This is a genomic window from Sphaerisporangium sp. NPDC005288 (genome assembly GCF_040607475.1).
GTDB classification, from domain to species: domain Bacteria; phylum Actinomycetota; class Actinomycetes; order Streptosporangiales; family Streptosporangiaceae; genus Sphaerisporangium; species Sphaerisporangium rhizosphaerae.
The window spans coordinates 57,291-112,648 of sequence record NZ_JBEXGT010000032.1 but is presented as its reverse complement, the minus strand read 5'-3'; the positions used below and the strand labels follow the sequence as shown (position 1 = coordinate 112,648).

55 protein-coding genes and 2 pseudogenes (1 of these 57 only partly in view) are annotated in these 55,358 nt (G+C 72.4%); 23 read left to right on the top strand and 34 right to left on the bottom strand.

Annotated features, from left to right (window positions below; genetic code table 11):
- Together ABZU32_RS27510 and ABZU32_RS27505 are read left to right on the top strand one after the other, a co-directional pair.
- Positions 1-577, top strand: the 3' portion of a protein-coding gene (locus tag ABZU32_RS27510; protein ID WP_354926436.1) for a LysR family transcriptional regulator. 302 nt of this gene lie to the left of the window's left edge; 577 of the gene's 879 nt are visible here — the last part of the coding sequence; its start codon lies beyond the left edge, outside the window; its stop codon occupies positions 575-577.
- A 62-nt stretch (positions 578-639) separates the two neighbouring features.
- A complete protein-coding gene (locus ABZU32_RS27505; protein WP_354926434.1) occupies positions 640-1,647 on the top strand; it encodes an RNA polymerase subunit sigma-70 in 1,008 nt (335 codons plus the stop codon).
- A 347-nt stretch (positions 1,648-1,994) separates the two neighbouring features.
- Here the strand turns inward: ABZU32_RS27505 and ABZU32_RS27500 are convergent, their stop codons facing one another.
- The 3 genes from ABZU32_RS27500 to ABZU32_RS27490 form a co-directional block, all read right to left on the bottom strand.
- Positions 1,995-2,558: a dihydrofolate reductase family protein gene (locus ABZU32_RS27500; protein WP_354849563.1), complete on the bottom strand. Its 564-nt coding sequence runs from the start codon at positions 2,556-2,558 to the stop codon at positions 1,995-1,997.
- A 205-nt stretch (positions 2,559-2,763) separates the two neighbouring features.
- A complete protein-coding gene (locus ABZU32_RS27495) occupies positions 2,764-3,876 on the bottom strand; it encodes an SGNH/GDSL hydrolase family protein (protein WP_354926432.1) in 1,113 nt (370 codons plus the stop codon).
- A gap of 45 nt (positions 3,877-3,921) precedes the next feature.
- A complete protein-coding gene (locus ABZU32_RS27490) occupies positions 3,922-5,388 on the bottom strand; it encodes an MFS transporter (RefSeq protein ID WP_354926430.1) in 1,467 nt (488 codons plus the stop codon).
- A gap of 161 nt (positions 5,389-5,549) precedes the next feature.
- Here ABZU32_RS27490 and ABZU32_RS27485 point away from each other — a divergent pair, with 161 nt between their 5' ends.
- Positions 5,550-6,164, top strand: coding sequence for a TetR/AcrR family transcriptional regulator (locus ABZU32_RS27485; protein WP_354926428.1), 615 nt, complete (start codon positions 5,550-5,552; stop codon positions 6,162-6,164).
- 77 nt (positions 6,165-6,241) lie between these two features.
- Here the strand turns inward: ABZU32_RS27485 and ABZU32_RS27480 are convergent, their stop codons facing one another.
- The 4 genes from ABZU32_RS27480 to ABZU32_RS27465 form a co-directional block, all read right to left on the bottom strand.
- Positions 6,242-6,487 (bottom strand): DUF4158 domain-containing protein, encoded by a 246-nt coding sequence (locus ABZU32_RS27480; protein ID WP_354926426.1) that lies wholly within the window; start codon positions 6,485-6,487, stop codon positions 6,242-6,244.
- A 36-nt stretch (positions 6,488-6,523) separates the two neighbouring features.
- Positions 6,524-7,216, bottom strand: a complete 693-nt coding sequence (locus ABZU32_RS27475) for a DsbA family oxidoreductase (protein ID WP_354926425.1) — start codon at positions 7,214-7,216, stop codon at positions 6,524-6,526.
- Positions 7,207-7,386: a hypothetical protein gene (locus tag ABZU32_RS27470; RefSeq protein ID WP_354926424.1), complete on the bottom strand. Its 180-nt coding sequence runs from the start codon at positions 7,384-7,386 to the stop codon at positions 7,207-7,209. Before ABZU32_RS27470 ends, ABZU32_RS27475 begins: the two co-directional genes overlap by 10 nt.
- Before the next feature lie 147 nt (positions 7,387-7,533).
- Positions 7,534-9,804: an LLM class flavin-dependent oxidoreductase gene (locus ABZU32_RS27465; protein ID WP_354926422.1), complete on the bottom strand. Its 2,271-nt coding sequence runs from the start codon at positions 9,802-9,804 to the stop codon at positions 7,534-7,536.
- An 88-nt stretch (positions 9,805-9,892) separates the two neighbouring features.
- On the opposite strand from ABZU32_RS27465, the gene ABZU32_RS27460 reads away from it, so the two are divergent.
- Positions 9,893-10,453 (top strand): helix-turn-helix domain-containing protein, encoded by a 561-nt coding sequence (locus tag ABZU32_RS27460; RefSeq protein ID WP_354926420.1) that lies wholly within the window; start codon positions 9,893-9,895, stop codon positions 10,451-10,453.
- A 201-nt stretch (positions 10,454-10,654) separates the two neighbouring features.
- Here the strand turns inward: ABZU32_RS27460 and ABZU32_RS27455 are convergent, their stop codons facing one another.
- Complete coding sequence (locus tag ABZU32_RS27455) at positions 10,655-11,074, bottom strand: heme-binding protein (RefSeq protein ID WP_354849542.1); 420 nt, start codon at positions 11,072-11,074, stop codon at positions 10,655-10,657.
- Between the two features lie 105 nt (positions 11,075-11,179).
- Here ABZU32_RS27455 and ABZU32_RS27450 point away from each other — a divergent pair, with 105 nt between their 5' ends.
- The 5 genes and pseudogenes from ABZU32_RS27450 (at position 11,180) to ABZU32_RS27430 (ending at position 16,982) form a co-directional block, all read left to right on the top strand.
- Positions 11,180-11,605, top strand: a complete 426-nt coding sequence (locus ABZU32_RS27450; RefSeq protein WP_354849633.1) for a MarR family winged helix-turn-helix transcriptional regulator — start codon at positions 11,180-11,182, stop codon at positions 11,603-11,605.
- Positions 11,606-12,246: 641 nt separating this feature from the next.
- Entirely contained in the window at positions 12,247-13,551 is a 1,305-nt protein-coding gene (locus ABZU32_RS27445; RefSeq protein WP_354926418.1) for an aspartyl protease family protein, read from the top strand.
- Between the two features lie 183 nt (positions 13,552-13,734).
- Positions 13,735-15,261, top strand: coding sequence for a serine hydrolase domain-containing protein (locus ABZU32_RS27440; protein ID WP_354926416.1), 1,527 nt, complete (start codon positions 13,735-13,737; stop codon positions 15,259-15,261).
- A gap of 227 nt (positions 15,262-15,488) precedes the next feature.
- A pseudogene (locus ABZU32_RS27435) lies at positions 15,489-16,202 on the top strand (histidine kinase); the annotation flags it as partial.
- 120 nt (positions 16,203-16,322) lie between these two features.
- Positions 16,323-16,982 carry a response regulator transcription factor gene (locus ABZU32_RS27430; RefSeq protein WP_354926448.1) on the top strand — a complete coding sequence of 220 codons (660 nt, stop codon included), beginning with the start codon at positions 16,323-16,325 and terminating at the stop codon, positions 16,980-16,982.
- 21 nt (positions 16,983-17,003) lie between these two features.
- On the opposite strand, the gene ABZU32_RS27425 is transcribed toward ABZU32_RS27430, so the two are convergent.
- Positions 17,004-17,171 (bottom strand): hypothetical protein, encoded by a 168-nt coding sequence (locus tag ABZU32_RS27425; protein ID WP_354926414.1) that lies wholly within the window; start codon positions 17,169-17,171, stop codon positions 17,004-17,006.
- A gap of 55 nt (positions 17,172-17,226) precedes the next feature.
- Here ABZU32_RS27425 and ABZU32_RS27420 point away from each other — a divergent pair, with 55 nt between their 5' ends.
- On the top strand, positions 17,227-17,445 hold the full coding sequence (locus ABZU32_RS27420) for a hypothetical protein (protein ID WP_354849527.1): 219 nt from the start codon (positions 17,227-17,229) through the stop codon (positions 17,443-17,445).
- 49 nt (positions 17,446-17,494) lie between these two features.
- Here the strand turns inward: ABZU32_RS27420 and ABZU32_RS27415 are convergent, their stop codons facing one another.
- Complete coding sequence (locus ABZU32_RS27415; protein WP_354926412.1) at positions 17,495-18,118, bottom strand: CGNR zinc finger domain-containing protein; 624 nt, start codon at positions 18,116-18,118, stop codon at positions 17,495-17,497.
- A 192-nt stretch (positions 18,119-18,310) separates the two neighbouring features.
- Here ABZU32_RS27415 and ABZU32_RS27410 point away from each other — a divergent pair, with 192 nt between their 5' ends.
- Positions 18,311-18,682: a YciI family protein gene (locus tag ABZU32_RS27410; RefSeq protein WP_354926410.1), complete on the top strand. Its 372-nt coding sequence runs from the start codon at positions 18,311-18,313 to the stop codon at positions 18,680-18,682.
- 111 nt (positions 18,683-18,793) lie between these two features.
- On the opposite strand, the gene ABZU32_RS27405 is transcribed toward ABZU32_RS27410, so the two are convergent.
- Together ABZU32_RS27405 and ABZU32_RS27400 are read right to left on the bottom strand one after the other, a co-directional pair.
- A complete protein-coding gene (locus ABZU32_RS27405; RefSeq protein WP_354926408.1) occupies positions 18,794-20,044 on the bottom strand; it encodes a DUF6596 domain-containing protein in 1,251 nt (416 codons plus the stop codon).
- 182 nt (positions 20,045-20,226) lie between these two features.
- Positions 20,227-21,582, bottom strand: a complete 1,356-nt coding sequence (locus ABZU32_RS27400) for a serine hydrolase domain-containing protein (RefSeq protein ID WP_354926406.1) — start codon at positions 21,580-21,582, stop codon at positions 20,227-20,229.
- 218 nt (positions 21,583-21,800) lie between these two features.
- Between ABZU32_RS27400 and ABZU32_RS27395 the strand changes: the two genes are divergently transcribed.
- Both ABZU32_RS27395 and ABZU32_RS27390 read left to right on the top strand, forming a co-directional pair.
- Positions 21,801-24,014 carry an ATP-dependent RecD-like DNA helicase gene (locus ABZU32_RS27395; RefSeq protein WP_354849514.1) on the top strand — a complete coding sequence of 738 codons (2,214 nt, stop codon included), beginning with the start codon at positions 21,801-21,803 and terminating at the stop codon, positions 24,012-24,014.
- Between the two features lie 254 nt (positions 24,015-24,268).
- Positions 24,269-25,480 (top strand): Ig-like domain-containing protein, encoded by a 1,212-nt coding sequence (locus ABZU32_RS27390; protein ID WP_354926404.1) that lies wholly within the window; start codon positions 24,269-24,271, stop codon positions 25,478-25,480.
- 57 nt (positions 25,481-25,537) lie between these two features.
- Here the strand turns inward: ABZU32_RS27390 and ABZU32_RS27385 are convergent, their stop codons facing one another.
- The 9 genes from ABZU32_RS27385 to ABZU32_RS27345 form a co-directional block, all read right to left on the bottom strand.
- A complete protein-coding gene (locus ABZU32_RS27385) occupies positions 25,538-27,253 on the bottom strand; it encodes a SulP family inorganic anion transporter (protein ID WP_354926402.1) in 1,716 nt (571 codons plus the stop codon).
- Positions 27,250-27,579, bottom strand: a complete 330-nt coding sequence (locus ABZU32_RS27380) for a metalloregulator ArsR/SmtB family transcription factor (protein ID WP_354849505.1) — start codon at positions 27,577-27,579, stop codon at positions 27,250-27,252. The genes ABZU32_RS27385 and ABZU32_RS27380 overlap by 4 nt, the downstream gene beginning before the upstream one ends.
- Positions 27,579-27,785 (bottom strand): DUF3073 family protein, encoded by a 207-nt coding sequence (locus ABZU32_RS27375; RefSeq protein WP_354926400.1) that lies wholly within the window; start codon positions 27,783-27,785, stop codon positions 27,579-27,581. The genes ABZU32_RS27380 and ABZU32_RS27375 overlap by 1 nt, the downstream gene beginning before the upstream one ends.
- A gap of 143 nt (positions 27,786-27,928) precedes the next feature.
- The gene (locus ABZU32_RS27370) at positions 27,929-28,915 is read right to left on the bottom strand and encodes a radical SAM protein (protein WP_354926398.1); all 987 of its coding nucleotides are present in this window, start codon (positions 28,913-28,915) and stop codon (positions 27,929-27,931) included.
- Between the two features lie 90 nt (positions 28,916-29,005).
- Positions 29,006-29,713: an RraA family protein gene (locus ABZU32_RS27365; RefSeq protein ID WP_354926396.1), complete on the bottom strand. Its 708-nt coding sequence runs from the start codon at positions 29,711-29,713 to the stop codon at positions 29,006-29,008.
- A 105-nt stretch (positions 29,714-29,818) separates the two neighbouring features.
- Positions 29,819-31,090, bottom strand: a complete 1,272-nt coding sequence (locus tag ABZU32_RS27360) for a cytochrome P450 (RefSeq protein WP_354926394.1) — start codon at positions 31,088-31,090, stop codon at positions 29,819-29,821.
- A 1-nt stretch (position 31,091) separates the two neighbouring features.
- Positions 31,092-31,292: a ferredoxin gene (locus ABZU32_RS27355; RefSeq protein WP_354926392.1), complete on the bottom strand. Its 201-nt coding sequence runs from the start codon at positions 31,290-31,292 to the stop codon at positions 31,092-31,094.
- On the bottom strand, positions 31,289-31,912 hold the full coding sequence (locus ABZU32_RS27350) for a helix-turn-helix domain-containing protein (RefSeq protein WP_354926390.1): 624 nt from the start codon (positions 31,910-31,912) through the stop codon (positions 31,289-31,291). Before ABZU32_RS27350 ends, ABZU32_RS27355 begins: the two co-directional genes overlap by 4 nt.
- A 167-nt stretch (positions 31,913-32,079) precedes the next feature.
- Positions 32,080-32,829 (bottom strand): cytidylate kinase family protein, encoded by a 750-nt coding sequence (locus ABZU32_RS27345; RefSeq protein WP_354926388.1) that lies wholly within the window; start codon positions 32,827-32,829, stop codon positions 32,080-32,082.
- A 232-nt stretch (positions 32,830-33,061) separates the two neighbouring features.
- Here ABZU32_RS27345 and ABZU32_RS27340 point away from each other — a divergent pair, with 232 nt between their 5' ends.
- Positions 33,062-33,232 (top strand): hypothetical protein, encoded by a 171-nt coding sequence (locus ABZU32_RS27340; RefSeq protein WP_354926386.1) that lies wholly within the window; start codon positions 33,062-33,064, stop codon positions 33,230-33,232.
- Between the two features lie 188 nt (positions 33,233-33,420).
- Positions 33,421-33,696 (top strand): annotated as a pseudogene (locus tag ABZU32_RS27335) (aminoglycoside adenylyltransferase domain-containing protein); the annotation flags it as partial.
- Positions 33,697-34,115: 419 nt separating this feature from the next.
- Here ABZU32_RS27335 and sigJ read toward each other — a convergent pair.
- A complete protein-coding gene (sigJ, locus tag ABZU32_RS27330) occupies positions 34,116-35,096 on the bottom strand; it encodes an RNA polymerase sigma factor SigJ (protein WP_354926384.1) in 981 nt (326 codons plus the stop codon).
- 170 nt (positions 35,097-35,266) lie between these two features.
- Here sigJ and ABZU32_RS27325 point away from each other — a divergent pair, with 170 nt between their 5' ends.
- Both ABZU32_RS27325 and ABZU32_RS27320 read left to right on the top strand, forming a co-directional pair.
- Positions 35,267-36,472, top strand: a complete 1,206-nt coding sequence (locus tag ABZU32_RS27325; protein ID WP_354926382.1) for an FAD-dependent oxidoreductase — start codon at positions 35,267-35,269, stop codon at positions 36,470-36,472.
- Positions 36,473-36,510: 38 nt separating this feature from the next.
- Positions 36,511-36,933, top strand: coding sequence for a nuclear transport factor 2 family protein (locus ABZU32_RS27320; protein WP_354926380.1), 423 nt, complete (start codon positions 36,511-36,513; stop codon positions 36,931-36,933).
- An 11-nt stretch (positions 36,934-36,944) separates the two neighbouring features.
- Here ABZU32_RS27320 and ABZU32_RS27315 read toward each other — a convergent pair whose 3' ends face one another.
- Genes ABZU32_RS27315 through ABZU32_RS27305 form a run of 3 tightly spaced genes read right to left on the bottom strand, consistent with a single transcriptional unit; the run spans position 36,945 to position 39,460 of the window.
- Entirely contained in the window at positions 36,945-37,745 is an 801-nt protein-coding gene (locus ABZU32_RS27315; protein WP_354849474.1) for an ABC transporter permease, read from the bottom strand.
- A 3-nt stretch (positions 37,746-37,748) separates the two neighbouring features.
- Entirely contained in the window at positions 37,749-38,531 is a 783-nt protein-coding gene (locus ABZU32_RS27310; RefSeq protein WP_354849472.1) for an ABC transporter permease, read from the bottom strand.
- Entirely contained in the window at positions 38,531-39,460 is a 930-nt protein-coding gene (locus ABZU32_RS27305; RefSeq protein WP_354849469.1) for an ATP-binding cassette domain-containing protein, read from the bottom strand. The genes ABZU32_RS27310 and ABZU32_RS27305 overlap by 1 nt, the downstream gene beginning before the upstream one ends.
- 176 nt (positions 39,461-39,636) lie before the next feature.
- Between ABZU32_RS27305 and ABZU32_RS27300 the strand changes: the two genes are divergently transcribed.
- A complete protein-coding gene (locus ABZU32_RS27300) occupies positions 39,637-41,952 on the top strand; it encodes a phosphoketolase family protein (RefSeq protein ID WP_354926378.1) in 2,316 nt (771 codons plus the stop codon).
- A gap of 102 nt (positions 41,953-42,054) precedes the next feature.
- On the opposite strand, the gene ABZU32_RS27295 is transcribed toward ABZU32_RS27300, so the two are convergent.
- The 3 genes from ABZU32_RS27295 to ABZU32_RS27285 form a co-directional block, all read right to left on the bottom strand.
- Complete coding sequence (locus ABZU32_RS27295) at positions 42,055-43,452, bottom strand: HAMP domain-containing sensor histidine kinase (RefSeq protein ID WP_354926376.1); 1,398 nt, start codon at positions 43,450-43,452, stop codon at positions 42,055-42,057.
- A gap of 82 nt (positions 43,453-43,534) precedes the next feature.
- On the bottom strand, positions 43,535-44,197 hold the full coding sequence (locus tag ABZU32_RS27290) for a response regulator transcription factor (RefSeq protein WP_354849630.1): 663 nt from the start codon (positions 44,195-44,197) through the stop codon (positions 43,535-43,537).
- Positions 44,185-45,366 (bottom strand): histidine kinase, encoded by a 1,182-nt coding sequence (locus ABZU32_RS27285; protein WP_354926374.1) that lies wholly within the window; start codon positions 45,364-45,366, stop codon positions 44,185-44,187. Before ABZU32_RS27285 ends, ABZU32_RS27290 begins: the two co-directional genes overlap by 13 nt.
- 214 nt (positions 45,367-45,580) lie before the next feature.
- On the opposite strand from ABZU32_RS27285, the gene ABZU32_RS27280 reads away from it, so the two are divergent.
- Positions 45,581-46,018 carry a DUF6069 family protein gene (locus ABZU32_RS27280; protein ID WP_354926372.1) on the top strand — a complete coding sequence of 146 codons (438 nt, stop codon included), beginning with the start codon at positions 45,581-45,583 and terminating at the stop codon, positions 46,016-46,018.
- A gap of 41 nt (positions 46,019-46,059) precedes the next feature.
- Here ABZU32_RS27280 and map read toward each other — a convergent pair whose 3' ends face one another.
- Positions 46,060-46,827: a type I methionyl aminopeptidase gene (gene map, locus ABZU32_RS27275; protein WP_354926370.1), complete on the bottom strand. Its 768-nt coding sequence runs from the start codon at positions 46,825-46,827 to the stop codon at positions 46,060-46,062.
- A gap of 69 nt (positions 46,828-46,896) precedes the next feature.
- Between map and ABZU32_RS27270 the strand changes: the two genes are divergently transcribed.
- From ABZU32_RS27270 to ABZU32_RS27260, 3 genes are all read left to right on the top strand, one after another.
- Positions 46,897-47,175: a helix-turn-helix transcriptional regulator gene (locus ABZU32_RS27270; RefSeq protein ID WP_354926367.1), complete on the top strand. Its 279-nt coding sequence runs from the start codon at positions 46,897-46,899 to the stop codon at positions 47,173-47,175.
- 480 nt (positions 47,176-47,655) lie between these two features.
- Positions 47,656-47,979 carry a YciI family protein gene (locus ABZU32_RS27265; RefSeq protein WP_354926365.1) on the top strand — a complete coding sequence of 108 codons (324 nt, stop codon included), beginning with the start codon at positions 47,656-47,658 and terminating at the stop codon, positions 47,977-47,979.
- Complete coding sequence (locus tag ABZU32_RS27260) at positions 47,976-49,211, top strand: sigma-70 family RNA polymerase sigma factor (protein ID WP_354926363.1); 1,236 nt, start codon at positions 47,976-47,978, stop codon at positions 49,209-49,211. Before ABZU32_RS27265 ends, ABZU32_RS27260 begins: the two co-directional genes overlap by 4 nt.
- 50 nt (positions 49,212-49,261) lie before the next feature.
- Here the strand turns inward: ABZU32_RS27260 and ABZU32_RS27255 are convergent, their stop codons facing one another.
- The 4 genes from ABZU32_RS27255 to ABZU32_RS27240 all read right to left on the bottom strand — a co-directional run bounded on the left by ABZU32_RS27255 (position 49,262) and on the right by ABZU32_RS27240 (position 53,071).
- Positions 49,262-50,422, bottom strand: a complete 1,161-nt coding sequence (locus ABZU32_RS27255) for a cation:proton antiporter (RefSeq protein ID WP_354926361.1) — start codon at positions 50,420-50,422, stop codon at positions 49,262-49,264.
- Positions 50,423-50,428: 6 nt separating this feature from the next.
- Complete coding sequence (locus ABZU32_RS27250; protein ID WP_354926359.1) at positions 50,429-50,911, bottom strand: cation:proton antiporter regulatory subunit; 483 nt, start codon at positions 50,909-50,911, stop codon at positions 50,429-50,431.
- Positions 50,912-51,074: 163 nt separating this feature from the next.
- Positions 51,075-52,454: a gluconate:H+ symporter gene (locus tag ABZU32_RS27245; RefSeq protein ID WP_354926357.1), complete on the bottom strand. Its 1,380-nt coding sequence runs from the start codon at positions 52,452-52,454 to the stop codon at positions 51,075-51,077.
- Complete coding sequence (locus tag ABZU32_RS27240) at positions 52,451-53,071, bottom strand: gluconokinase (protein WP_354926355.1); 621 nt, start codon at positions 53,069-53,071, stop codon at positions 52,451-52,453. The genes ABZU32_RS27245 and ABZU32_RS27240 overlap by 4 nt, the downstream gene beginning before the upstream one ends.
- A 134-nt stretch (positions 53,072-53,205) precedes the next feature.
- On the opposite strand from ABZU32_RS27240, the gene ABZU32_RS27235 reads away from it, so the two are divergent.
- Positions 53,206-53,919, top strand: coding sequence for an FCD domain-containing protein (locus tag ABZU32_RS27235; RefSeq protein ID WP_354926353.1), 714 nt, complete (start codon positions 53,206-53,208; stop codon positions 53,917-53,919).
- Between the two features lie 51 nt (positions 53,920-53,970).
- On the opposite strand, the gene ABZU32_RS27230 is transcribed toward ABZU32_RS27235, so the two are convergent.
- Positions 53,971-55,155, bottom strand: coding sequence for an AbrB family transcriptional regulator (locus tag ABZU32_RS27230; RefSeq protein WP_354926351.1), 1,185 nt, complete (start codon positions 55,153-55,155; stop codon positions 53,971-53,973).
- Between the last annotated feature and the right edge of the window lie 203 nt (positions 55,156-55,358).

Below are 55,358 nucleotides of genomic sequence, written 5' to 3'. Positions count from 1 at the left end.
CGGGTCCCGCGTGCTGGCCAGGCTGGCTCGCCGCCGTCCCGGCCTGCGCGTCGAGGTCCGGCCGAGCGTGAGCCGCGATGAGTTGCTGGCCGAGGTGGCCGCCGGGCGGCTGGAGGCGGCGCTGCTGATGGACACCGGCGCCGCTCTTGGAGACCTCGGTTTCCGCCCGCCGCGGGCGCCGCTGACCTTCGTGGACGTCGGCGCGGTCCCGCTCATCCTGGTGGCCGCCCCCGGCCACCGGCTGGCTGGACGTCCCGTCCTGGCCGCCGGGGAGCTGTCCGGTGAGCGGCTGCTGGTCAACGCGGAGGGCTGCTCGTTCCGGATGGCCGCCGACCGGCTCATCGGCCCGGACACCGAACGGGTGCGGGCGGGCGGGGTGGCGGTGATGCGCGCCTGGGCCGAGCAGGGGCTGGGCGTCGCGCTGCTGCCCGAGTTCGCCGTGCGGGAGGCGTTGTGCGCCGGGACGCTGGCCGGGCTCGCCCTCCCCGTGCCCGGCCTGAGCCTGCGGCTGGTCTGGCGGGACGACAGGGAGGACGTTCCCGGGCTGCGCGAACTGCTCTACGCGGCGGCGTCCTGAGCGAGCGAACTGCCACGTCGTCAGTTCTGTTGGCCCTCGCACCGGTGGAAGGATTGATGACCATGACCGACCCCAGACCGCTGGGCGCCGACGAGGTCACGTTCCTCGCGGCGGTCCGCTCAGGCGACACGGCGCGGTTCGCACTCATCACGGAGCGCCACCGGCGTGAGCTGCAGGTGCACTGCTACCGGATGCTCGCGAACTACGAGGATGCCCAGGACATGACGCAGGAGACGTTCCTGCGAGCGTGGAACAAGCGGGAGTCGTTCAAGGGCCACGCGACCCTGCGGACCTGGCTGTACCGGATCGCGACGAACGCCTGCCTCGACTTCCTGGACAAGCGCAACGACCGCACACCCGTGCCGTCCGAGCTGCCGGACCCCGGCTCCGAGGTGCTTTACCTGCAGCCCTACCCCGACCGGATGCTCCCCGAGGACCCGCAGGAATCGGTGGTGGCGCGGGAAACGATCGAGCTGGCGTTCATCGTCGCCGTCCAGCACCTGCCGCCGCGGCAGCGGGCGGCGTTCATCCTGCGCGACGTCCTCGGCTGGCCGGCGTCGAAAGCCGCCGACGTCCTCGAACTGACCGTCGCATCGGTGACCAGCGCACTGCAGCGGGCCCGTGTGACGATGCGCGAGCAGCTGCCCGACCGCCGCCTCGACTGGCGGAGCCCCGCCACCCACGAGCTGTCGAATGACGAGCGCGGCGTGGTGAAGTCGTATATCGACGCTCACGAGCGCAACGACCTCGACGGGCTGATGTCCCTGCTGCGCGACGACCTGCGCTTCGCGATGCTGCCCGAGCCGGGCACCTCGGTCATCACGGCCAAGGACGCGGTGGACGGCTGGGTCTCCGGTGGGCTCTTCCAGCGCGGCCACGACGACTGGCGCTGCATCACCACGACGGTCAACCGCATGCCTGCCGCCGTGCTGTACCTCCGCACCCCCGACGACCCGGACTACCGGCTATTCACCATCGCGGTCCTGCACATCGTCGACGGGAAGATCGCCGAGCTCACCGGATTCGACGCCGCCGACAAACCATGGCTGGGCCTGCCCCCGACACTGTGATCAGAGGAGTCCCCATCGTCGAGGAGTCCAGCGCAACGGGCCGCCGTCACCGAAGTCACCGCGGAATGAGCACCCCGACCAGCTGAACACCAACGCGACAACGCGAACACCACCGCCCCGCCGGCGTTGCCGGCGGGGCATCTTCATGCCCGAAGAACATCGTCACGATCGACGACGCCGTCGTCCCTCATCTCCAGCAGGTCGGTCAACAGCTCACTCGGAACGCGAGGAAGGGCCCGGGGAAGGTTCCCTCATAGCCGAAGGTCACGGTGAGCACGCCAGGAAGGTCTCGACCTGGCCTCACGAGCCCAGGACCCGGCCTCACGAGCCGAGCATCTGGCCCGTGCTCATCGCCTCGTCTCGTATCGGGTCAGCACCACGCCGCCGGGGAACGTCCGCGTCTCCACCAGGTTCAGGTTCACCCAGCTGTCCAGGGCCGTGAAGAACGGCGTGCCGCCGCCCAGCAAGACCGGTGCGGTGACCAGCACGTACTCGTCGATCAGCCCGGCCCGCATGGCCGCTGCGGCAAGTGTGGCGCTGCTGATGTCCATGGGGCCGCCGTCTTCGGCCTTGAGCCGGGTGATCTCGGTGACCGCGTCGCCGGTGACCAGGCGGGTGTTCCAGTCGACCTTGTCGATCGTCGATGAGAACACCACCTTCGGCATGTCCCGCCAGCGGCGGGCGAACTCGATCTCCGCCGGGGTGGCGCCGGGCTGCTGGTCGGCGGTCGGCCAGTGGGAACTCATCGTCTCCCACAGTTTGCGCCCGTACAGCGCCAGGCCGGTCGCCCCCACCCGGTCGGACCACCACTGGAACTGCTCGTCGCTCGGTACGCCCCAGCCGAGTTCGTCGCCGGGTGCGGCGATGTAGCCGTCCAGGCTCAGGTTCATGCCGAAGATCAGTTTCCGCATCGTGCCAGCCTCTCGTGAGTCGATCTCACACGTACAGACGGGCACGGCGCGGAAACCTAATCGGTGCGCGATCTGCGTCCGCAGGTAGCCGGCTCGGCCGGCGGCCGTGCTGCGGTCCCTGCGGAACCCGACCGAAGCCGAGGAGGACCGCGGCCGCCGTGCGGGATCTGGATTCACCGGCCACGCAGAGCGGGTCGGGTGTCGGTCACAGATGAGGGCCCAGGAGCAGCCGGGCGGCTCGGTCGCCCATCCGCAGGTGCGCCGCCGGGTCGGGGTGCACTCCGTCGGGCAGCGACCTGGCCTCCTCCGGTCCGAGGAGCTCGCGCCCGTCGAGGTAGTGCAGCGCCGGGTCGGCGCGGACGTCGACGACCTTGGCGAGCAGCGTGCGGACACCGGTCAGGGTCAGCGCTCCGGCGCCCGGGGACCCCAGAGCGTGTTGGCGTCCGGTTTCCGGGTCGGGTGCGGTGGGTCCGGCCATGGTCTCCAGTTCGGCGAAGGGGGTCGGTGAGATGAGCACGACCGGAGTGTCCGGGTGGCCTTCGCGGATCGTGTCCAGGAACCCGTGCACGGCGGGGACGAAGGTGCGCTCTCGCATCGACGCCGACCCGACGATGTTGATCCCGACCTTGAGGGTGATCAGGTCGGCCGGGGTATCCCGGATGGCGCGGGCGACCTCCGGGTCGAGTACGGCGTTGCCGCCGAATCCGAGGTTGGTCAGCGCGGCACCGGTCGTCAGGGCGGCGATGGCCGGCCAGGTCAGGGTGGGGGCGGGCGCCTCCAGGCCGTGGCTGATCGACGAGCCGTAGTGCACCCATGCCACGCCGGTCGGCGGGGTCGGTGCGAGCAGCGGCGCGTCGGCGCCGAGCGTGCGCAGCTCGACCGTCGCGCTGTGCGGCAACCAGATCTCGACTTCCTTGTCTCCTGGTGGCAGATCGTCGAAGCGCACGGTTTCGGGGGGTCCCGGGGTGAGCCGGACGTCGGCGAAGTCGACGGCGAGACTCAGCACGTCTCCGGCCGTGGTCGGCACACGGGCGAGCACGGTGCCGTCGACGGCGAGGTCGAACGATGCCGGCAGCGGACCCGCACCCATGTCCGGCACGGTGACGTGCACGCCGAGGGCCAGCGACCGCGCTCCCGTGCGCAGGCGCAGGCGAACCCCGGCCGCATGCGAGACGATCAGGTCCATCCAGCCGTCGTGCAGGCGCGGCCGGGTCCAGGCCGGGAGCCGTCGGGGACGGACCCCGTCCGGGGTGCGTTCCAGATCGAGCGCGCCGAGGATCGCGACCCGGTCGTCGGGCAGGCAGATGTGGTGGGTCATGCGGTGTGCTCCATACCGTGGTCGGAAGTGATCGCCGATGGGGTGTCAGGCGTCTTGGGGGACGGTGTCGTCGATGGAGGTGGCCGCCCGGTCGCCGGCGGCGCGCCGGGTGCGGATGAACCCCCAGCCGACCAGGGCCGCCGCGACGAGGGTGAGGGTGAGGCCCGCCGTGGTGACGGCCTGGTGGAACTCGCCGGTCTGCCTCGGGCTCCAGGGGGACGCGGCGATGTCGCCGGTGAACACGATGGCGAGGATGGTGCCGGTGACGGCGATGCCGATGCCGGAGGTGATCTGGGAGGCGGTGTCGACGAGCGCGGCGCCGATGGTGGTCCGGTTGCCGGGCAGGCCCCGGACCACGTTGAGCCCGGCCACGACGCCGACCACGCGCATCCCGGCCGCCACCAGGACGAGCGCCGTCGCGATCCACAGGTAGCCGAACCGGCCGAGCAGGCCGTAGACGGCCAGGCCGGACACGACCGCCGCGGCGCTGGTCCAGGCGGCCCGGTCCAGGCCGACGCGCCGCACGAACGGGTTCACGAACGGGCTGCCCGCGAGGAGGACGACGACCTGCGGCAGCATCCCGACAGCGGCCAGCGCGGGGGGCCAGCCCCAGTCGAGCTGGAGTTGCAGCGTCACCATGTAACCGAGTCCCGCGGTCGCCAGCCCGGCGGCGGCCTTGTAGGCCAGGCCGCTGGAGACCAGGGGAAGGGCCAGGAGCTTCAGGTCGAGCAGCGGATGGCGGGTCAAGCGCTCGCGCAGGACGAAGCAGATCGCCGCCGCCGTGGTCGCGGCGGTGGCCGCCCAAGGCACCCAGGAGCCGGCGCCCTGCTCCACGAACAGCGTCGGCGCGAGGAGCGCGAGCACGATCGTCGCCGTGCCCAGCAGCATCCCGGGGACGTCGAGGGGGTCGCGGTGGAGGCCGCCCGGGTCGTCGCCGGCGAGGCCGTGCCGAACGCAGAAGAGCGCCAGCACGGCGATCGGCACGTTCACCAGCAGCAGGACCTGCCACGGTGCGATCGCCAGCACCAGGCCGCCCGCCGTCGGGCCGATCGCGAGCCCGACCAGGCCGACGGTCGAGATGAGGGTCAGCGCGCGCACGCGCAGGCCGTCCTCGTCGAACAGCCGGAACGCCAGCGCCATCGAGCCCGGGGTCGTCATCGCCGCGGCGACCCCCATCGTCGCCCGCACGGCGATCAGTTGCCCGGCGGTGGTGACCACGGCGGTCGCCAGGCTCGCCACGCCGAGCAGGACCAGGCCGATCAGCATGATCCGCCGCCGGCCGAACCGATCGGCGATCGCGCCGAACACGAGCATCAACCCGCCGAACACGACCGCATAGGCGCCCGTCACCCACTGCAACGCGGTCGTCGAGGCGTCCAGGTCGCGTCCGATCACCGGCAGTGCGACGTTCAGGATCGAATTGTCCAGCATCTCGAAGAGGAACACCGCCGACAGTCCCGCCAACGCGATCCACGCCTCCCGCAGCGTCCGGGGCGCGGTCGTCTCACGCATGGAGGACTCCGTTCACGTCGTGATGATCGGTACGGGCGCGGTCCGGCCGCTCGCGCGGCGGGCTGAGCCCCGCACCGGCGACAATGAGGGTTGTTCGTGCGAAGAGCATGTCACTAGGTTAATCGACTAAGTTAAGTGACACAAGTAAGTGAGGGGTCGGGATGCCCAGGACGGGAGCACGAGGCGGACCGCAGACGCGTGCGAAGATCTCGGCGGTCGCTACCCGGCTGTTCGTGGAACGTGGATTCGACACGGTCACGGTCACCGAGGTCGCGCGGGAGGCCGGGGTCTCGGCGGTGACGGTCTTCAAGCACTTCCCGCGGAAGGAGGACCTCCTGCTGGACCGCGAGGTCGACGCCGTCGAGCTCCTGCGCTCAGCGGTACGCGACCGCGCCCCGGACACCGGGGTACTCCGATCCCTGCGCGACATGGCGTTCGGGTTTCTCGACGAACGGCACTCCCTGTCCGGCCTCAAGGACGGGTCCGCTCCCTACTTCCGGACCGTCGCGGCTTCGCCCGCGCTCATCTCCCGCGCCAGGGAGATCGCCTCCGGCCTCCAGCAGACCCTCGCCGATGAGCTCGAACACGACCCGGCCTTCGACGGCGACGCCGAACTGCTCGCCGCCTTCTTCGTCGCGGGCTACACCGTCGTGCTGGTGGAGACCGCTCGGCGCCTGATCGCCGGAGAAGCGGCCGACACCGTCGCAGACGAGCACCGCGCCCGCCTGGAGCGCCTGTTCGAAGCCCTCACCAGCGGAGTCGTGCCCCAGCATTGAGGCTCGCCGCCGCGCGCGGCGAGGGGCTTGCGCAGCAGCCGAACGGCCAGCGGCGTTAGCGGCCAAGGCGAGCGGATTCACCGCCGTGCCGAGATCAGGTACTCGCACCCGAGCCGGAACAGCATGGTCGGCGAGTCGTGTTCCAGCGCCCTGGCGAGCAGGAACTCGTCCAGTTCCTTGAGCTCCAGCGTGGTCGGCGGCCGCCACCTCAGATGCTTCGCCACCAGCCGCGAATGCCCGGTCCGCGTCTTCGCTCGCCGCCCGCACGAGCGCAGCCGGGCCGGGTCGACGCCGAGCTGCTCGGCCGGCCTGGCCACCGCCACCGGGGGACCCCTACGCGGCGGCGGCCTGAGCGGCGGTCAGCGGCCCGCCGTCCGGGCGTGCTCGTACGCCTTGCCGAGCGCCGACAGGAACAGCTCGGCCGGCTGTGCTCCGGACACGGCGTAGGCGCGGTTGAGCACGAAGAACGGCACGCCGGTGACGCCGAGCTCGCGGGCCTCGCGGATGTCGGCCTCGACGTCGTCCAGGTGGGCGGTGCCGGTGACGACGGCGCGGGTCTCGTCCTCGGGCAGCCCGGCTTCGACGCCCAGCCGGACGAGGGTCTCGGGGTCGTCGAGGATCTGACCCTCGATGAGCTGGGCGCGCAGCATGCGCTCGTGGACCGGGCCGCCGAGCCCGTGCTTGCCGGCCAGGTGCGTGACCCGGTGGGCGTCGATGGTGTTGACCATGATGGAGCGTTCGAGCTCGTAGGCCAGGCCCTCCTCGGCGGCCAGCGCGGAGACCTGCGCCTGCATCGCCCGCACTTGGGCGGCCGTGCCGCCGGTCTTCTCGGCCAGCATCTCGGGCACGGGCTTTCGCACCCCGCTGGGGAAGGTCGGGTCGAGCTGGAAGCTGCGCCAGACGACCTCGACCTCCTCGGCGTGGGGGAACCGCTCCAGGGCGCGCTCCAGGCGCCTCTTGCCGATGTAGCACCAGGGGCAGACGACGTCCGACCAGACCTCGACGCGCACCGTCTTCGGCTCGCTCGCCGTGCCCGCCCCGTTCACCGGCATGTCCCGTCCGTGCACACGGCCGCGGAGTCGTCGCCGAGGACGATCAGCGCGGGGACGGCGGCCGGGACGCCGGGAGCGGCGATGACCGGCGCGGACGCCGCCTCGCGGTCGCCGCTGGAGGAAGGCGCCGGCTCGGAGGCCGCGACGGGCGCGGCGGGCGCAGTGGGCACGGTCGGCGCAGTGGGCAGGGTGGGCACAGGGAGCCCTTTCTGTTCGGCGCCGCGGTCGGCGCTGGTGGTGCTCGGACGGAGGTCGCCGGTCGGTTCGCGACCGTACCCGGCAGGATGATGTGTCAACCAATGGGGGAGCGTGAGAGGTCAGGCGGCGGGGTCAGGGATGATCGGGAAGTTGTGCCGGAACACGTTGCCGGGGTCGTAGGCGGCCTTCACCCGCCGCAGCCGCCGCAGAGTAGCCGGTGGGAACGCCTTGGCCAGCAGGTCGTCGTCGCCGTGCGACTCGAAGCTCAGGTAGATCGCCTCGACGCCCAGCCGCTCCCACCGCTGCTCGGCCTGCGCACCCCCGGCCTTCTGGAACACCCCGGTGAGGGAGAAGTTCTGCGTGCGGTGGGCGTACGCGGTCGCCTCCGGCGGGGTGTCGTTGACCGCGCCGCCGACCGAGCGGACCTGCACCATGCCGGTGCCGCGCTCGCCGAACAGGCCGGCCAGCACGGCGCAGGTGGGGCCTTCGAGGTGCTCGACCAGGGCCGATCGCATGCGCGTGCCCGACTGGCCGTGGTGCTGGTTGTGGTGCGGCGCGACGATCGCGGCGTAGGGGGTGAGCTGCGCCTGCTGCTGTAGCACGGGGCCGAGGCCGAGGAAGGGCTCGATGGCCGAGACGGCGGCGTCGGTGTCGTCGCCGGCCCAGACGAGCAGGCTCTGGGCGACGATCGGCTCTCCCCGGCCGGTGGGGAACACCGAAAGGAACGCCGTGAGCGCGCGCGGGCTGTCCTCGACCAGCCGTCCGAAGCCTTCCAGGAACCCCGCGGTGTCGGAGGCGTCGTGCACCAGGGCGGCGAAGACGACCTCGCCCACCTCGGCGGCCTCGATGTCCAGGGAGGTGACCACGCCCATGTTGCCGCCCGCGCCGCGAAGCGCCCAGAACAGGTCGGGATGGTGTTCGGCGTCGGCACGCACGACGCGGCCGTCGGCCAGGACCACCTCGGCGCCGACCACGTGGTCGATGGTCAGCCCGTAGGAGCGTCCCAGGAAGCCCTGCCCGCCGGCGGTCGCCAGGCCGCCGACGCCGACGTCGCCGTAGTCGCCCGAGCTGATCGCCAGCCCGTGCGGCTGGAGGACCTGCGCCACCTCGCCCCAGCGTGCTCCCGCGCCCACGCGCACCAGCCGGCGCGCGCGGTCGAGCACCTCCACGCCGTTCATCGCGCCGATGTCCACCACGATGCCGCCGTCGTTGGTGGAGCGCCCGCTGATGCCGTGGCCGCCGCTGCGCACCGACAGCGGCGCCCGCTGCCGCCGGGCGAACTCCAGGGCCTCTGCGACCTGTCCCGCCGTGGCGGGGCGCAGCACCAGGCCGGGGGAGCCCGGCCAGACGTAGCTGGAGCGCACGCGCCAGTAGTCGCGGTCGCCCGGTTCGACGGCCGATTCCGACAGGGAGGCGGGCAGGGCGTCGTAGTCGATGCCCGGGCTGCGCAGCGCCCGCGCGCGTGCGGGTCGCGACGGTCCGGTGGAGGGCGGCGTGGACGAGCGCTCGGCGGCGACGGCCTCCCGCAGCGCCGGGGCCACCTCCTGGGCGAAGGTCTGGATGGTCTGCGGGTCGTCGGAGGCGAGGATGAACGTGCTGACGCCCTCCTGCAGCGCCAGCGGCAGCAACCGCTCCACCCACACGGCGGGCGGGCCCTGCAGCAGGCCGCCGCCCTCGGCGCCGAAGCCGCCCTCCATGAGGTTGAGCAGGCGGCGCACCTCGCGCGGGTCGCGTCCCGCCTCCTCGGCCGCCTCATCGATTATCTTGTTGCCGCCGGCGACGTCCTGAGGGGTGAGATACCCGAGGCTGGGCAGCCAGCCGTCGGCCTTGGCGCCGACCAGGCGCAGCATTCGCGGCTTGTAGGCCCCGAGCCAGATCGGCACCTCGTGCGCCGGCGCAGGCCCGCGCTTGACCCCGCGGACGGTGTAGTGGACGCCCTCGACGCGAAGCACGCGGCGCTCGCCGGCGTCCCACACTCCGCGGATCACCTCGATGGCCTCGCCGAGGGCGTCCACGGCCTGGCCGGGGGACAGCCGCCGGCCGCCCATGGCCTCGATCGCGTCCCAGAAGCCGCCGGCGCCCAGGCCCAGCTCGACGCGTCCGCCGGACAGCAGGTCGAGGCTGGCCACCGACTTGGCGAGGACGGCCGGCAGGCGCAGCGGCAGGTTCATCACGTCGCCCGCCAGGTGGACGCGCTCGGTGCGGGCGGCCACCCAGCTCAGCAGCGTCCAGGTGTCCAGGTGGGCGGGCTGGTAGGGGTGATCCTGGAAGGTGACCAGGTCCAGTCCGGCCCGCTCGCTCAGCTGGGCGAGGGCGACGGCGACCTCGGGGCGGCCGCTCTGCGGCGTGATGAACGACCCGAACCGTAGATCGTGGCCATAGTCGGGCATGGGGGCCTCCGCCGGAAAACTGGTAGATATATCAACCGTACCTCGGTGATGGATGACGTATCAACCTCGGCGTCGTAGGCTGGGGTGCATGACCGTGCAGCAGCAGCCGCCGGCGACCGCCCGGCTCTCGGAGCTGGACGCGTGGCGCGGCTACACCGCCGTCCACGCCCAGCTCGCCGCGCACATGGCGCGTGAGCTGACCCGCGCCACCGGGCTGTCGGAGGCCGACCACCAGGTCCTGGACGCGCTGCTGGACGCCCCGTCGGCCCGCATGCGCGCCCTGGAGCTGCGCTGGACGCTGCAGTGGGAGAAGAGCCGCCTGTCCCACCAGGTCGCCCGCATGCGCTCACGGGGTCTGCTCGAACGCGACGCCTGCACCGAGGACGCCCGCGGCTGGGACATCAGCCTCACCGCGGCGGGACGGCAGGCCGCGGCGCGCGCGCGGGAGGTGCGGGAGGAGTCGGTGCGCCGCCTCGTCGTGGGGACGCTCGGCGCCGAGCGCCTGGCGCACTTCGCCGAGGCCGCCGCCCTGCTGGCCGCCCGGCTCCAGCAGGCGGCCGAGCAGGACCCCGACTGCCGCGCCGCCCGCGCCGCTCTCCACCCGGAGCACCCCGAGCACTCGGAGCAACCGAACGGAAAACGGCGTTAGCGAGCCGGTTCAGGCGGAGTTAGCGCCGTTGGCCGTTCGGATGCGGATGGCGTAGACCTGTGGGCTTTCCGTTCGGCGGGGCGGGCGGTGTCGGCGGCCAGGGCGGAGCTCTGCTGGAGTGCGGCGTTGTGGAGTTCGAGTGGGGCGGTGAGGCGGACGGTGCGGCGCGGCTACGTGGAGCTCCTGACCGGGTGAACAGGCCTATGCTGACGCGGAGGGTGACAGGGAGCCGACCCCGACATCGGCGCACTGGTCATCCTGTTCGAGCGTCCCTCCGGCGATCGCGATCGCACCGACGACGACATCGCCGCGCCGGATCAGCCGAGCGGCCCTGCCGGTCACGATGGGTGTTCCCGCCACGTCCACGATCTGCGCGAACACCGCCGGGTAGGCCTGCTGCAGGCCCATCAGGTCACTGTCGTCGCGACGAAACAGCGCAACGCTGGATGCTTTCGCCGGGGCGATACGGGCCGACATCGGAGACGCGCCGTCCATGCGATCGAGAACCTGCAGGTGCCCGCCGCCGTCGACGATTGCGACCGTAACCGTCGCGCCGATTGCGGCAGCGTGCTCGCGCACGCGGTCGCTGACGGCCCGAGCCTCGTCCAGAGTGAGCGACATCGTTCCTACCTTCAATCTCTTGGTTCGTCCAATCTTGGTCGAACCAAGAGTATATCCAGGTTCGTTGGGTGGACCAAGGGATTGGCTTAAACTGCGTGCGTGGAGATGAACGAAGCGCCGGCCCGTCTGCGCCGCAAACCCAGCTGGCTGATCAACAGGGCTTCCGCGCGGGCGCATCGACTCATCAAAGAAACGATGGCCGCTGCCGGTGGGCACGCCTATCACTTCGCGATCCTCGCCGCGCTGGACGAGTTCGGCCCGAACAGCCAGGTGCAGATCGGCCAACGATGCGGAATCGACCAGAGTGACATGCACACGATGCTCAATGAGCTGGTAGAACAAGGCCACGTCGCGCGCGCCCCAGACCCCGCCGACCGGCGCCGCAACCTGGTCACCCTGACCGCCGCCGGGCGACGACGGCTCGAAGACCTGGATACGACACTCACGAGGGTTCAACACGACATCTTGGACGCCCTGTCGGCCACCGAGCGTGACACGCTCACCGGCCTGCTCACCCGTATCCTCGGCTAGCCTTCGCCTCCACTCGGGAGATCGGCAGATCAATTCGCCCAGTTCGGCTCGTTCGAGGAACTCCTGGACACCGAGGGCCCGGCGAAGGTCAACCCGGCGAGCCCCCGACCAGCAGCTCGCCAACATCCGCCGCATCTACGGGCCCGAAAAGGAAGCCCTCGGCGTGCTGGCCATCGAGATCGAGCTGGTGACCAGCCCGGCGACCTGACCTGCCCCGATGCGCTCCGGCGCCTGCCAGGTGTCAAAGGTCGTCGTCCTCGGCGGCCTCGGGGCCGCGACCGTGCCGCCGCCGATCACGGCCCCACGCGCCGCCGAGGCGGCGGCCGGTCATCGGTCGCAGCGCCGGCGCCGCCACCGTGGCCGCGGCCGTGACACGACCATGACGCGGAGCGCACGAGGCGGGGACACGGCCGGTCGACAGTGAATGGGGTCGGCGGGCGAACCGCCGGTGAGCCACCGAGCGTGCGGCGAAGCCCGGCGGGTGCGTCCGCGCCGGGTCGATGGTGTGCGGCCCGGTGTGGCCCCGGCGGACTTCGGCCTCGCCCTCATCAAGCAGGCGAGTTGAGCCGGCCCGGGCTGCTGGGACCGTCCGCGCAGGCTTGAGGCTCCGGCGAAGGTGATCACGAAGGGAGAGGGCGTTGGTGAATGACGCAGGATGGGACCGGCGTTCGGTGTTGCGGGGCGCCGCCGCGCTGGCCGGTGCGGCCGCGACGGCGCCGCTGCTGGGCGGGGCGGCCACGGCGCCGGCCGGCGGCGGTGACGCCGACGCGCTGTTCAGGGCCGGGAGGTTCGAGCAGGCCGGCCGGGCCTACGAGGAGATCCTGAGAACAGACCCTACGAATCTGCACGCGGCCCGACGGCGCGGTCATGTGGGGCTACTGGCCAACAGGTTCCCCGACGCCGAGAAATACCTCACGATGGCCCTCAGCCTGGCGCCCGACGACAAGGACGCCAACTACTTCCTGGCCGACTGCTACATCAGACAGGACAAACTCTCCCAGTCCGCACCACACTGGCGCGCGGCCGGCGAGGAAGCCTACGCGACGTGGTTCGCGGCGGTCAGCGGCGAGGCGTATCAGGTCCACGGCGACATCGCGCGGCTGCCATGGCAGCAGGTGGACCCGATGCCGCTGGTGGAGGCCTCGGTCAACGGCGGGCCGCCGAAGCGGTTCACCTTCTACACCGGCGCCCCGAACCTGGGTATGCGCGCGTCGGTGGCCAAGGAGGCCGGGCTGCGCCCGGTCGCCAGTCAGAAGATCGAGTACGAGAACAACGTCATATGGGCGTACTACGGGGTGCTGGACTCCTTCACGCTGGGCGGCATCGAACTGCGCAACGTGCCCGTGGGCTGGTCGTCGACGGAGTCGGGCGAAGACGTCGACACCGACAACGACGGCCTGATCGGCACGTGGGTCTTCTACCACCTGCTCACCACCTTCGACTACGCGGGCCGGTCGCTGATCCTGCGCCGCAGAACCCCCGAAACGGCCAGGAAGGCACGCGCCGCCGCCCTCCAGGCGGGCGCGGCGCCCCTGCCGCTGTGGCTGGCCCGGGAGCAATATCTGCACAGCACGGGCACCATCAGCGGCGTCGCCGGCTCCCGCACAGGGGTGGTGGGCGTGAACTTCGGCGGAGGGGGTGAGATGTCCGCGGTCGTGTTCGGGGACACGGCCGAGCGGCTGGGGATCCGCAGCGACCACGACCGCCCGCTCGGGACCTTCGCCCACAGCCACCCGGCCGTCACCTACCCCTGCTACCCGAAGGAGATCCGCCTCGGCGGCGCCGCCGCCAAGGAGATCTACTGCGAGAACCACCCAGGGGCCGAGGTCGCCCCCCTCGGGTTCGACGTGCCGGGCGCCTTCTTCCACTGCTTCTACAAGCCCTGCAACGTCACTGTCGACTTCACCGACATGAAGCTCTACATCGCCCGCGGCAAGGCCACCTGATCGCCGCGACGGCACGAGCGCTCTGAGAGCCGGATCATTCTCCAAGCGGCGAGGCCGTTCCCCGGGGTCCCCGATCAGGGCTCCGCGAGCCCGAGCGTCCCGGCCGAGATGGGACTTTCGTCAGGGGTGGTCGTGGCCGATCCTCCGATCTTTGCGCGGCCGCCGGTCCCTAGGTTCTCCACCATGCGAAGCGAGCTCATCGGCCTGGTGGCGGCGGCCGGCCTGGTCTCGGCCGCGGTCGCGGCCGTCGTCACGACCCCCGCGGTCGCGGCCGTCGTCACGGCCCCCGCCACGCGGGCCGCGCCATCCACCGCGCCATCCACCGCCCCGTCCACCGCTCCATCGACCGGGCCATCCCCGGCGGCCATCGACGCCTACCTGCGCAGGACCATGAAGTCCACCGGGTTGCCGGGGATGTCGGTCGTCGTGACCCACCGGGACAGGGTCGTGCTCGCCCGGGGGTACGGGCACGACGCGGACGGCGAACCGGTCACCGAGACGACGCCGATGCGCGTCGCCTCGGTCAGCAAGTCGTTCACGGCCATGGCCGTCATGACGCTGGTCGACGACGGCAGGCTCTCGCTGGACGAACCGGTCGCCGGCCGGCTGCGGGAGTTCCGGATGGCCGACCCGCGCGCCGGCCGGATCACCGTGCGGCAACTGCTGAACCAGACCTCCGGACTGTCCGACACCACCGTCGACATCGGCGCGACGCAGGCGGCCACGTCGCTCGCCGGATACGTGTCCGCGCTGGGCACCGGCACGCTGGCCGCCGACCCCGGCACACACTGGGAGTACTGCAACGTCAACTACGACCTGGCCGCCCGGCTGGTCGAGGTCGTCGGCGGGCAGGGCTTCGGCGACTACATGCGGCGGCACGTCTTCGGCCCGCTCGGCATGACCGGCAGCGCCGTCGGAGCCCGGTCCGTCGCAGACCGGGCCATCAAGCCGGCCGAGGGGTTCGACTCGGTGTACGGCGCCTGGGTGGCGCGCCCTGAACCGCCCGGCTTCCGCGACGGCGGGAGCGGTGGCGTCGTCACCGACGCGGCCGACATGGGCAGGTGGCTGATCGGCCAGAACGGCCATGGCAGGCCACCGGTGACACCGCAGAGCCTGCGGACCATGCACGCGCCGTCCGAGGTGCGTGACTACGGCATGGGCTGGGGCCAGGAGACCGTGGGCGGCGCCAGGTTGCTCGTCCACTCGGGCAATCTGTTCACCTACACCGCCGTGCAGGCCATCGCCCCGGACACCGGCTACGGATTCGCGGTCATGACCAACAGCGCCGCCCTCTACGACGACACCTACGACGTGCTCACCGGCCTGGTCGCGATGAGCGAGGGCGGGACCCCCGAGGTGCCCGGCGGCGGCCGGCAGACCTACGAGCTGGCTCTGGGCCTGATCGCGGTGGCGGCGGCGGGCCTGGGCGTGCTGGGCGTACTGCGGTCCCGCCGCTGGGCGGGCAGACGTGCGGGGAGCGCCGGCCTGTGGACCGGGGCGCGGCTGCTGCCCGCGCTGCTTCCGGCGGCACTGTTCGCCGCCTATCCGGAGCTGATCTCCCTGCTGATGAACGGCCGGACGGTCACCTGGGCGCAGCTCACCTACTTCGCCGCGCCGTTGACGATCACCTTCGCGGTCGCGGCCGCGGCGGGGGCCGTCACCACCGTGGTTCGGCTGGCCAGGCTGCGATCGGTAGTGTCGCACAAGTGAGAAACGGCGCGATCCTGGCGGTCATCGCGGGGGCCGCCCTGCTCAACGGGCTGTACCTGGACGCCATCCCGCTGTGGCGGCAGTTCTTCTTCTTGGTCCCGGTCGTGGCCGCCTACCTGCACGGACGCCACCTGACCCTGCGGCGGGGCTGGCCGGTCCACGCCCTCGTCGCCCTACCCGGGGTCGTCTGCACGGTGCTGGACTTCCCCGTCGGCGTCGGCGGCCTGATGGCCCTGGGCCTGTTCGCGGTGCTGCCGTGGCTGACGGGCCGCTTCCAGCGGCAGCAGGCCGACCTGGTGCGGGCGGGCCGGGAGCGGATCGCCCAGCTCCGGCGGGAACAGGGGCTCACCGCCGAACGGGTCGCCCTGCGCGAACGAGCCCGCATCGCCGCCGACATCCACGACTCCCTCGGCCACGAGCTGGCGTTGATCGCGCTGCGCGCCGGCGCCCTGGAACTGGACGCGGACATGAGCGAACGCAACCGTGAGGCGGCCGCCCGGCTGCGGGCCTGCGCGGTCACCGCCACCGACCGGCTCCGCCACACCGTCGGAGTGCTGCGCGAGACCGGCGGCGCCCCGGCCGGGACGCCGGAGGAGTCCGTCGAGGCGCTGGTGGACCGCGCCCGCGGCGCCGGGATGAGGGTCGCCCTCCTGCGCACCGGCGGGCGGGCGCTCCTGCCGCCGCTGGTGGACAGGGCCGCGCACGGGGTGGTGCGGGAGTCGCTGACCAACGCCGCCCGCCACGCCCCCGGAGCCGAGGTGACCGTCCGCGTCGAGCACGCCCGCGACGCGGTCACCGTCACCGTGTCCAACTCCGCCGCCCGCACCCCGCCGGCGCCGGCGAGCGGCGGGAGCGGGATAGCGGGCCTGCGCGAGCGGGTGCGGCTGCTCGGCGGCACGCTGCGGGCCGGTCCCCGCGACGGCGGCTTCACCGTGACGGCGCGGTTGCCGTGCGACCGGGAAGGGGCCTCCCGCGAGGAGGAGGACGACCTCCCGGCCGTCCCAGGACAGCAGGGAGATCTAGAAACCCGGGGAGCCCGGGGAGAAGGCCGGGGGAGGCCGATGATCCGGGTGGTGCTGGCCGACGACGAGGCCATGATCCGGGCGGGGGTGAGGGCGATCCTGGTCACCGACGCGGGCATCGAGGTGGTCGCCGAGGCCGCCGACGGGCGCGAGGCGGTGGAGCTGACGCGCGCGCACCGGCCGGACATCGCGATGCTGGACATCCGGATGCCGCGCCTCGACGGCCTGTCCGCGGCGGCCGAACTGCGCGTCGCCATGCCCGAGGTCGCGGTCGTCATGCTGACCACGTTCGACGAGGACGACTACGTCGCCAGGGCGCTCGAGGAGGGGGTCCGTGGCTTCCTGCTGAAAGCCTCCGACCCCCGCGAGCTGATCATGGGGGTGCGGGCGGTCGCCGGCGGCGCGGCGTACCTGTCGCCGAGGATCGCGCGGAAGGTCATCGCGCAGCTGGGCGGCAGCAGGCTCTCCAGGGCGGGAACGGCGCGCAGGCGCATGGAGTCGCTGACGGCGCGGGAGCGCGAGGTGCTGGCACTCGTCGGCCGTGGCATGTCCAACCAGGACATCGGCCGTGAACTGTTCCTCTCGGAAGGCACCGTCAAATCCCACGTCAGCGCCATCCTGCTGCGGCTCGGCCTGAACAACCGCGTCCAGGCGGCGATCGTCGCCTACGAGGCGGGCCTGGTGATCGGGGACGCCTGACGCGGCGTCGCCGGCGCCGCGTCAGGCGCACGCGTGCGATTGCTCACGGCGCTTCTCGTGGCCGTCCGCGGAGGCGTCCAGGGAGCGGCACTGAAAGTTCCACGGGCGGTGGCGTGCCCGTCCCAAGGCGTCCCAGGTCAGCTCGTCCGCGTTGGCGGCGAAGGGCCAGTTGAGCTGGACAACGCCCACCGGGCTGTAATGCTCCGCAGGAAAGCCGGTTGGTGATCCACTCAACGGAGGATCGATGCGCAAGATGCGAGCCTTGGCGGTCGCGGGAGCCCTGGTCGGCGGGTTGGTGGTCGCCGGGAGCACCACGCCCGCGCACGCCGACACACTACGCAACGTCTACTACTCATCCTCCGACTGCTACCGGTACGGAGACTACGGCGTCCAGAACGGGATGTGGAGCTGGTACCACTGCGACTACCAGTACAACTTCTGGTTCCTCTACAGCGTCCCGTAAACGCACGACCTCGGTTCTGCGCCGCAGTCGCCATGAGCAGGAGCCGGCGCTAGGCGCGCGGGGCCGCGGCGGGCGTGGTGCCCGGGGTGTGGTGGCGCTGGTAGTGGCGGGCGGCCCGCGCGCGGTTGCCGCAGGAGGGTTTGCACCACTCCTGGCGGCCGTGGCCCTTGACGAAATAGAGCACGCAGCGGGGAGCGGTGCAGGCCCGCAGCCGCTCGCGCGCCGGTCCGGACAGCAGGTCGATGGCGGCGCGGGCCAGGGCCGCCAGGAGCCGGACGCGCGGGTCGGTCTCGGCCGACAGCGGCCGCGACCCCGGCGGCCCGGCGGCCGGCCAGTGCAGCTGGGGGGCGATGGGCTCGCGGGCGGCGACGGCGTTGAGGTGGGCCAGAGCCTGGTCGCCGGGGAGCAGGCGCCCCGCGTCCGCCGGGCTCGCCGGGCCGGGGCTGACCGCCCGGGCGAACAGGGCGCGGACCGCCCGCCGCAGCTCGACCACCTCGCCCCTGAGGTCCTCGTCGGCGATCGCCTGCGCGGCGCCGGTGATGCCGGAAGACAGGTCTTCCCGTTCGCGGATCCACCGGGCCAGCCCGGCGAGGGTGGCCAGCTCGTCGGTGACGCCGCCGTTGCCGTCGTGGCGGATGGTGTTGACCAGCTCCACCGCCGTCAAGCGCTCCACAGGTGCTCTCCTTCACGCATCAGGGCCGCCGTCCCCCGGGCCCGTCCGCCCAGATTACGTCCACGGCGGTGAACTCCGGGGCTGAGGAGGTTTCGTGAGATTTTTTCGGCATACTGTCGGATCCCTGGGGAGTCGTTCGTAGAGCGGGTGCGAGGCGGCCAGAGGAGACCGCCGGTACAAGGGAGTGATGAGATGGCTCGGTACTTGATCTCGTTCAATGACGGCGCGATGGACCACATCCCCGACGAGGATTGGCCCGACGTGGGCAAGGCCGCGCACGCGGTGATCCAGGAGGCCGTGGACTCCGGCGTGTGGGTGTTCGGCGCCGGCCTGGAAAGGCAGAGGGCGAGCGTCGTGGCCACGGACGGGATGGTCACCGACGGCCCTTACCCGGAGACCAAGGAGGTCATCGGCGGGTTCTCGGTCGTCGAGGTGGCCTCACGCGAGGAGGCGCTGGCGTGGGCCGCCAAGACCGCCGCCGCCTGCCGCTGTGCGCAGGAGGTGCGGGAACTCATGCCCGACCCGGAGACGGACGCGATGCTCCGCCGGGCCGACCGGCGATGATGACCTTCCGGCGACGTCTGACCGGGCAGGACCTGCCACGCTGAAGCGAGACCTGCGTGGCGGCGGTCGCCGGTCCGAGGGGTGCGCGGCGATGGCGGCGGGCCCCTGAGGTCAGGGGCCCGCCGGTGCCAGGCGGTCGGCGCGCCCGTCCAGGTAGCGCTGCTCGGGCAGGCTCGTGGTGCGCCGGGCCGCGGCGCGGTAGCAGGCGCGGGCGTCCTCCACCTGGCCGGCCATCTCCAGCAGGTGGGCGCGCACCGCGTCCACCCGGTGGTGGCCCTGCAGCCGCTCGTCCCCGTCCAGCGTCGCGAGCAGCGCGAGCCCCTCCGCCGCCCCCTTCACCATCGCCAGCGCCACCACGTGGTTGAGGGTGACCACCGGGCTGGGCGCCATGCGCTCCAGCAGCTCGTACAGGGCCAGGATCTGCGCCCAGTCGGTGCCTGCCGCGGTCGGCGCCTCGGCGTGGACGGCCGCGATGGCCGCCTGGAGCTGGTAGGGGCCGAGCGGCGCGCCCGACAGCGCCGCGGTGATCAGCCGCACGCCCTCGCCGATCTGCTCGCGGTTCCACCTGCCGCGGTCCTGCTCGGCCAGCGGGATCAGCCCGCCGGCGGCGTCGGTACGGGCGGGGCGGCGCGCGTCGGTGAGCAGCATGAGCGCCAGCAGCCCGGCCACCTCGCCATCGCCGGGCAGCAGCCGGTGCACCGCACGGGTGAGCCTGATCGCCTCGCCGGTCAGCTCGGCGCGGTGCAACTGGTCGCCGGAGGTGCTCGTGTACCCCTCGTTGAAGATCAGGTAGAGCACGTGGAGGACCACGCGCAGCCGCTCGGCCCGCTCTGGTTCCGGCGGCGGGCCGAAGGGGATGCCGGTGGTCTTGATGCGCTGCTTGGCCCGGCTGATGCGCTGCGCCATGGTGGCCTCGGGCACCAGGAATGCCCGGGCGATCTGCGCCGTGGTCAGGCCGCCGACCGCGCGCAGGGTGAGCGCGAGCTGCGAGGGCGGCGACAGCGCGGGGTGACAGCACATGAACAGCAGCGTGAGGGTGTCGTCCTGGTCGGGCGGGGCGTCCTCGCCTGGGCCGAGCGCCGCCTCGCCGCCGGGCTCCATGGTCGCGACCGTGACCTCGCGGACCCGGCGGGCCTGGTCGCTGCGCCACTGGTCGGTCAGCCGGCGGCCCGCGACGGTGATCAGCCACGCCTTGGGCGCGTCCGGGACGCCCTGCTCGGGCCACTGGAGGGCGGCGGCGAGCAGCGCCTCCTGCACGGCGTCCTCGGCGGCGTCGAAGTGCCCGTGGCGCCGGATGAGGGCGCCGAGGACCTTCGGCGCCAGCTCGCGCAGCAGGTCCTCGAAGTGGATGTCGGTGCTCACGTCGGCGTCCCCCGCGTGCTCGGTCCGCTGTGGCGCCCCCGGTCGCCGGAGCGCCGGGCGGCCCGAAAGAGCATACGGCCCTCGTCGCTGTCACTGTCGCCGTCGCCGTGCTCGTCGCCGAGGGCGGGCGCGCCCGGGCCCCTCGGTGCCAGTCGGTGCCGCTCGGTGCCGGTCAGTGCCGGTCAGTGCCAGCCGGACTCCTCCACGCCCCCCGGGATCGGCGCGGAGGGGTCGTAGGGGACCCGGGTGAAGATGAAGGTGTTGAGGTCCAGATGCCCGGCCGAGCCGTCGGCCCGCCGCACCACGCGCAGGGTCTCGCCGGCGTAGTAGCCGTCCAGGCCGAGCCAGGTGCCGTCGGGCCGCGCGGCGAACCGGGACGAGCGGCCCTGCCCGTTCACCGGGGAGATCTTCAGGTCGCGCCCCGGCAGCAGGCGCAGCAGGAAGGCGGTCGGCCCCCAGTACCAGGGACCGGTCAGCTCCAGCAGGTCGGGGTCGGCGGCGGTGGGCGCCCACGGGCGGGGGATGGCCGGCTCGTGGGCCTCCAGGATGTCCAGCAGGTCGGTGGCGACCGTGGGACGCAGCCCGGAGGTGGTGTTGGCCATGCACAGCACGCCGGCGCCGTCGGCGGGGTCGCCCCAGACCACGGCCAGGAAGCCGGGCATCGACCCGCCGTGCCCGGCCAGGCGGCGCCCGCGGTGGCGCAGCAGCTGGATGCCCAGCCCGAAGCCGGTGCTCCACACCTCGGCGTCGTCGACGCCGGCCGGCTCGCGCATCTCGGCCAGCGTGGCGGGGTCCAGGACGCGGCGGTCGCCGCGGGCCAGGAACCGCGACCAGGTGGCCAGGTCGGCGCAGGTGGACCACAGCTGCCCGGCCGGCGCCATGGCGCCCGCGTCGTGCTCGGGCTCGGGCAGCAGGACGTCGGCCCACGGGTGCACGGCGTACCCGCGGGCGTACGGCTCGCGCGGCCGGGTCGTGGTGTCGCGCATGCCGAGCGGCTCGAGGATCTCCGAGCGGGCGACGTCGGCCCAGTCGGCCTTGCGGTGGCGGGCGACCAGTTCGCCCAGCAGGGCGAACCCAAGATTGGAGTAGTGGAAGCGCCGGCCGGGCCGGTGACGGGAGGTGCCCTGGTCCAGCGCGCCGGTGAGCTCGTCGATCTCCATGCCGTGCACGCGCTCCCACCACGGGCCGGGCGGCTCGGCGGTCAGGCCGGCGGTGTGCGACAGCAGTTGGGCGATGGTGACCTCGCCGACCGGGGTGGCGGGCATGTGCCGGGACAACGGGTCGTTCAGCGTCAGCAGGCCCTCGTCGCGCAGCCGCATGACCAGCACGGCGACCAGGGTCTTGGTGATGGAGCCGATGCGGTACTGGGTGTCGGCCGCCGGCGCGGCGCCGCCCTCGACCGTCCCCCGGGCGCCGAACCAGACCGGCTCGCCGTCGCGCAGCACCGTCGCGACCAGCGAGGGTGTGCGTGCCTCGGCCTGCTCGATCGCCACGCGGCGCAGCAGCGCGCGAGCCGTGCCTTCCAGAATCGCCGCCATCGGCCCACTTCCCGATCTGAGGTCCCGCCAGGATCAGTGACACATTAGCGGTGATCGGCCCGCCGACCGGCCGACAAGCCGTTCATCCCAGGGCCGTACGCCCTTGCCGCGGAGCCCTCCTCGCGCCCGCTTCCCGGGGGCCGCGTACCGGACGGGCTGCCGGGGGCCCGGCTCTGTTCTACGCTGGCGCGAGCGTAGGACGGCGTGGAGGTGGCGGGGTGCAGGTGAAGGGCGACGGGGCCGCGGGCACGAGCATCTCGGCGGTCCTGGAACGCGTCACCTACGCCAACGAGGAGACCGGGTACACCATCGCCAGGGTGGCCGTCGAGCGGGGCGGGGCCGAGCTGGTGACGGCCGTGGGGCCGCTGCTCGGGGCGCAGGTCGGCGAGAGCCTGCGGCTGACCGGCCGGTGGACCTCCCACCCCAAGTACGGCAGGCAGTTCGAGGTGTGGTCCTACACCACCGTGCTGCCGGCCACCGTGCAGGGCATCCAGCGCTACCTCGGGTCGGGGCTGGTCAAGGGCATCGGCCCCAAGATGGCCGAGCGCATCGTCGGTCACTTCGGCACCGACACCCTCGAGGTGATCGAGAAGTCGCCCGAACGGCTGGTGGAGGTGCCCGGGCTCGGTCCCAAGCGCACCAAGATGATCGCCGCCGCCTGGGAGGAACAGAAGATCATCAAAGAGGTGATGATCTTCCTGCAGGGCGTCGGGGTGTCCACCTCGATCGCCGTGCGCATCTTCAAGCAGTACGGCGACACCTCAATCACCGTGGTCAAGACCGAGCCCTACCGGCTCGCCGACGACGTGTGGGGCATCGGGTTCAAGACCGCCGACACCATCGCCCAGGCCGTCGGCATCCCGCACGACAGCCCCGAGCGGGTCAAGGCCGGCCTGCGCTACACCCTGTCCCAGGCGGCCGACGCCGGCCACTGCTACCTGCCCGCGCCCAACCTGGTCGGCGACGCGGTGAAGATCCTGGAGGTGCCGGCCGAGCTGGTGGCGAGCTGCCTGGACGAGCTGGCCGCCGCCGAGGGCGTGGTCCGCGAGGAGGTCCCCGCCGGCGACGCCGTGGTACCGGCGGTCTACCTGGTGCCCTTCCACCGCGCCGAGCTGGCGCTGGCGGGCGGTGTGCGCCGCCTGCTGGACTCCGGGCACGACCGGCTCGGGGCCTTCGCCGGGGTCGACTGGAGCGCCGCGCTGGGCTGGCTGCGCGAGCAGACGGGCGCCGACCTGGCCCCCGAGCAGGCCGAGGCGGTGCGGCTGGCCCTCACCTCCAAGGTGGCCGTGCTGACCGGCGGGCCTGGCTGCGGCAAGAGCTTCACCGTGCGTTCGATCGTGGCCCTGGCCCGCGCCAAGAAGGCCAAGGTGGTGCTGGCCGCCCCCACCGGCAGGGCCGCCAAGCGCCTGGCCGAGCTGACCGGTCACGAGGCCACCACCGTCCACCGCCTTCTGCAGCTGCGCCCGGGCGGGGAGGCGACCTTCGACCGCGACAACCCGCTGGAGGCCGACCTGCTGGTGGTGGACGAGGCGTCCATGCTGGACCTGCTGCTGGCCAACAAGCTGGTCAAGGCGGTGGCCACCGGGGCGCACCTGCTGTTCGTGGGCGACGTCGACCAGCTGCCGTCGGTCGGCGCGGGGGAGGTGCTGCGCGACCTGCTGGCCGCCGACGTCGTCCCGCGGGTGCGGCTGACCCAGATCTTCCGCCAGGCCCAGCAGTCGGGCGTGGTGGTCAACGCCCACCGGATCAACACCGGCCTGCATCCCACGCTGGAGGGCATGACCGACTTCTTCCTGTTCCCCTGCGAGGAGCCCGAGGAGATCGCCGCGCTCACCGTGGACGTGGTGGCCCGGCGCATTCCCCGCAGGTTCGGGCTGAACCCCCGCCGCGACGTGCAGGTGCTGGCCCCGATGCATCGCGGCGCGGCCGGGGCGGGCAACCTCAACAACGCCCTGCAGGAGGCGCTCACCCCCTCCCGCGAGGGCATGCCCGAACGGCGCTACGGCGGCCGGGTCTTCCGCATCGGCGACAAGGTGACCCAGCTGCGCAACAACTACGACAAGGGCGCGGCCGGGGTGTTTAACGGCACCGTCGGGGTGGTCACCGACCTGCGTCCCGAGGACGGCAAGCTGACCGTCCTGACCGACGAGGACGAGAGCGTCGAATACGGCTTCGACGAGCTGGACGAACTGGCGCACGCCTACGCGGTGTCCATCCACCGTTCGCAGGGCAGCGAATATCCCGCCGTGGTGATCCCGCTGGCGACCAGCGCGTGGATGATGTTGCAGCGCAACCTTCTGTACACGGCGGTCACCCGCGCCAAGAAGCTCGTGGTGCTGGTCGGCTCCCGCCGTGCCCTGGCGCAGGCGGTGCGCACCCGGGGGGCGGGCCGCCGCCACACCAGCCTCACCCACCGGCTCCGCCAGGGCTGAGGCGGCGCGGGCGACGGCCGTACGCGCCTCGCGCCGGCGGCGTTACGCCCCGATGTCACCTTCGACGGCTTTGCCCGATTTTTCACTGACAATCTTCGTCAAGCGTCCTGACAAGGCTGGACAGGGCATTCGGGCCTGAATGGCGCCTGTGAGTTGGCCGAAATGTGATCCAACTAACCCCAAACGTGTACGTTTCAGTGCTGATCCCCATTAGGGTTTTTTATGAGCACTTTGCCGTCCTGGGGGAGAAGGTCGTGCGGGACTTTCGTCAACGTCTGAGGACTCCGATCGCCGGGCTGGCCGTGGTGACGGCCTGTCTGCTGACCGCGTCATGCTCGGGCGGCGGCGCGAGCCCCTCCGGCCCTGGCGCCGACGGAGGCGCCGGCACCAGCGCGCCCCCGACGCCCCTGCCGCAGATCAAGATCAGCCCGGTGAAGGGCGCCGGCAAGGTCCGGCCCGAGAAGAGCGTCGTGGTCACCGTCGGCGACGGGGAGCTGGAGGAGGTCACCGTCGAGGCCGGTGGCAAGCCGCTGAAGGGCGAGTTCGACGCCGGGCGCACCAAGTGGGTGTCCAAGGGCCCGCTGAAGCCCTCGGCCACCTACACCGTCTCCGCCAAGGCCACCGGCCAGGGCGGCCCCGCGACGGCCACCAGCTCCTTCACCACCCTCAAGCCGGCCCAGGAGCTGCGCATCGCCGACATCACCCCCAACGTCAAGGGGGAGACCGTCGGCGTCGGCATGCCGATCATGGTGCGCTTCAGCCGGCCGGTGGCCGACAAGAAGGCCGTCGAGCGGGCGCTGAAGGTCACCGCCGAGAAGCCGGTCACCGGGGCCTGGCGGTGGATCGACGACAGCCTGGTCATCTACCGCACCGCCAAGTACTGGCCCGCCCACCAGAAGGTGCGCTTCACCGCCGCCCTGGAAGGCGTGCGCGACGGCAAGGACGTGTACGGCGTGCGCAACTACGCCACCACCATGAAGGTCGGCGCGGCGTGGATCAGCAGCGTCAGCACCCGCAGCCACCAGATGATCGTCCGCAAGGACGGCAAGATCGTCCAGAGGATGGCGATCAGCGCCGGCAAGGCCACCACGCGCGAGTACACCACCACCAACGGCGTCCATCTGACGATGGAGCGCGGCAACCCGGTCACCATGATCTCCCCGGGCAAGAAGAAGGGCGACCCCGGATACTACAAGGAGGTCGTCGACCACGCCGTGCGCATCTCCAACAGCGGCGAGTACGTCCACAGCGCGCCGTGGTCGGTCGGTTCGCAGGGCCGGGCCAACGTCAGCCACGGCTGCGTCAACGCCCGCCCCGACCAGGCCAAGTGGTTCTATGACAACTTCCACCGCGGCGACGTCGTCAAGATCGTCGGGACGACCCGCACGCTGGAGTGGAACAACGGCTGGGGTTACTGGCAGATGCCGTTCAAGCAGTGGAAGAAGGGCAGCGCCCTGGCCGGCTGAGCCGGCTGAGGTCTGACACGTCGGCGCCGCCGGGCCGCCCGCCGGCCGATCCACCCGTCATCCGCGGCGGTGCACGGTCACCGCGGACGCCGCCTGCGGGGTGGCGGCCGGGAGCAGCCCGTGGTGGTGCAGGAGGGTGCGGGCATGGGCGATGGCGGTGGGGGTGTCGGGGAAGACCAGGCCGTCGCGGTGGAGGTGGTCGGCGACGCCGAGGGCGACCAGGACCTGAGTGTGCCCGGGTTTGATGCCGGAGACCAAGACGGTGATGCCACGGCGCTCCATGCGGGTGATCGCGTCGCCGAGGATATGGGCACCGGTGGCGTCCAAGGTGGTGATCCGGGACATCCGCAAGATCACCACGCGGACGTCGGCGACTTCGGACAGCTCCAGCAGGAAGCGGTGGGCGGCGGCGAAGAACAGCGGCCCGTCGAACCGGTAGGCGACGATGTGCTCGCTCAGCAGCCGTTGTTCCTCCGCGCTGTGGTCACCCGCGTCCAGCGGGACCTGGTCGAGCCGGGAGGTCCGGGCGACCGCGCGAAGCGCGAGCACGACGGCCAGGCCAAGACCCACGGCGACCGCGGTGATGAGGTCGAAAACGACGGTCACAATGAAGGTGAGGGCGAGCACGACGGCGTCGCCGCGGGTCGCGCGGGCCAGCGCGCGCAAGGAGCCGACCTCGACCATGCGGACGGTGGTGGCCAGCAGCACCCCGGCGAGCGCCGCGAGCGGGATCCGGCCGACCAAGGGGCCGGCGGCGAGCACAATGCCGGCGAGGACGGCGGCGTGGGTGAGCGCGGCCAGCCGGGACCGGGCCCCGGCGCGGACGTTGACCGCGGTGCGGGCGATCGCGGCGGTCGCCGGAACGCCGCCCAGGACGGGCGCGGCCAGGTTGGCGATGCCCTGCCCGAACAGTTCCCGGTCGGGGTCGTGTTTCTCGCCGACGCTCATCGCGTCGGCGACGGTGGCGCACAGCAGGCTCTCCAGCGCGGCCAGCGCGGCCACCGCCAGCGCGGACGGCAGGAGCGTTCCCACCATGCCGGGATCGAAGAAGCCCAGCGACGGGGCGGGCAGCCCGGCCGGCAAGGCCCCGATCCGGGCGACGTCGAGCGAGAACACCTGAGCACCCAGCGTCGCGGCCGCGACCCCGAGAAGGGAGAACGGGACACCCGGCCGCAGCCGGGCGCCGGTCAGCATCAAAGCGGCCACCGCCAGCGCCATGACGGGCGCGACCCAGGTCGGATGAGCGGCGAAGCGCGCCAGGGCCGAGGCCGCGACCTGCCACACCTTCTCGCCGTCCGCGGTCGCCACGCCGAGCGCCGCGGGGATCTGCTGCAGCGCGATGACCACCGCGATACCGGCGGTGAACCCCTCGGTCACCGACGTCGGCAGAAACCGGGCGAACCGCCCCACTCGCAGCGCGGACAAGGCCAGCAGTACCAGCCCGGCCATCAGGCCGACCATCAGCACTCCACCGGAGCCGTAGAGGTGCACGATCGGGACGAGCACGACGGTCATCGCGCCGGTCGGACCGGACACCTGCAGATTGCTGCCGCCGAACACGGCCGCGAGCGCTCCGGCGACGATCGCGGTCACCAGGCCGGCCTGGGCGCCGAGCCCGGAGGAGACCCCGAACGCCAGCGCCAGCGGCAGCGCCACCACCGCGACGATCAGCCCGGCCACCAGGTCCCGGCCCGGGGAGCGGCGCGCGGCGACCCAGTCGGACCGTCCGGGCAGCAGATCCGGCAGCCGGCGCAGCACCTCCCGTAGGTTCACGTCGTCTGTTCCAGCTCGGCGAGCAGTTCATGCTGGTCTGCCAGCAGTTCGGTGAGGATCCGGCGAGCCGCCCGCATCATCTCCGACACATCCGCTCCGGCCAACTCGTACACCACGGTCGTCCCGTCCCGCCGGGCGGTCACCAGACCCGCCCGGCGCAGCACCCCCAGTTGCTGCGACAGATTCGGCGCCTCCACCTCGATGGCGGTCAGCAGCTCCCGGACCTGCTTGGGTCCCTCGCACAACAGTTCCAGCACCCGGATGCGCAGCGGATGGCCGAGTGTCTTGAACAGCTCGGCCTTGGCCTGGTACAGCGGGACCGGCATCACCCGGCCCCGCCTTGGACTCCGCGGTCCTGGTCCTGGTCCTGGTCCAGGTCCGCTTCGCTCACGCCGCCGTCCGGCTCCGCGCGTGCGGCAGGGGGCACATCGACGCCCAACTCCCGCCGCAGCGAATCCAGATCACCTCCAGCGCTGTACTTCAACGCACGAGCGACCTTCACCTGCTTGGCTTTGGCCCGGCCACGTCCCACTCGGCATCGCCTCCTCCTCGACGGGCATCACACGGTTTGCCATTATATAGAATTTCAAAAAACCGCAACTAAGGACCCCACGAGCCGGCGAAGACGGGCGGCGAACGTGCTCCGTCCCGGCCGGCAGTGACCTGGGGGACGCGCTACAGCAGGGCGAGCTGGCGGTCGACGGTGCGGCGGGGCTGCCAGGGGAGGCGGCGGGCGCCGATGCCGTACAGGCGGGCCAGCTCGGCGACCCGGCCCTCCACGCGCAGGCGGTAGTCCTCGGCGGCGATCGGCCCCGCGCCGTACAGCTCCTCGTAGCGGGGCAGCAGGCGCGGATGCTCCTCGGCCAGCCACCGCAGGTACCACTCGCGCGAGCCGGAGGGCAGGCGCAGCACCATGGGGGTGAGGCTGACGGCGCCGGCCTCGGCGACGCGGCGCACCACGGCGCGCAGCTGGTCCTCCGAGTCGGTCAGGCACGGCAGGATCGGGGCCATCAGCACCCCGCAGGGCACCCCCCGCTCGACGAGCTCGGCGCACAGCTCCAGGCGTTTCTGCGCGCTCGGCGCGCCGGGCTCCACCACGCGGCGCAGCCGGTCGTCGACGAAGCCGATCGACACCCGCGTCTGCACCTCGGCCACCTCGGCGGCCTGGGCGATCAGCTCGGCGTCGCGCAGGACCAGCGCGCTCTTGGTCATGACGTGGAACGGGTTGCCCGCGTCGCGCAGCGCCGCCAGGATGCCCGGCATCAGCCGGTAGACCCGCTCGGCGTCCTGGTAGCAGTCGCCGCTCAGGCCGATGCCCACCGTCTCGCCGGCCCACCGGGGAGAGGCCAGCTCGGCCCGCAGCCGCCGGGCCGCGTCGATCTTGACCACGATCGCCGAGCCGAAGTCGCGCTCGCCATCCAGGCCGAGGTAGCGGTGGGAGCGGCGGGCCCCGCAGTACAGGCAGGCGTGGGCGCAGCCGCGGTAGGGGCTGACGGCGAATGACAGGCCGAGCCCGGCGGCCTCGGGCACCCGGTCGATGATCGTGCGCGCCGGCACCTCGTAGAAGGTCGTCTCACCCTCGGCCCGGCGGACCGCGCGCCGTTCGATGCGCGGGCGCGTCTGGACGGGGTGCTCGACAAGGGGAAGGGCGTCGAAACGCATGACCTACAGTGGAACACGTATTCGATACCCGTGGCAAGTGATCCGCGGCTCCGGGCGAGCCGATCGCCGCGGCGGGCGCTCATCGGGTGCTCATTCCTCGATGGCCCCGCCGATGGCGCGCAGGTGCTCGCGGAAGGTCAGCGCGGGCGTCTGCCGGCGCCGGGCGAGGTAGTCCGCGAACCGCACCTGCTCGCGCAGCGAGACCCCGGCCCTGATGCGCTCGGCCTGGCGGCGCTCGGTGTCGCGGATGCCCTCGGCGAGGGTGAGCAGGTCCTCGGCGCGGTCGGCCGGGACGAACAGCACGCCGTCGTCGTCACCCAGGGCCAGTTCGGCCGCGGTCACCGTCAGCTCGCCCACCGTGGCCGCGCGCAGGGCGTCCTGCGGCAGGGGGTCCAGCCGCAGCGGCCCGGTGGAGATCGCGCCCAGGCTGAACACCGGCAGCCCGATGGCCCGGATGTCGGCGGTGTCGCGATGCAGGCCCCAGATGACGACCCCGCTCAGCCCGGCGGCCGCGGCCTCCAGCACGACCAGGTCGCCGACGCACGCCTCGTCCATCCGGCCGCCGTTGTCCACCACCAGCACCTCGCCGGACTCGGCCTGCTGGAAGGCCTCCAGGAAGACGTCGACGCTACCGGCGTGCCGGGCGGGCAGGACGCGCCCGCACAGCCGGTCGCCGGGCGTCACGGGGCCCACCGCCGCCGGGGCGCACCGCACGGGCACCCGGGCGCGCAGGCAGGCGTCGGCGATGTGGGCGGTGGTCAGAGCCGAGAACCGTTCAGCGAGCTTGTGGTGATCCATGCCGTGCGTCCTTCCCGCGCCGCCCGCCGGCGCCTGTCACCCCGACGCTGCCACGTCCCCCGGCCGGCGATCAAGCATGAGGGCGCGCCGGGCGGTGCGGGAAGGTCAGCCGATGCGCAGCGGGAGCGTCCGCGGCCCGCGGACCTGCCCGGCGGCCCAGGTCACCGCCGACGGGTCGGCCAGGGCGAACCGCGGCACCCGCTCCAGCCACACCTCCAGCGCCACCCGCAGCTCCATGCGCGCCAGGTGGGAGCCGACGCAGCGGTGCACGCCGAGACCGAACGCGGCGTGCCGGTTGACCTGCCGGTCGATGACGACCTGGTCCGCGCGGTCGAACTGCGCGGGGTCGCGGTTGGCGGCGGGGAACGACAGCAGGATCCAGTCCTCGGCCCTCATGTCGACGCCGTTCCAGTGCATGTCCTGCTTGACCAGCCTGGCCATCGTGACCGGGGCGTAGGCCCGCAGGAACTCCTCCATCGCGGTGGGCAGCAGGTCGGGCTCGGCGACCAGGCGCTCGCGGTCGCGCGGCGTCCTGGCCAGGTGCCACAGCGAGGCGCCGATCGCGCTCCAGGTGGTGTCGATGCCGGCGATGAGCAGCAGCGCCATCGTGCCGGCCACATGGGCGGGCTGCAGCTTGCTGCCGTACAGCTCGGCGTTGATGAGGTAGGTCGTGAGGTCCTCGCGCGGGTGGTCCAGGTGGTCGCGGATCTGGGCGAGCAGGTAGTCGAACAGCAGGCCCATCCGCGCCGTGCGCTCCTCGGGCGGCAGGTTGACCCCTTCGAGCGCGTTCTCGATGAACTCGCGGAACCGCGGGCCGTCCTCCTGGGGAAACCCGAGCATGTCGGCGATGACCCGCATCGGGATGTGCTGGGCGTAGTCGCGGGCGGCGTCGACGACCCGCTGCCCCTCCAAGCCGTCGATGAGCGCGTGGCACAGCGCCCTGGTGGCCGCCTCCCGCTTGGCGACCGCGGTCTTGGTGAAGGCCGGCAGCAGCAGTTTGCGCGCGTCGTGGTGGAAGGGCGGGTCGGAGGAGATCGGCGGGCTGCCCCCGACGGGGGCCGCCTCCAGGGGCGGCCGGAAGTTGCTCATGATGATCGAGCGGGAGGAGAAGTGGTCGGTGTCGTAGGCGATCGCCGCGACGTCCTCATAGCGGGTCGGCAGCCAGCCGCCGCCGAAGCGGCCGGTGTGCGCGATGGGGCACCGCTGCCGCAGGTCGTCCTGGATGGGGTAGGGGTCGGACGCCCATTCGGGCTCAAGGTGGGAGAAGTCGCTGGCCCAGTCGGTGACCGGGCCGGTGACGATCTCGCTGCGCGTGCCGAGGGGCGCGTCGGGACGTGTCCCGCGGAAGTCCTGGCTGAACCGGTCGTCGACGGTCATCTCACGCCTCCGCGCCGGTGCCGATGGCCCGCTCGGGGCAGTTGGCCGCGGCCAGGCGCGCCGCGGGCTCCTCGCCGGCCGGCACCTGGCCGTCGCCGGCGACGTGCCCGTAGCCCTCCTGGTCCTCGGTGAACAGGGCGGGGGCCAGGTCGTAGCAGCGGCCGTGTCCCTGGCAGCGCTGGGGGTCGATTCGTACTCTCACTGCGGAGTGCTCCGGTCTGTGGTCGATGGTGTGGCCGGTGGGGCGAGGGCACCGGCGACGCGGGTGAGCAGCGCCGACCAGTCGGCGGGGTCGACGGCGTGCAGGGCGGGGGTGATGAGCGCGCTTCCCATGGACAGCAGCAGGCAGAAGTGGGCCAGCGCCTCGGGCGACAGCGCGGGGTCCAGCTCGCCCTCGCGCTGGGCGACGCCGACCAGCCCGGCGATCCAGTCGGCCCGCTCGCCGATGTAGTCGCGCATCGGTCGGGCGACGTCGGCGTCGCGGCGGGCCGCGACCAGCGCCTCGACGATGAGGTGGCCGTCGGCGGGCCGGCGGCGGGGCAGCCAGCGGCCGATGACCAGCAGCAGGTCGGTGGCCGAGCGACCCGGTTCTGCGGCCAGCAGGCTGGCCAGCATCTGCCGGCCGTGCGCCCTAAGCGCGGCGACCAGCAGCTCGGCCTTGGAGCCGAAGTGGGCGTACAGCGCGCCGTTGCTCACTCCGGCCGCGGCGGCGATGTCGGCCACGCGCGTGCCGTCGTACCCGCGCTCGGCGAACACCTCGGCGGCCGCGAGCAGCAGTCGTTCCCGCGTCTCGGCCGCGGTCACCCCCGCGATACGCCCCATAAGTGAATTAAAAGATCGTTCATTTGATTCGTCAACAGCGCGGGAGGAGCCAGGCGCCGATGTCCGAGTCGCTTGCAGATGTCAGTACGGCACAGGAGACGTCAGTGGGTCCGGCGGGCGGACGCTCGGGAGTGGGCGCGGTTCTCCGGCGGCCGGGCCCGCGATCGTCAGATCCTGTGGATCGATGAGTGTGGCCGGACTTCCCAGGCCGGCCGTTGGAGCTGATCGTTGTACACGACGATGTCGGCGTGGTCGGCCGGGCGGGCTGTGGCGAAGTAGAGCTGTTGGGAGGGGATATAGCGGTTGCGCCAGGACCGTTCGATTTCGGCGGTGTCGGCGGTGTCGGCGGTGTCGGCGGTGTCGGCGGTGTCGGCGGTGTCGGCGGTGGATCCGGTCAGCGCCGTGCTTCGGTCCCGGGCGCGATCCACCGTCTGCTCGAATGGGACGGACACGAAGATGCGCAGGTCCCACCGGTCGATGAGTTCTGGGCGCAGGAGGAAGACGCCGTCGAAGAGCAGTACGGCCTCCGCGGGGGCGGTCGTGGCCGGCGGGGACGATGGGGTGTCGGTGTCTTTGTCGTAGACCACGTGCTGGAACCTTCGGTCTCCGCCTGGGCCCAGCGGATCGAGCAGGACCCGGCACAGCGCGGCGTGGTCGTGGGCGTCGAAGTAGCAGCCTTCGGCCGAGTACCGGCCGCGTCGGTAGCGCTGGGCACGGGGGAAGAGGAAGTCGTCGATGCTCGCGCGAATGACGTCGCGGCCCTGCGCGCGCAGGACGACGGCGAGCTCGTCGGCCAGCGTGGTCTTGCCGGCGGCGGGCGGCCCGTCGATGGCGACCCGCAGCGGGTGCGCGGCCGTGACGGACCTGATCGCCTCGGCCAGCCGGCTGATGAGCTCGCCGCGGGTGCCTTGGTCCATCGCCGCCTCTCTCAGGTGTCTCAGTTCAGCACCGCACGTCAGGCTGCGGTGGCCGGCTCGCGTTCGAAATGGACGCCTCGTTCGAGGTGGGCTGCGGCGCGGACGAGGGCGACGAGCCGGGGTGCGTTGACCGCGTCCGCGGTAGTTTCACAATCATGTCCCATACCGACTTCACCCCACTTCGTGTCGCCCATCTCACTCATGGCCCTACGGCATTCCTATAGTCCGGATCATGGATTGCCTGTCAGACCACTACATCAGCGACGTCGCATCCGCTGTGGCCGCGGTGCTCGGCTCGCGCCTGGTGGGCGTCTACCTCCATGGGTCCGCAGTGCTCGGCGGCTTCGACGCGCAGCGACATCGACGTCCTTGTCGTCTGCGAGCACCCCATGACGGCAGATGAGCAGGCGGCCGCCGCGGAACGGCTGAGCGCCGACCGCCTGCCCTGCCCACGGGCGGGAACTGAGCGTCGTCACCCTCACCGCCACCCTGCACCCCACGACGCGGCCGCCATTCGAGCTCCATGTCACCACAGCTCCCGGCGACACCAAGGTCGTCGATGGTCATGGGCACGAGGGAGACCCCGACTTGGTGTTGCACTTCGCCGTATGCCGCCAGGCCGGCCGCCTGGTCGGTCTCGGCCGCGCCCCGGCCGAGGTGTTCGCTCCGGTCGCCCATGGCATGGTCATGGCCCAGTTGGTGCCCGAGTTGCGCTGGGCTGCCGAGCACGCGCCCGATGAATACGCGGTGCTCAATGCATGTCGTGCCTGGCGGTTCGCAGCGGATGGCGCACTCGTGTCCAAAATCGACGGTGGGCAGTGGGCGCTCCACCACGTGTCGGCAACGGGCCATGAGTTGGTCCAGTCGGCCCTCGATCGCCGACGATGCCTACCCCGCTGCCGAACTCGACCCGCGCGAGGTCACCCGATTCGTTCACCGGATCCTCTCCAGGATCCTCGGCACATCGGCGTAACGCGACCTCCGGCTCGGCCGACAGGGGGGCGGTGCGGACACGACGGCGGGCGCGTCTACGGGGAGTCCTACGACAACGGCTGCGACCGCTCGGACTTTCGTCGCCGACAACCGAACACTCGCTCCCGAACGCCTGCGGGCCCTCACGGACCGCTCCGCCGGCCTCACCACCCTGCCCGGCTCTCTCGCCGGACAGGAGGCCATCTACGCATCGAGGCTCGCCCAGACCGCCGACCTCATCAGCGGGCGGCCGTGACCTGCGCGAACGCGAACGGCTGTCCCTGGTGCCACGGGTCTTGCCGACATCCCGTCTTTCATCGCGCGGGCACCGTTCGCTGTTTCGGGGTCTGCCGGTCATCTGGGCCTGCCGCCCAGGGCCGCAGCTTGCCGGGGTTGCGTACACCCCAGATGTGCCTGATCCGGTCGCCTGCGACCTCGAAGGCGTACACCGTCACGGTGACGCCATCTCGCTGCGCCACCAGCCCGGGCTGGCCGTTGACCGTACGCTCCAAGATCGTCATGTCGCGCAGCCTGCCGGCGAGATTGACCAGTGAGCGCGCGATCGGCTCGGCGCCTTCGATGGGACGGAGCATGGCACTGGCGAGGCCGCCGCTGTCGGCGACCACTGTGGCGTCGGGGTCGAGAAGGTCGATGAGGGCGTCGATGTCCTTGTCCTCCCATGCCTGCTTGAAGTCTCTGATGATGCGGGCCTGCTGGGCGGTGGGGGGCGCGGGAGCGTGCGTGGCGTGGATGCGGCGGCGGGCGGAGGAGGCCAGTTGACGGCAGGCCGCCGGGGTCCGGCCGAGGATGTCGGCGACTTCGGCGAAGGAGTAGCGGAAGACGTCGTGCAGGATGAACGCGACGCGCTCGGCCGGGGTCATCGATTCGAGCACGACCAGGAAGGCCATATTGACCGACTCATCCAGGGTCACCCTGTCGGCCGGGTCGACGGTGATGCCGTCGGAGCGGCCGTTGATCCATTCCGTGGGTTCGGGGAGTGGCTCGGGGATCCATTCGCCTACATAGGTCTCTCGCCGGGCCCGTGCCGAAGAGAGCATGTTGAGGCAGATGCGGCTGGCGACCTTGGTCAGCCAGGCGCCGGGGGATGCGATGGCGTCCTGCTGCTGCCGGGACATGGCGTACCAGCGGATGTAGGTCTCCTGGACGACATCTTCGGCGTCGGCCAGGGAGCCGAGGAGCCGGTAGGCGAGATTGATCAGCTGGCGTCGTTCGTTCATGATCGCGCTCACGCCCGGATCGGGCAGGCCGTCTCCTGGCTCGGATGGGGTGGTCATGGTCTGGCGGCCATCGTGTCACTGACTCCCTCGGTCGGCTCTGCCCTCACCGGTTCGACAAGACAACGTAGTGAACTGTGAGGTCGGCGCGTCGCCTCACATCTCGCCTCACATTCCGGGCGGTTGCGGTGTCGGACTGGTGAGTTGAGATCGAGAAGGGAAGACCCGTCATGATCAGGCCCGAACACGACCGTCCCTGCAAGGTCGTCGTCATCGGCGGCGGTTACGCCGGAACACTCGCGGCCAACCATCTGCGGATGCGCGCCGACGTCGAGGTCACTTTGGTCAATCCCCGTCCGGAGTTCGTCGATCGCGTCCGGCTGCACCAGTTCGTGGCCGGCACCGGCGAGGCCACGGTGGACTACGGCACGCTGCTGGGTGAGGGGATCCGGCTGGTCCTCGACAGCGCCACGCGCATCGACACCGCCGCCCGCACGGTGCGGCTGGCGTCGGGCCGCGCGCTGGACTACGACTACGTCATCTACGCGGTCGGCAGCACTGGCGCGATTCCGTCGTCGGTGCCCGGCGCGGCCGAATTCGCTGTCTCCGTCGCCGCGTTGGAGTCCGCGCAGCGGCTACGCGCCAAGCTGGAGGAGTTGCCTGCCGATGCTCCGGTCACCGTGGTCGGCGGCGGGCTGACCGGCATCGAAACGGCCGCCGAACTGGCCGAACAGGGACGCGGGGTCACGCTGGTGTGTGGTGGGCTCCTGGCGCCCTCGATGAGCGCGCCGGGTCGCCGATACATCGCCAAGTGGCTGACCCGGCACGGTGTCGCCGTGCTGGAGGCCACGGAGGTGAGCGAGGTGCGGCCGGGTACGGTCGTCGTCACCGGCGGTTCTGCCCAAGGTGCGGTGCGTGCGAGCGCACTGACCATCTGGACGGCCGGTTTCGGTGTGCCGGAGCTGGCGGCCGCGAGGGGGCTGCGCACTGACGAGCTCGGCCGGCTGCTCACCGACGAGACGCTGACCAGCGTCGACGACGAGCGCATCGTCGCGGCCGGAGACGCCGCCGCCCCATCCGGCCGGCCGCTGCGGATGAGCTGCCAGGCCGCCGGGCCGCTCGGGGCCCAGGCCGCCAACACGGTGCTGAGCCGTGTCGCGGGAACCGAACCGGCGGTGATCGACCTGGCCCTCACCGGGGCGTGCGTCAGCCTCGGCCGGCGCGCCGCCATGCGGCAGCTCGCCCGCAAAGACGACACCTCGGTGAACGTCTATCTCGGAGGCCGCGTCGGCGCGGCGTACAAGGAGCTGACCTGCAAGCTCGGGGTGTGGAAGATTCGCCGCGAGGCCCGCAAGCCGGGCTCCCTGATCTGGCCCAAGGGAGGCCCGCGTCCAGGGCGGCCGGCCTCCGCCACACAGGTGATCACGTCCCCGTGACCACCAGGAATGGAGGAGCGATGCCCACACGACGCCAGATGGACGAAGCCGAGATCAGGCAGCAGGTCGACAAGATGGTCCAAGGACTCCGAGCCAAGGATCTGGAGGCCCTGAGGCCGCTGTACACGACGGACGTCGTCTCCTTCGACGTCGAGCCGCCGCTGCAGCATGTAGGGATAGCGGCGAAACTGGCGAACTGGACGAAGGTGTTCACGTTCTTCCAGGATCTGACTTATGAGGTTCGCGACCTGACGGTCACCGTGGGCGATGACGTGGCATTCGGGCATGGCTTCGGTCGGCTTGGCGGCACGCTGAAGAACGGGACGGCGACGAGCGGCATGTGGGTCCGGGTCACTTTCTGCTTCCGGAAGCTCGACGGCGACTGGTCGATCGCGCACGACCAGGTTTCCGTGCCGTTCGACGTTTCGAGTGGCGAAGGAGCGACCGGCCTCGAGCCCTGACGAACCGAGGGTCACAGGCACAGGATGCGGTGCAGGCGGCGGGCGGCCAGCCACAGGCCGCCGGCGACCATGGCCAGCAGGTAGGCGGCGTGCCCGAGCAGGCCCCAGTGCGGGTCGCCGATGGCAAGGCCCCGCACCAGCTCGACCGCGTGGTACAGCGGGGTGAGCTGGACCAGCACCTGCAGGACCGGCGGGTAGTCGCCGACGGGGGAGAAGGTGCCGGAGAACAGGAACAGGGCGAACTGCCCGGTGGACATCAGGTCGAAATCCTGCCAGCCGCGCATCAGCGTGCTGACCGCCATGCCGACCGCGCCGAACGCCAGCCCGACCAGGATCGTGGCGGGGAAGGCGGCCAGCGCCCACAGCGGCGCGGCCAGCCCGAGCGCCGCCATGATGAGCACGAACACCCCGGTGTACAGCGAGCCGCGGAGCATGGCCCAGCCGAGCTCGCCGAGGGCGAGCTCGAACGGCCGCACCGGCGTGGCCAGGATGGCGTCGAAGGTCTTCTGGTACTTCATCTTGTGGAAGAAGTTGAACGTGGTCTCGGCCAGCGCGCCCGACATCGCCGCCACCGCCAGCATGGCAGGGGCGACGTAGGCGGCGTAGGGCAGCGACCGCCCGCCCACCGGCAGGTCGCCGACCAGCGCTCCCACGCCGACGCCGATGGACAGCAGGTACAGCAGCGGCTCGAAGAAGCCCGACAGCAGCACCAGCCAGTAGGACGGGCCCGAGCGCAGCGCCCCGAGGTTGCGGCCGATCACCGCGCCGACCCGGCCGGGGGCGACCCGGGCGGCGATCATCGTGGTCACCATGTGTCAGTCCTGAAGTCGCTTGCGGAAGGCGTGGAAGGCCCACAGCGTGCCCGCCGCGGTGAACACCAGCAGGTAGGCCAGATGCGCCGCGACCGGCCAGGGCGGGGCCGTGCCCAGGGTGGCCGCGCGGCTGAGCTCGACGCCGTGCCACAACGGCGACAGGTAGGCCACCGGCCGGGCCAGGGCGGGCAACTGCTCGACGGGGAAGAAGACGCCGCTGAACAGCGCGGCGGGGATCATCACGAAGCGGAACAGCAGCGCGAAGTAGCTGTCGTGGTCGATGGTGGCGGCGAAGGCCATCGTGGGCGCGGCCGAGGCCAGGGCGACCAGCCCGCACACCAGCGGCGCGGCCAGCGCCCACGGCGAGCGCAGCGCGCCGAACAGCGAGGTGACGCCGAGGAACACCACCACCGCGATCTCGGCCCTGAGCAGGATGTACAGCAGCCACCCGCACACCATGTCGCCCACCTGGACCGGCGTGGCGCGCATGGCGTGGTAGGCGCGGCTCCACTTGAAGTCGCCGAGGACGGGGTAGGTGGACTCGCCGACCGACATCTGGAAGGCGGTGGAGGCGAGTACTCCCGGGACGATCCACGACAGGTAGTCCACGCCGCCGATGCCGCCGATGTACCCCCCGACGCCCAGGCCGATGCTGAGCAGGAACAGCACCGGCAACCCGAAGGAGGAGAACGCCGAGGCGGTCCACACCCGGCGGTAGAGGGTCAGGGCGCGCTCCAGGACCGCGAGGGTCGAGCGGGCCGAGACCTGGTCGGCGAACGGGATCATCAGTCGACCAGCGTCCGGCCGGTGAGGTGCAGGAAGACGTCCTCCAGGGTGGAGCGGCGCGCCAGCACGCTGGAGGGGTTCAGCCCGCGCCGGTGCACCTCGGCGACGGCGGCGTCGCCGTCCTCGGCGTACACCAGCAGGCGGTCGGGCAGCGGGTCGACCCGCCGGCCGATGCCGGCCAGCTTGGCGGCCAGGTCGGCGGGCCGCTCGTCGCCGAAGCGCAGCTCGACCACCTCGGGGGTGGAGTAGGTCTGGATCAGGGAGCGGGGTGAGCCTTCGGCGACGATGCGGCCGCCGTCCATGACGACCAGCCGGTCGCACAGCTGCTCGGCCTCGTCCATGTAGTGGGTGGTGAGCACCAGGGTGGTGCCGCGCCGCTTGAGCTGGAACAGCCGCTCCCACAGCAGGTGGCGGGCCTGGGGGTCAAGGCCGGTGGTGGGCTCGTCGAGCAGGATGATGTCGGGTTCGTTGACCATGGCGCGGGCGATGGTCAGGCGCCGCTTCATGCCGCCCGACAGCGGTTCGACCTTGCTGCCGGCGCGGTCGGACAGCTGGACGAACTCCAGCAGCGCGTCGGCCCGGCGGCGGGCCTCCTGCCGGCCGAGGCCGAAGTAGCGGGCGTAGACGGTGAGGTTCTCGCGCACGCTCAGGTCGAAGTCGAGGTTGTCCAGCTGGGGGCAGACGCCGAGCCGGGCGCGGATGCGGGTGCCGTCGCGGACCGGATCCATGCCGAGGATGCTCAGCTCGCCGCCGGTGGGCATCGACACGCAGCCGATCATGCGCATCGTGGAGGACTTGCCCGCGCCGTTGGGGCCGAGGAACCCGAACGCCTCGCCGGGGGCCACCGACAGGTCGATGCCGTCCACCGCGGTGAAGGCGCCGAAGCGTTTCACCAGGCCACGCGCGTAGATCAGAGGTTGTTCCGACACGAGCAAGAACCCTAGCCAAGCGCCCCGACATTCCCGCAACACCTTTTTCGGGCGGCGCGCCACCGGACAGGCGCCTGTGGTGCCGGCGGCGGTTCCGCGTGCCACGGCCGGGCGGCCCCCGGGAAAGGGACCAAGGTCTCTGGAATAGCCCGCCCGCAGCGGGAACGCTCGTATCCATGAACGAGCTTGAGCGAGTCGATGCTTTCTGGCGTGCCGCCAACTACCTGTCGGTCGGGCAGATCTATCTGCTGGACAACCCGTTGCTCGGCGAGCCGCTGCTGCCCGAGCACGTCAAACCCCGCCTGCTCGGCCACTGGGGCACCACCCCTGGACTGAACTTCGTCTTCGCCCACCTGAACCGGGTGATCACAGGGCGTGACCAGGACATGATCTACATCGCCGGTCCCGGGCACGGCGGCCCGGCCGCGGTCGCGCACGCCTGGCTGGAGGGCAGCTACTCGCAGGTCTACCCCGAGGTCTCCCAGGACCAGGACGGGATGCGCCGGCTGTTCCGCCAGTTCTCCTTCCCCGGCGGCATCCCGAGCCATGTGGCGCCCGAGACGCCCGGCTCCATCCACGAGGGTGGCGAGCTCGGCTACTCTCTGGCCCACGCCTACGGCGCCGCCTTCGACAATCCCGGCCTGGTGGTGGCGTGCGTCGTCGGCGACGGCGAGGCCGAGACGGGCCCGCTGGCCGCCAGCTGGCACTCCAACAAGTTCGTCAACCCGGCGCGGGACGGGGCGGTCCTGCCGATCCTGCACCTCAACGGCTACAAGATCGCCAACCCGACGGTGCTGTCGCGCATCCCCGAGCCGGAGCTGGTCAAGCTCATGGAGGGGTACGGCTACCGCCCGCACATCGTGGCCGGTGACGACCCGGCGGTCATGCACCGGCTCATGGCCGAGACGCTGGACACGGTGTTCGACCAGATCGCCGAGGTCAAGGCCGGCGGCGGCGGCCGCTGGCCCATGATCATCCTGCGCACGCCCAAAGGCTGGACCGGCCCCAAGCAGGTCGACGGGCTGCCGGTGGAGGGCACCTGGCGCGCCCACCAGGTGCCGCTGTCGGCGGTCCGCGACGACCCCGGCAAGCTGGCCGCGCTGGAGGAGTGGATGCGCTCCTACCACCCCGAGGAGCTGTTCGACGAGCGCGGCCGCCCGGTGGCCGAGGTGCTCGCCACGGTGCCCGAGGGGCCGCGCCGCATGAGCGCCAACCCCCACGCCAACGGCGGCGAGCTGCTCCAGCCGCTCAGACTGCCCGACTTCCGCGACTACGCCGTCGAGGTCAAGGCGCCGGCCACCGCGGCCAGCGAGCCGACGCGGGTGCTGGGCGCGCTGGTGCGCGACATCATCGCCGCCAACCCCGCCAACTTCCGCCTGCTCGGCCCCGACGAGGTGGCCTCCAACCGGCTGGGCGCGGCGTTCGAGGTGACCGGCCGGGTGTGGGAGGCCGAGCGGCTGCCCACCGACGAGCACCTGTCCCCCGAGGGCCGGGTGATGGAGGTGCTGAGCGAGCACCTGTGCCAGGGCTGGCTGGAGGGCTACCTGCTCACCGGCCGCCACGGGCTGTTCACCTCCTACGAGGCGTTCATCCACATCATCGACGCCATGTTCAACCAGCACGCCAAGTGGCTGGAGACCTGCCGCAAGATCCCCTGGCGCAGGCCGGTCGCCTCGCTGAACTACCTGCTCAGCTCGCACGTCTGGCGCCAGGACCACAACGGCTTCAGCCACCAGGACCCCGGCTTCCTGGACGTGGTGGTCAACAAGAAGGCCACGGTGGTGCGCGTCTACCTGCCGCCGGACGCCAACACGCTGCTTTCGGTCGCCGACCACTGCCTGCGTTCACGCGACTACGTCAACGTCGTGGTCGCCGGCAAGCAGCCGGTGCTGGACCTGATGCCGATGGAGGAGGCGATCCTGCACTGCACCCGCGGCCTGGGCATCCTGCCGTGGGCCTCCACCGACCAGGGCGCCGAACCGGACGTGGTGCTGGCCTGCGCCGGGGACGTGCCGACCCTGGAGACGCTGGCCGCCGCCGACCTGCTGCGCCGCCACCTGCCCGACCTGAGGGTGCGGGTGGTGAACGTGGTGGACCTGATGCGGCTGCAGCCGGACACCGAGCACCCCCACGGCCTGACCGACACCGCCTACGACGCGCTGCTCACCGCCGACAAGCCGGTCATCTTCAACTTCCACGGCTACCCGTGGCTGATCCACCGGCTGACCTACCGGCGCCACGGGCACCACCACCTGCACGTGCGCGGCTACAAGGAGGAGGGCACCACCACCACGCCCTTCGACATGGCGATGATGAACGACATCGACCGCTACCACCTGGTGATGGACGTCATCGACCGCGTCCCGGGCCTGTCGGAGCGCTGCGGCCACCTGCGGCAGGAGATGGCCGACGCCCGGACGCGGGCCCGCGCGCACACCCGCGAGTACGGCGAGGACCTGCCCGAGGTCCGCGACTGGAGCTGGCAGCACTGACCCCCGCAGGCCGCGCACGCCGCGCCCGTGCCCTTCCGCAGCACGGGCGCCGGGGCGCTGGGGCGTGCGGCGCTGCGGCGCTGCGGGGCTACGGGGCGCCGTTCAGCGGGGCGGTGCGGCGGCGGGCAGGCGCAGGACCAGGCGGGCGCCGCGCGGGCTGTCCTCGATGGTCAGGGTGCCGCCGCTCATCTCGGCGATCTGCCGGGCGATGGGCAGGCCCAGGCCCGTGCCGCCCGGATCCCTGCGGCGGCCCTCGCTCAGGCGCACGAACCGCTGGAAGACGCTCTCGCGGCTGCCGGCCGGGATTCCCGCGCCGTCGTCCACCACCGAAAGCGTCGCCTCGCCGCCCTGCGAGCCCGGTCCGCCGCCACTTCGCGCCACCGTGACGGTGATCGTGGACTCGGCGTGCCGTTCGGCGTTGGCCAGCAGGTTGGACAGCAACCTGGTGAGCCGCAGCCGATCGCCCAGCACCACCACCCCGGGCCGCAGGTCGCAGTCGATCCGGATGGCCGAGGGGTGGCGGGCGCGCACCTCGCCGCGGACCAGTTCGGCCAGGTCGACCGGGTCGCGGGCGCCCTGCGTCGCGGCGTCCAGGCGGGCCAGGACCAGCAGGTCGGCGATGATGGCCTGCAGGCGGTCCAGGTTGCCCAGCAGGTTCTTGCCGGTGACCTCGTCGATGCCCTCTTCGGGCCCCATCATGGCCTCCTCCACCTGCACGCGCATGGCGGTGACGGGGCTGCGCAGGTCGTGGGAGACGTCGGAGGCGAACCGGCGCTGCCGCTCCAGTGCCTCCTGCAGCCGCTCCAGGGTGTGGTTGACGCTGTCGGCCAGGTCGCGGATCTGGTCGCGCTGCGGGGGCGAGGGCACCCTGCGGTCCAGGGACATGGCGTTGATCTCGTCGAGTTCGGCGCGGATGGCGTCCACCGGCTGCAGCGAGCCGCGGACGGTCCGGTAGGTGCCGTAGGTGATGAGCGTGGTGAAGACGACCACGCCGCCGGCCATGGTCATGGCCAGCTCGGAGTGGACCAAGGGCGGGACGGCGGGCGCGCCACTGTAGACGATCATGTCCTTGCCGTCGCGGTAGGCCTCCTGCGCGACCACGATGTCACACCCGCCGCGGGCGAGGCCGCGGTCGCACACGATCCGCGTGGCCATGTTCCTGGCCCCTTCGGGGACGAAGGTCGCGATGCGCGGCGCGCCCTGCAGTTCCCGGCTCGCGGCGACGATCCTGCCCTGCGGGTCCACGACCTGGATGTCGCGGATCTGGCTGTGGGCGATGGGGTTGTGCAGCTCGTGCCGTTCGACCTGGTAGACCACGCGCTCGGTCGCCGCGGCGACCTCCTCGGTGAGGTACTGGGTGGCCAGGCGGTGGATCGCGACCATCAGCACCGTGGCGCTCAGCACGCACAGCGCCGCCGCCGCGACGCCGGCGAGAAGCGTCAGGCGCGTGGTGATCGGCCATTGGTGCAGCGGACGCATGGACGGCCCCGATGGACGCATGGACAGCCCTGATACCAGTCCAGCACATCGGCCGGGCGGCGCGGCCCGCCGGGTCGGCCCTACCGGGCGGCCCGCCGCGGGCTCAGGCCAGTCCGGCGTCGTGGGCGAGCAGCGCGATCTGGGTGCGGTTGTCCAGGCCGAGCTTGGCAAGGACGCTGGAGACGTGCGCCTTGACCGTGGCCACGCTCATCAGCAGCTCGGCGGCGATCTCGGCGTTGGCGCTTCCGCGCGCGACGGCGAGGACCACGTCCTGCTCACGGGGGCTCAGGGCGGCCAGCGCGGTACGGGCCCGCTGGTAGGCCCCGGCCTGGGTGGCCACCCGGTCCATGAGCCGCCGGGTGACGCGCGGCGACAGGATGGGCTCCCCGGCGGCGACCTGGAGCACGGCCTGGACGATCTGCGCGGGCGGGGTGTCCTTGAGCAGGAAGCCGCCGGCCCCGGCGCGCAGCGCGTGCAGGATGTTCTCGTCGGTGTCGAAGGTGGTCAGCACGATGACCTCCGGCGGGCGCGGGCGGCGGCGCAGCGCGCGGGTGGCGGCGATGCCGTCCACGTTCGGCATGCGCAGGTCCATCAGCACCACGTCGGGGGCGTGCGCGTCGGCGGCGGCCGGCACCTGCGCGCCGTCCGCGGCCTCGCCGACCACGGTGATGCCGTGGATGCCGTCGAGCATCATCGACAGCCCGGCGCGCACCAGCGCGTCGTCGTCGACGATCAGGACGCGCAGCGGGCGGGTCACGCCGGCCACGGCAGCCACGCGTGCAGCCGGAACTCCCCGCCGGCGGTGACCTGGTGGTCCAGCCGGCCGCCCGCCAGGTGCACCCGCTCGGTCAGCCCGACCAGCCCGGTGCCGGTGCCCGGCGTCAGCGGCGGTCCGGCCGCCCCGCGCGGCAGCGGGTTGCTGATGTCGATGACCAGCCGCTCGCCGGGCCGGCCCTCCAGGACCACCTGGACGGGGCGCCCGGTGGCGTGCTTGCGGGCGTTGGTCAGCCCTTCTTGGACGACCCGGTAGGCGGTGCGCGCGGTGGCGGCGGGCAGGGCGCCCGGCTCCTGCACCCCGTCGCGCACGCGCACCAGCTCGCCGGCGTCGCGGGACTCCTCCACCAGGCGGGGCACGTCGCCCAGCGCGGGCTGTGGTCGCCCGCCGGCGCCCTCCTGGCCGCCGTCGTCGTCCTCGCGCAGCAGGCCGATCACCTGGCGCAGCTCCTCCAGCGCCTGGTGGACCCCGGCGCGGACCACGCCGGCGGCGTGGGCGAGCCGCTCGGGCGGGGAGTCGGGCCGGTACTCGAGCGCTCCGGCGTAGGTGGCCAGCAGCGACAGCCGGTGGGCGAGCACGTCGTGCATCTCGCGGGCCACGCGGGTGCGCTCGAGCATGCGGGCCTCGGCCACCCGGCGGCCCTGCTCGGCCTCGGCGCGCGCCGCCCGCTCGCGCAGCGAGGCCACCAGCAGGGCACGCGCCCGGGCCGTGGCGCCCCACCCGGTGAGGGCGCCGTAGGCGGCGGCGACCAGCACCAACCACCACAGGTAGGAGATGCCGCCGCTCGGGCGCCACAGCCCTTGGACGGCGTGCGCGGCGATCCCGGCGGTCGCGACGGCGGCGGCCAGGGGGAACGGGCGCCGCCTGGCCACCTGCAGGGCGCCCAGCGTGGCCGGCGGGGTGGCCGCCGGTGACAGCGCCGCCAGCGCGGTGAGCACCGCCGCGCCGGCCACCGGCCGCCACAGCAGGACCGGCGACAGCGCCCAGCCGATCACCCCGGCGGTGAGGTCCAGCGCGGGCACCAGCGCCGCCGTGCCGGCGCGGGCCCAGATCGTCAGCGCCACCAGCGCGCCCATGGCCGCGAGCACCCCGGCCACCGCGGCGGCTGCGGAGCGGCCGGAGAGGGCCTGCGGCCGGCAGTCGAACTCGTGCTCTTCCACCGGGCCAGGCTAACCGCGCCCACCCCGGCGGCGGCACCTACCAAAGTCGTAGCCGCCCCCCTGCCGCGGTGGTGGTCGCCGTGGCCGGGCGGCCGAGGCGGGAACAGGGCGCGGTCGGCCAGGCTGGCGTTCAGAACAACAGGCGGACCGGCCGCGGCGCCCACCATCCGGTGGCGCGCGGGACGGCGGTCCGCCCGCCCGAGAGGGGACGCACGTGTCCACCCAGACCACCCCCGCCCGCGCCGGGTCCACGCGCGAAGGCCGCACGAGCGCCCGCCGGGCCCTGCTCAGCGTCGCCGGCGCCACCCTCACGGCCGTAGCGGCGTGGGCACTGGCCGGCCCGGCGTCCGGCGTGGACCTCACCGTCCGCGCCGGGGACGCCGTCCAGCGGGTCGGGCCGGGCGCGGCGGCGGCGGCGGGCCTGGCGGCCGGGCTGGCCGCCTGGGCACTGCTGGCGGTGCTGGAACGGTTCACCGCGCGGCCGCGCCTGGTCTTCACCGTCGTCGCGGTGGCCGTGCTGCTGCTGTCGCTGGCCGGGCCGCTCGGCCAGGCCGTCGGCGTGGCGAGCACGCTGCGGCTGATCGGCGTGCACCTGGCCGTCGGCGCCGCCGTGATCTGCGGCCTGGCCTGGCGGCGGCGCGGACGGGGCTGAGCCCGCCCCGGCCGCGGGGGCCGCGGCGCGGCGCCCCTGGGTCAAAGGAGGGTGAGGATGCGCGGGCCCTGGTCGGTGACGGCGACGGTGTGCTCGATGTGCGCCGCGCGGCTGCCGTCCAGGGTGCGCAGGGTCCACCCGTCGGAGGCGGTGCGGTAGGCGTCGCGCCCGCCGGCCATGAGCATGGGCTCGATGGCCAGGGCCAGCCCGGGGCGCAGGGGATAGCCGCGGCCGGGACGCCCCCGGTTGGGCACGTGGGGGTCCTCGTGCATGCGCCGGCCGATGCCGTGTCCGCCGAAGTCGGCGGGCATGCCGCAGCCGGCCGCGCCGGCGACGGCGCCGATGGCGTGGGAGATGTCGCCGACGCGGTTGCCCGGGACGGCCGCGGCGATGCCGGCCGCCAGGGCCCGCCCGGTGGCCTCGATCAGCCGCAGGTCGGCCGGGCGCGGGGTGCCGACGGTGAAGCTGATCGCGGCGTCGCCGGTCCAGCCGTCCAGTTCGGCGCCGCAGTCGATGCTGACCAGGTCGCCGTCGCGCAGCCGGTAGCCGGTGGGGATGCCGTGCACGAGCGCGTCGTTGACCGAGGTGCAGATGACGGCGGGGAACGGCGTGGGCGCGAAGGAGGGACGGTATCCGAGGAACGGCGAGCGGGCCCCGGCCTCATCCAGCACCGCGCGCGCCGCCTGGTCCAGCTCCCGCAGGGACACCCCGACGGCCGCCGCCTCGCGGACGGCGGCCAGCGCGCGGGCCACCACGCGCCCGGCCTCCCGCATCCCGTCCAGGTCCTTGTCGCTTTTGATCTCGACCATCCCTACCGCTCCCGTGTCGCGGGCGCCCCGATGCGCGCCAATACTTATACCGGTATTAGTATCACGGTCATGGTGAGGACTCCTTTGGCCCCCTGGGAACGGCGGCGCGGAGAGCGGTTCGGCGCTCTGCTGCGCCGGGCCCGCGGCGAGCGCAGCATGGTCGAGGTCGCCGCGGCGGCCGGGGTGTCGGCCGAGACGCTCCGCAAGATCGAGACCGGCCGGGCGCCGACCCCGGCGTTCTTCACCGTGGTCGCCCTGGCCACCGCCCTTGGGGTGTCGCTGGACGAGCTGGCCGCCGCCTGCGCCGAGCAGGAGGCCGCCCGCGACGGCCGCGCCCTGTCGGCCTGACCCTGGCAGGCCGGCCCTCGCCCCGAGCAGTCCGACGCCCGCCACCACCGGTCCAGATCTCCGCGATCGGCCCGGTCCGTGGGCCTGCCCGCGACCGGGCGCGCTCAGCAGGAGCGGCGCGGTCGCCGCGACACCGTCGTGCCGGCGGATCACCGACGACCGGCGTCCCGGAAAGTTCTTCGGACAAGTCCGCCAGGGATGTGTCGGATCGGGGCGGCGGTCTTCGTAGCAGGGGTGAGGCCGCCCGCAAGGGGCGGCGCCGAGGCGAGGGAACCACGATCATGAAGCTCGGCCGGGCCGCCAGACCGTTCCCGCGGACGAGCCCGGACCTCGCGCTCGAGCCGGTGGAGTCGCGCGCCGGCTCCGAAGGGCGCGACGATCCAGGTTCCACCGGCCGGCCGGGCGCCCGAGGTGTGCGGCGGCCTGAAGGCCCCCGCCACCCGACCACGCTGTTTCGACACCACAGGAGATGATCGGCAGATGCGATACCTGGTTTCCGTGATCGACGACAAGAGCGATCCCGGCAGCACCGACAGGCGGCCCGCCATCAGCGCGTTCAACGAGCGACTGATCGCCGAGGGCTACTGGGTCTTCTCGGGCGGACTCGCGGACCCGGATGTGGCCACGGTCGTCGACAACCGCGACGAGCGGGCGGTGTTCAGCGACGGGCCTTTCCTTGAGTCCAAGGAGTACCTCGCCGGGGTGTGGGTGTGGGAGGCCCCCGATCTGGATGTGGCGCTCAAGCTCGCCGCCGAGGCCTCGAAGGTCTGCGATCGCAAGATCGAGGTGCGGCCGTTCCAGTGAACGACGTCGACGAGGTGATGACCCGTGCCCACCACGACGAGTGGGCGCGGGTGGTGGCCGCTTTGACCAGGCGCTTCGGCGACCTCGACATCGCCGAGGAGGCGGCGGCCGAGGCGTTCACGACCGCCGTCGAGCGGTGGCGGGCCGACGGCCCGCCCCCCAACCCGGGCGCGTGGCTGACCACCACCGCCAACCGCAAGGCCATCGACCGGATCCGTCGGGAGAACAAACGCGACGACAAGCACAAGGAGGCTCAGATGCTGCACGACGACATCCCAGCCGAGCCGCTTGGCGCCATCGACGACGACCGGCTCCGGCTGATCTTCACCTGCTGCCACCCGGCGCTGGCGGTGGAAGCGCGCGTGGCGTTGACGCTGCGCATGGTCGGCGGTCTGACCGTGCCCGAGATCGCCCGTGCCTTCCTGGTGCGGCCGGCCACCATGGAACAGCGCATCACCCGCGCCAAGGCCAAGATCAAGGCGGCCGGCATCCCCTACCGGATGCCGGCCGCCGACGACCTGCCGGCGCGTGTCTGCGGCGTCCTGGCCGTGCTGTTCCTGGTGTTCAACGAGGGCTACCTGGCCAGCGGCCCTGACACCGATCCCCTGCGACACGACCTGACCTGCGAGGCGATCCGGCTCACCCGCCTGATCCGCGCGCTGCTGCCGCAGGACGGAGAAGTGGCCGGGCTGCTGGCGCTGATGCTGCTCACCGAGGCGCGCCGCCCCGCCCGGATCTCGGCCGGCGGCGAACTGGTCGCCCTCCACGAGCAGGACCGCGGGGCCTGGGACGCGGCGCTGATCGCCGAGGGGCACCGGCTGGTGCGCGAGCGCCTGGCCGCCGCCGCCGCGGGGGCGGCTCCGGGTCGCTACCAGATCCTCGCGGCGATCAACGCCGTGCACACCTCCGCCCGTGACATCCGCGACACCGACTGGTCGCAGGTCCTGGCCCTCTACGATCAGCTCGTCCGCCTCGACCCCTCGCCGATCATCGCCCTCAACCGGGCCATCGCCGTGGCCGAGCTCGACGGGCCGGAGGTGGCGCTGGCCATCGTCGACCGCCTCGCCGAGGCGCTGGCCGGCTATCACGCCTACCACGCCACCCGCGCCGACCTGCTGCGCCGGCTGGGCCGAAGCCGGCACTCACGCGCGGCCTACGACCGGGCCATCGAGCTGGCCGGCAACACCGGCGAGATCGCCTACCTCACCCGCCGCCGCGCCCAACTGCGGTAGCCCCGCGCAGGAGGACCCGCGCAGGAGGACCCGCGCGCAGGGGGAGCTGTTCAGGCGGCGCGGCGGGCGATGGCGCTGATGAGAGGCTGCAGCAGCCGCGCGGCCAGCGGGCCGAAGGCCGCCAGGATGAGCACGTACCCGGCCGCCAGCGGCCCGAGGTCGCGGTGCGCGCCGGCCGCAACCGCAAGGCCGGCGATGACGATGTTGAACTCCCCGCGCGGGATCAGCGCGATCCCGGCCCGGGCCTGCCCGGCCCTGGCGACGCCGGCCCGCCGGGCGGCGTAGGCGCCGGTGGCCAGCTTGGTGGCCATGCTGACCACGGCCAGCAGGGCCGCCAGCCCGGCCATCGGCCAGATCGCCGCCGGGTCGGTCTGCAGCCCGAAGAACACGAAGAACACCGCGGCGAACAGGTCGCGCAGCGGGATCAGCAGCGCCCGCGCCTCGTGGGCCAGCTCGCCCGACAGCGCGATGCCGACCAGGAACGCCCCGACCGCCGCCGACACCTGGAGCTGCTGGGCGACGCCGGCGACCAGAAGCGCCAGGCCCATCACCTTCAGCAGCAGCACCTCGGAGTTGGGGCTGGCGACGAAGGTCTCGATGAGACGGCCGAAGCGCAGGGCCACCAGCAGCACCACTCCGGCCGTGCCCAGGGCGATCGCCACGGTGACCGCGCCGGCGGCCAGGCTCACCCCGGCCAGGATGGCGGTCAGCACCGGCAGGTACAACGCCATCGTCAGATCCTCGAACACCAGCAGCGACAGCACCACGGGGGTCTCCCGGTTGCCGATCCAGCCGAGGTCGGACAGCACTTTGGCGGTGATGCCCGAGGAGGTGGCGTAGGTGACCCCGGCCATCGCCACGGCCGCCACCGGGCCCCAGCCTAGCAGCAGCGCGACCACCGCGCCCGGCGCGGCGTTGAGCACCAGGTCGAACAGCCCGCCGCGGGCGTTGCCGCGCAGGCTGGCCATCAGCTCGTCGGCGTTGTACTCAAGGCCGAGGGTGAGCAGCAGCAGGACCACGCCGATCTCGGCGCCGACGGCGATGAAGTCCTCGCTGGTGGCCAGGGGCAGGATGCCGCCCTGGCCGAACGCCAGCCCGGCCAGCAGGTACAGCGGGATGGGGGAGATGCCGGCGCGCAGCGCCAGGGCGCCGAGCACGCCGAGGACGAGTACGGTGCCGCCGAGTTCGATGAAAAGGCTCGCGGTGTGCACGCCGGCCTATCCGCCGGCGAGGATGTCGGCGACGGCGGCGGTGCTCTCCAGGTCTCCGACGACGACGACCACGTCGCCGCCGGCGAGCGGGAAGTCGGGGGTGGGACTGGTGTGCACCTGCCCGCCCCGCACGACCGCCACGATGGAGGCGCCGGTGCGGGTGCGCACGCGCGCCTGTCCCATCGGCCGTCCCGCGTAGGGGGAGTCCTCGGCCAGGGGAAGCTGGACGCTGACCAGCCCTTCGACCTCGCGGTGCAGGGCGTTGAGCCGCTGGACGATGCGCGGGGCGCCGAGCAGCTCGACCAGGGCGTCGGCCTCCTCGTCGTTGAGCTGGATGGCCTCACACGCCCGGTCGGGGTCGTGCCGGTCGTAGATGACCAGATCCCGGCGGCCGCTGCGGTGGGACACCACCGCGATCCTGCGGCCGTGCTGGGTGGTGAACTCGTGTTTGAGCCCTATCCCCGGGAGTGCGGTCTGCTCGATCTCCACCGGCTCCTCGCCCCTATCAGCCGTCCGTCACCTGACTACGATTCGCCCCTCTACGAACAGGACGAATGTTCATAAAAGGAGGCGAACGCCTTGTGAGGCTAGCAGGTGCCGGGCCCACCCGAGCGGCGCTCGCCGCGGACGCGGGAGGCCGGCGGCGCCGCGGTCACACGACCAGGTCCAGGGCCAGCACCAGCAGCAGGCCGACCACCGAGATCACCGTCTCCATCGCCGACCAGGTCTTGAGGTTCTGGCCGACGCTCAGCCCGAAGTACTCCTTCACCAGCCAGAACCCGGCGTCGTTGACGTGGGAGAAGAACAGCGACCCCGCGCCGATCGCCAGCACCAGCAGCGAGGTCTGCCCGGCGCCCAGCGTGGTGACCAGCGGGGCCAGGATGCCCGAGGCGGTGACGGTCGCCACCGTCGCCGACCCGGTGGCAAGGCGGATCAGCACCGCGACCAGCCAGGCCAGCAGCAGCACCGAAAGGCCGCTGTGCTGCACCCAGTCGGCCACCAGCTTGCCGATGCCGGTGTCGACCAGCGTCTGCTTGAACCCGCCGCCGGCCGCGACGATGAGCAGGATGCCGGCGATCGGCGGCAGCGAGGCCTCCAGCGACGCGGTGATCGCCTTGCGGTCCATCGCGCCGCCGCGCCCCAGCGTGAAGATCGCCACGATGACCGCGATGAGCAACGCGACCAGCGGCGTGCCCAGGAAGTCCAGCGCGGTGCGCACCGCGGTGCCCTTGGCGGCCAGCAGGTCGGCGACGGCCTTGCCCATCATCAGCACCACCGGCAGCAGCACGGTGGCCACGGTCACCCCGAACGAGGGCCGCCGCGCGGACGGCTCCTGCTCGCGCGCGTCGTACAGCTCCGGCGCCGGCACCTGCACCCAGCGGGAGGCGTAGCGAGCGAACAGCGGGCCGGCGATGGCCACGGTGGGCAGCGCGACCAGCACGCCGAGGCCCAGAGTCAGGCCGAGGTCGGCCTTGAGCGCGTCGATGGCGACCAGCGGCCCCGGGTGCGGCGGCACCAGGCCGTGCATCACCGACAGTCCGGCAAGGGCGGGGATACCGACTCTGATCAGCGGCAGGCCCGAGCGGCGCGACACCAGGAAGATCACCGGCATCAGCAGCACGAGCCCGATCTCGAAGAACATCGGCAGGCCGATGATGGCGCCCACCGCCGCCATCGCCCAGGGCAGGGTGCGGGGGCTGGAGCGGCCGACGATGGTGTCGACGATCTCGTCGGCGCCGCCGGAGTCGGCCAGCAGCCGGCCGAACATCGCCCCCAGCGCGATCAGCGTGCCGACGCCGGCCGCCGTGCTGCCGAAGCCGTCGGTGAAACTGGTGATCACATCCGACATGGCGAGGCCGGCGACGGCGCCGACGACCAGCGAGCCGATGGTCAGGCTGAGGAACGGATGCAGCTTGAAGCGCGTGATCAGCAGCACGATCACCGCGATGCCGATCAGCGCGGCCGGCAGCAGGCGTCCGGCCGGCACCGCGGCGCCGCCGGCGGGGGCCAGCGCGAGCAGTGTGGCGTTCATGACCGTTCTCCGCGGCCCGCGGCACCACCGGCACCACCGGCACCGCCGGGGTCGGCGGGCGGTGGCGCGCCGCCGGGGGAGGCGGCGGCGAGGTAGTCCTCCACGAGCCGGTCGACGTCGTGGGTCAGGTCGAGCACGACACCGTGCTCGTCGGGCCGCAGCGGCTCCAGGGTCGCGAACTGGGAGGCGACCAGGGAGGCGGGCATGAAGTGCCCGGGCCGCCCGGCCACCCGCCGGCTCACGACCTGCTGGTCTCCGGCCAGGTGGACGAAGCAGACCTGCGGCGCCGATTCGCGAAGCACGTCGCGGTAGGAGCGCTTGAGCGCCGAGCAGCTCACCACGCCGCCGCCCGCGGCGTGCGCGGCCAGCCAGGCGCCGATCGAGCGCAGCCAGGGCAGCCGGTCGTCGTCGTCCAACGGGATGCCCGCCGACATCTTGGCGATGCTGGCGGGGCTGTGGAAGTCGTCGGCGTCGGCGAACGGCACCCGCAGGCGCTGGGCCAGCGCGGCGCCGACGGTCGTCTTACCCGAGCCGGTGACCCCCATGACGACCAGCAGCGGCGGGGTTTGCGCCGCGGCGCCGGGGGAAGTCGGGGGCGGAGGATCTGTGGGGTTCATGACGGGCCTCTCGAACGGGCTGTCGCACAGCCTGTCACGAATAATCATCCTTAATCAAGAGTGACGTGCTAATTAGTCATACTTTACTGGCGGTGGTGCGGCCCAGAGGCCTTCCCATGGGAGGATTGGCGGCCGTGGGAGCCAAAGACCAGACCAATAGCGGTCGGCACGGCAGCGTCCTGGACGGCCTCGGCGTCCAGATCACCTCCGGCGCGCTCCCCGCCGGCCACGTGCTGCGCATCGAGCAGCTCGAACACCGCTTCGGGGTCTCCCGATCGGTGGTCCGCGAGGCAATCCGGGTGCTGGAGTCGATGGGCCTTGTGTCCAGCCGGCGCCGCGTCGGGGTCACCGTCGCCCCGCGCGCCCGCTGGAACCTGTTCGACCCGCGCATCATCCGCTGGCGGCTGTCCGGCGGCGACCGCGACGGGCAGCTGCGCTCCCTGGGCGAGCTGCGCCGCGGCGTCGAACCGGTGGCCGCCGCCCTGGCCGCCCGCAACGCCACCCCCGAGCAGTGCGGGCTGCTCACCGGCGCGGTCATGAGCATGGCCGTGCACGGCAGGTCCGGCGACCTGGAGTCCTACCTGCGGGCCGACATCCTGTTCCACCGCACCCTGCTGGAGGCCTGCGGCAACGAGATGCTCGCGGCCCTCGCCGACGTGGTCGCCGAGGTGCTCGCCGGCCGTACCCACCACCACCTGATGCCCGCCCACCCCGAGCCGGCGGCGATCCGCTGGCACGCCGAGGTCGCCCAGGCGGTGCAGGCGGGCGACGCCGCCACCGCCGAGCGGTTCATGCGCCAGATCGTCGAAGAGGCCACCCACGCCATGCTCGCCGCCCCACCCGCCTGAGGGGAGTCACACCCGCCGCGTCGCGCTTGGATCTTCGACCGGCCCCTGACTTCAGCCGGTGGAACGACCGGATCCACCGGTTCGTCGGTTACCGGCATGCCGATGTCCGGTGGCGGGCCCGGGGCGGGGCGGCCGAGAGATGGTCAGGCGGATGAACAGGGGCGCGAGCAGGACCATGGCGAACAGCCGCAGGCTCTGCACGCCCGAGATCAGGGAGACGTCGGCGTGGGTGGCGGCGGCGGTGGTGAGGACGGCGTTGACGCCGCCGGGGGTGGTGGCGAGGTAGGCGTCGGTGAAGGGGATGTGTGCCATCACCGAGAGCAGCCAGGCCAGAACGGCGCAGACCGCCATGATCGACATGGTGCAGGCCAAGGCCAGCGGCAGCAGGCGCCGCATGTGTGCCAAGGTGGGACGGGTGAAGCGCAGGCCGATGTCCAGGCCGACGATGGTGAACACAGCGGTTCGCAGAGGGCCGGTCGGGGTGAAACCGCTGAGGGCGCCGCTGGCGGTGATGGCGGCGGTCAAAAGCATCGGGCCGAGCAGGGCGGGGCTCGGCAGGCGAAGGCCGCGGCCGGTCAGGGTGCCGGTGAGTGCGACGGCGGCCAGCAGAACCAGCCCGATGCCTTGATCATCGCCGGTGACCAGGCTCCAGGCCGACGGATGGGCCACTGCGGCGGTGCCTGCCGCCGGGTGGGGGGCGAGCAACCAGTGCACCAGGACGGGGGTGGTGGTGGCGACCAGAGCGACGCGCAGATACTGCAGGAATGCGACGATCCGCGGATCGGCGTCGAAGTCGGCCGCGCTGGAGATCACTGCTGCCGAGCCGCCGGCGACCATGCCGAGAGTCGCGCTCGCGCGGTCGATGCGGCCCGTACGCGCCATGATCGCGGCGGCGGCCAGGCTGAGCCCGATGGTGACCATGGTGACAGCGGCCAGCGGAAGGACCTCGGCCGCGGCCTGAGGTGCGGTGTGGGGGTCGAGATAGCCACCCATCAGTACCCCGAGGACGGCTTGGCAGCCGCGGTTGAGACGGCCGGGAACCTGGTCGGCGGTGAGCCCGCTGACGGCCAGAGCCAGCCCGGCCACCAACGGGACCAGCAGATGAGGCGCGGGCAGTATCGGCTCGGCCACCTCCCCGGCGGCGCACGCGCCGAGAATGAGCCCCAGCCAGCCGACCCAGCGCCACTGAAGACGAGCGCCGGATCGGCGGCTCAGAAAGCCGAGAACCGTTCCCATGGCAGCGATACTACGTACGGTAGTCAATCCATCACGGCACGCGATCGCCGCGGAGCCGGCTCTCCGGCCGTCCATCGTGTCCGGTCGCCGTCAGGATCGTCGTGCGCTTCGGCGGTCGATGCGCGCCTGTAACCAGGTGGCCGTCGCCGCACGGATCCGCAAGGAGGACGCGTACAGACGGTCAGGCGGCGGGGAGGCGCAGT

Bases quoted from the DNA above. Each gene is read 5' to 3' on its own strand.
- ABZU32_RS27490 (WP_354926430.1), bottom strand. From the start codon at position 5,388: ATGCGTGAGACGACCGCGCCCCGGACGCTGCGGGAGGCGTGGATCGCG.
- ABZU32_RS27460 (WP_354926420.1), top strand. From the start codon at position 9,893: ATGACCGTGCAGCAGCAGCCGCCGGCGACCGCCCGGCTCTCGGAGCTG.
- ABZU32_RS27240 (WP_354926355.1), bottom strand. From the start codon at position 53,071: ATGAACCCCACAGATCCTCCGCCCCCGACTTCCCCCGGCGCCGCGGCG.
- ABZU32_RS27350 (WP_354926390.1), bottom strand. From the start codon at position 31,912: ATGGGGCGTATCGCGGGGGTGACCGCGGCCGAGACGCGGGAACGACTG.
- ABZU32_RS27345 (WP_354926388.1), bottom strand. From the start codon at position 32,829: ATGGACCAAGGCACCCGCGGCGAGCTCATCAGCCGGCTGGCCGAGGCG.
- ABZU32_RS27370 (WP_354926398.1), bottom strand. From the start codon at position 28,915: ATGCGTTTCGACGCCCTTCCCCTTGTCGAGCACCCCGTCCAGACGCGC.
- ABZU32_RS27320 (WP_354926380.1), top strand. From the start codon at position 36,511: ATGGACGAAGCCGAGATCAGGCAGCAGGTCGACAAGATGGTCCAAGGA.
- ABZU32_RS27485 (WP_354926428.1), top strand. From the start codon at position 5,550: ATGCCCAGGACGGGAGCACGAGGCGGACCGCAGACGCGTGCGAAGATC.
- ABZU32_RS27245 (WP_354926357.1), bottom strand. From the start codon at position 52,454: ATGAACGCCACACTGCTCGCGCTGGCCCCCGCCGGCGGCGCCGCGGTG.
- ABZU32_RS27270 (WP_354926367.1), top strand. From the start codon at position 46,897: ATGGTGAGGACTCCTTTGGCCCCCTGGGAACGGCGGCGCGGAGAGCGG.
- ABZU32_RS27505 (WP_354926434.1), top strand. From the start codon at position 640: ATGACCGACCCCAGACCGCTGGGCGCCGACGAGGTCACGTTCCTCGCG.
- ABZU32_RS27465 (WP_354926422.1), bottom strand. From the start codon at position 9,804: ATGCCCGACTATGGCCACGATCTACGGTTCGGGTCGTTCATCACGCCG.
- ABZU32_RS27340 (WP_354926386.1), top strand. From the start codon at position 33,062: ATGGATTGCCTGTCAGACCACTACATCAGCGACGTCGCATCCGCTGTG.
- ABZU32_RS27295 (WP_354926376.1), bottom strand. From the start codon at position 43,452: ATGCGTCCATCGGGGCCGTCCATGCGTCCGCTGCACCAATGGCCGATC.
- ABZU32_RS27310 (WP_354849472.1), bottom strand. From the start codon at position 38,531: ATGATCCCGTTCGCCGACCAGGTCTCGGCCCGCTCGACCCTCGCGGTC.
- ABZU32_RS27420 (WP_354849527.1), top strand. From the start codon at position 17,227: ATGCGCAAGATGCGAGCCTTGGCGGTCGCGGGAGCCCTGGTCGGCGGG.
- ABZU32_RS27400 (WP_354926406.1), bottom strand. From the start codon at position 21,582: ATGGCGGCGATTCTGGAAGGCACGGCTCGCGCGCTGCTGCGCCGCGTG.
- ABZU32_RS27495 (WP_354926432.1), bottom strand. From the start codon at position 3,876: ATGACCCACCACATCTGCCTGCCCGACGACCGGGTCGCGATCCTCGGC.
- ABZU32_RS27410 (WP_354926410.1), top strand. From the start codon at position 18,311: ATGGCTCGGTACTTGATCTCGTTCAATGACGGCGCGATGGACCACATC.
- ABZU32_RS27325 (WP_354926382.1), top strand. From the start codon at position 35,267: ATGATCAGGCCCGAACACGACCGTCCCTGCAAGGTCGTCGTCATCGGC.
- ABZU32_RS27300 (WP_354926378.1), top strand. From the start codon at position 39,637: ATGAACGAGCTTGAGCGAGTCGATGCTTTCTGGCGTGCCGCCAACTAC.
- ABZU32_RS27265 (WP_354926365.1), top strand. From the start codon at position 47,656: ATGCGATACCTGGTTTCCGTGATCGACGACAAGAGCGATCCCGGCAGC.
- ABZU32_RS27360 (WP_354926394.1), bottom strand. From the start codon at position 31,090: ATGACCGTCGACGACCGGTTCAGCCAGGACTTCCGCGGGACACGTCCC.
- ABZU32_RS27500 (WP_354849563.1), bottom strand. From the start codon at position 2,558: ATGCGGAAACTGATCTTCGGCATGAACCTGAGCCTGGACGGCTACATC.
- ABZU32_RS27230 (WP_354926351.1), bottom strand. From the start codon at position 55,155: ATGGGAACGGTTCTCGGCTTTCTGAGCCGCCGATCCGGCGCTCGTCTT.
- ABZU32_RS27440 (WP_354926416.1), top strand. From the start codon at position 13,735: ATGCGAAGCGAGCTCATCGGCCTGGTGGCGGCGGCCGGCCTGGTCTCG.
- map (WP_354926370.1), bottom strand. From the start codon at position 46,827: ATGGTCGAGATCAAAAGCGACAAGGACCTGGACGGGATGCGGGAGGCC.
- ABZU32_RS27365 (WP_354926396.1), bottom strand. From the start codon at position 29,713: ATGGATCACCACAAGCTCGCTGAACGGTTCTCGGCTCTGACCACCGCC.
- ABZU32_RS27430 (WP_354926448.1), top strand. From the start codon at position 16,323: ATGATCCGGGTGGTGCTGGCCGACGACGAGGCCATGATCCGGGCGGGG.
- sigJ (WP_354926384.1), bottom strand. From the start codon at position 35,096: ATGACCACCCCATCCGAGCCAGGAGACGGCCTGCCCGATCCGGGCGTG.
- ABZU32_RS27315 (WP_354849474.1), bottom strand. From the start codon at position 37,745: ATGGTGACCACGATGATCGCCGCCCGGGTCGCCCCCGGCCGGGTCGGC.
- ABZU32_RS27450 (WP_354849633.1), top strand. From the start codon at position 11,180: ATGAACGAAGCGCCGGCCCGTCTGCGCCGCAAACCCAGCTGGCTGATC.
- ABZU32_RS27380 (WP_354849505.1), bottom strand. From the start codon at position 27,579: ATGCCGGTCCCGCTGTACCAGGCCAAGGCCGAGCTGTTCAAGACACTC.
- ABZU32_RS27455 (WP_354849542.1), bottom strand. From the start codon at position 11,074: ATGTCGCTCACTCTGGACGAGGCTCGGGCCGTCAGCGACCGCGTGCGC.
- ABZU32_RS27475 (WP_354926425.1), bottom strand. From the start codon at position 7,216: ATGCCGGTGAACGGGGCGGGCACGGCGAGCGAGCCGAAGACGGTGCGC.